Below are 50,696 nucleotides of genomic sequence, written 5' to 3' on the forward strand. Positions count from 1 at the left end.
CGTATTATGATGTGCCAAGGCTTGAATCTCCCGAGTTTTACAGTGTTTGTTCGCACTTCCATTGTACCAACTTGTTGAGATTCAAGCCTTTTTTATGTCTGATTTATGGGACAGCAGTGATATCGTGTATTTTAGCCACTTCGGCATGGCTTCAATAAAACTGGATGGAATCATCCAGCCGCCCATAGCGAGGTAGGATCGCATCTGAGCGTAGTTTTTCAGCGGAACGTCTCGACGATATGGCAAACCGCCGACATTGTCGTAAAACTCTCGCACCCGAGCCACAGTCAAGCTACTGAAAACGAACTCCCCTGCCCTCGGTCCATCAGCAACGCGCTCCAAAGTAATTTCTGTATTAGGAATAGTCCAGCTAATCCGCCGCCCAATACTCTTTGCCTCCTCGTCGTCGGCTTCTGCAAACACCGACGCATCGGGTATTTGATCCCAGGTTGGCAGCTCAATTCGAGAAAGAACATCGTACAGGTGATGAATAGCATCACGACCCAACTCGCGACGGGCCGCTGGTGGAACGGCACTCAAGTCAAGCATTCTTTCCAGATCCCGCTCAAACTCAAGCTTACGAAAATAACCCGCGCGTGTAGGGACTCCACGGTACTCCTCAAGAAGAAGATCTGAAAGTTCATCGGACGTCGTCAGAAAGGTATTCAGCGTCGCCCTGGGACTGGATAGATCAGGCGGTTTCAGTGGGAATTGGGTATCGGCGGCATAGACGGCGGGCGCCAACACCGCCAGAAACGGAAACAATACACAGGGTATCAACATCGCCAGGAAATTCTTCATGACACATTACCGTGAAGCAGCCAAAGCTGATAAACGTTGACGGACACACCAGCTCCTTGCACGTCTTTTGTGCTCAGGAATAATTATTGCGTTCCCAATATGCAGGCACTCCCCGGGGGCGAGTGGACTGGTATTGTAGAAACGCGAATTCTCTTGTTTTCATTGTCGGTGATTAGAAGCGTTGAAGGTAGTCATTCATCGCAATACCGATGCCAAAACGCTCCATATCGTAATCGTAGTCCAGCAGGCTCTCGCCATAGCCATTATAGTATTGTGCGTAGATGCGAAATACTTTGCTGATGGGGTAGCTCCAGGTCAGCTCGAAGGACGTCTCCTGCGTACCGGGCCGCAGCATTGCGGTAACCGTATTGCGATTCGGTGCCCAGACCGCGCGCAGATCACCGTATCCGTAGTAGCGATGCATTCCGGGGTTGTCGTCGTCCTCCTCGTCTTCAGGAATCCGGTACCAGGCCCTGGCAAGAACCCCCAGATCGTCGGTGATGGAGATAGCGCTTTTGGCCATTATGCGATTCCAACTCCTGGAATACCGCTGGCTCTGCCCGTTCGACTGGTGGTTGAAGCCCAGTGACCACCCGGCAATCTTTAAGCCCAGTAAATCGTATTCGCTGAAGTCTCGCACGAAAACCTCCGGTTCATAATTCGTCTCGCGAAACGGCGCAGAAAATTCGTCATTGAACAACTGCCAGTAAGACCTGGAAGTGTAAGAAACGAATGTGTCGAAATTGGTTCCGAACATTTGCCGCCATACTGGCGCCTTTATGCTGACCTGAAACTGCATTTCATCGTCCTGCACTGGATCCACTGAGTCGGTCTGGTCTTCAAACGGGGCTTGGTTGGGTTGGTCCATGACCGTGTACAGGATGTAGTTGGGCAGGTTCGCCGTGATAGCGAAGGGACGCTCCTCGATTTCCGACTCAACTTCGTAGCGAGAAGCAATAACGTCCTGTTGTTCGTATACAGGCAAAGACGTTAGAACTTTCTCTTCTTCTATAGACACTCTGTCCAGGGCAGTCGCACAAGCCTTGCGAAGTTCCCCAATGCTGGTCGACTCGTCCGCAGAGGCAATGGCCTTTAGCATGCACCTATCCAGATCGCTTGCCAATACTGGCGAGGGTGCAACTACAGGGCTGGCAATCAGCAAAGCCAGAGCCCAAGCGGCAAACTGAGGTGCTCGAAATTTCATTTTCATCGACTGCTCCTGCCGTTCGGTAGAAAGATTCAGATTGACTGACGCCAGCCGTGACATCCAGGCGTGTGGACTCGGGTTGTTATTCTTCATCGCAAGACCTCCTACCAGGGAAGTGGAACCACGGGACCCAGAGAAAAGCGAATCTGGAAGTCAGGCCCAAGACTGTCAGCCTGCTTTACGAATTGCCAATACTGCAGGCTCAACTTCCAGGGGGTTTTGCCAAAGCGGGTGGTCTTGGAAAATCCGACTCCAACCGGCAGGGTCCATTTCTCCTCTCCAGGCGACGCCTCATGGTTGTAGCTGAAAGTAGGTGAACCGGTAATTTGCCAGCCGTCGCTCAGGTTCACGACATAGAAATACTGCCCCCCCGTGATACTGGTGTCGAAGTCATCGTTACCACCCACGTCCCATTGATGAGTTACCAGCAGACCGAGAACACCCCAATCGAAGATCTGGGCGACAGCCGCCTCGGGCCCCAACAGATACTGACCCAGGCCGACGGCATCGTCGGTGGCAGTATCCAGGGTCCCCACCACGCCACCGACCAGGACCAGTTTGCTGGGCAGTGTTTTACCGATAGCCACGTCAAAACCGATGTCACCCAGTTCTACATCAGAATCGTTGAATGCCCCGGACAGAATACCGAACTGGCCGTCTTCTGTAGGAAAAACATCAGCGCCGCCAACCCGTGGAATCGGCTGCTTATACAATACTGGAATGTTGGGACGAACGAAGAGGTTCACTCCTTCCGCCAGCGGGTAAGGCAGCACGGGCTGGAAGCTGACGCGGTATGCCTCCTGACCGTCGGCCCCGGGCAGATCGCCCTTATAGCTTGTGTAGTCCAAGTTAAAATTGAGAGTACCAAGGGTGGTGTTGGGATTAGCCAGCTCTCGCGCGATCTCCTCATTGCTCTGCTCCTCCTGCGCTGAAAGGCCCGAACCCGTCAATGCGAACGCCAGTCCTGCCAACAATGATGTGTGTCTTTTCATCTGATTTCTCTCATTTTTTTCGTGACATGGATGGTGGTTTGTTTTTGAACTGAATCACAATGCGGCTCTCAGGCGGAGGCCGAAAAAGGTGCTCCAGTCGTCAGTTGCATTGAGGGCTGGATTCCGGATGACCTGGACACTTGGCGTAAGCGCGATTTCCTGAGTGAGTTGAAGATGCTGGAAAAGTTCGAGGGAATACTGGTCGCCGAGATTCGTTCCGTAGACGGAAGGGTTGGGACGATTCCAGTTCAATCCGACACCGAACACGGAATGTCCCGGGTTCCAGGTAAAGTCAAAACCGGTGCTGAGCGAGGCTTCGTAGGGGCTGTCCCCATCGTCCGCCCATCCGGCCCGTAGAAACTGCGTGAAGCCGCTATCGGCGCTTGTTGTGATCGAGGCGCTGATGCCCCAGCCGTCGGGAGTTCCGGCGCGGCTGCGCTCGTCGACTTGCCAGAGTGTGACGTGCGCGTTGTTGAGGATCACTTCCTCTCGACTGGAAGCCCAGCCCAACTCAAGCGACTTGAAGGTCTCAAAGTCATTGACCAAGCTGTCAAATCCATCGCCGAGATTGGTGGCATCGCCATTAGCATCGGCGATTAGTCCCCCGAGGTAGAGGTGGTCTGTCAGGAATCCCGCGACAACGGCGCCGAGAGCACCGTCAGGGATGCCGCCCATGGCTCCGGATCCATTCAGGAAGGCGTTGTTGGTGAAGCGGGTCCACGGACTGGCAAGCGGGTAAACGTCGACGTAGTCGCTGGTGTCCAGGAAACCGATGTTGAGAGCTCCACGCCCGCCACCAAACAGCTGACTCCAGAACAGGTGGGTAGCCCTGAATCCCTGATCGTTGAATCCTACGCTGGTGACCCCGGCGTAACCAAGCTCGTCGGCGAAAGCTCCTGGAGCCTGGTCGGTGTAGGCATGGCGGTGTTCGAATTTAAAGACGAGGCTACCGTTGTTCTTCTTACCGCGATTGAACAGCTCCCAATTGCCATAGCCACGGAAGACCCCGCTTGCCGCAGTGCTGGCACCAATACTGTCGGTCGCGACCAGTCCCAGTGACGTATAGTCAATCCCGAAAGTCAGACCGGTCCGTTCCTTCACACCCGTCTTCCACGAGTCAATGTCGTTCTGCAGGTCAACTCCGAGAAGATCAGGCTTGTCTATTTCGTCTGCCGCAAGCTGGGAGCTCACCGCGGCTGGACCGGCGAGTTCCCTGGCGCTGTCCTGCGCGTGAAGCAGTGGAGCAGCAGCCCAAAGAAGAGCAAATGCAACCATGCCTCGAAGTGACATTTTACGACATGTAATAAAGAAACAAATCATCAGGCTCCAGTTTCGGGACTGAGACCGCCAGCAAGTGTGCGACGATAACGCCGCATCGCTTGCAAGAGTCCATCCATCAGATCGGCCGCGAGCATCACTCAGAACGTATGCATAGAACATTGTATACTCGATAAGCTTGTCTTAGCGGGATGCAACTTGCCCTCAAACACCGTGCCACCAACCTGGCCCACGTTCCGAAGCCTTTTGCCACGATATATCCTGGCTATCCTGAGTCTATCCATAAGTTTACTGAAAAGCATTGTGCATCATGCCTTCTTTGTCTGACGCGAGAGCACCGATTGATCTACAAGTGTCTTGGGTTTTTGCCATAGACCTCTAATGCCGTAGCTTGGACAGGGCTCGAAACATTACTAACCAGCATCTTAGTGAAAAGTGTTTTTTGATATGTTCGCTAACCCACAATACTAAACTTTGCGTTTTCATCGAGAGGGTAAATGGGATACGTTAACTGGGTGTGCTCGAAAAGCGTAATATCGCGACTGGTGGTTCCGGGAACATCAGCGATCAACAACTTGTCGGTGAAGTTTTCATAGAACGCTCGAAAGTGCATCCCGCTTTTGACACCGATGACGTCATATTCCTGAATGATGATGCCATGTGGCCGTCCCTGCGTATCATCGTAGGTCTGGCATAGGCCGGAAATAACGATGACATCCACCGTATTCTCGGCTTCGATGACCAACCTGGCGGTAGGGCCAAGCTGGAATGGGCCGTTGAAAGCGGTCCCCCCGCGAACGATCTCATTCCCATCCGAAAGGGACTTGACATAGGCTTTGGTCTTGATCGGTTCGCCCGCCAATTTCTCAAATTTGCCACCGAGGTCCACATCGATTGTCGCTCCGACACCGGCGGCGACTGCGGCCTTTGCGGTTTCCGGATCGTGTATGGACATGAAAGCGACTTTCCCCAAGCCTTTGGTCTCCATAAGGGCCTTCAGCAGGTGGGTGCCGCCACCGCCGGCTCCGCCACCCGGATTATCCGCAGCGTCCCCAATCACGATCGGGGTATGGTCGATGACATCGCCTTTCGTTGGCAATTCACGAACATAGTGGCCGTCCCTCTCGAGCATGACCAGCACAGAGCCCATAGTTTTATCCAAAGGTTCTAAGGGGATGATGGACTCTTTCCGGTGATCCCATATCCACTGCGCCAGTTCGTCCACCAGTTGTTGTGCCAGCTCGAGGTTATTTTCGGTCGTGACCATCGGGTACACGCCACAAAAATTGCTGTCCTGGTATGGGAAACCATGCATCACAGAGCAGTTGAGAACACCGGGCCGCTTTTCTATTTCAATGCACTTTTCTTTAAGTCGATTTGCAAAGGTGCCCTCCTCTTCGGTATTGCTCATCCCCATCATCAGGGGCACTTTGCGATAGGCGGGCGTAGGATGCGATTCTCCTGCCAGGATTGCAGCGCCGCGATACATGGCATCACGTGCACATGCATTCATATCCATATGAGGATATTGTTTGCAGGCACTGAAGAAATTCATGTTGTCCACCATTTTATCGGTGATCTTGCCATGCAGATCGCCCGACCAGACGATCATCGTGTCCTTTCCTACGAGTTTTCTGACTGACTCCGCCAAGTCTCCTTCAAGATCGGGCGTGCTATTCACCATGCCGGCACCGTGAACAGAGAGGTAAACGATGTCCATCGGTAACTGTGTTTTCAGCGTGCCCAAGATGTCCTTTTTCGCATCTTTCCAGGCCTGATCGTTCACCGTGCTAAAGCACCAGTCTACATAGAACATGACCCCCGGGAGCAGTTCCCAGCCCTCTTCCTCGCAGACATCCACTGCCCCACCAATGGCAGTCCCTTTTATCTGCTTCTTGATCTGATCGCCGCGGAAAACGCGCATTCTGTCCAGCGTGGTTTCGCCCATGCCTTCGGTGAGGTAGGTGTTGGTTTCATGGAAAAAACCAACATAGGAGACTCTCAATTTTTTTGAACTTGTCATTTCCCTCTCACTTTTCCCCGTTAGCGCAAACAAGGGTGTTGATGCTGCAGCAACACCTGCAGACCCGGCTAGCGAAATAAATTTTCTGCGTTTCATGAGCTTTGGTTGCTATCTATACGATGTTTTAGTTTAGCGTAGAAACCCACGTCCTTAGGACGTGGTCATGAGTGACAGGCTCGGCCTGTTACGAAAGGAACGGCCCATGCTATATCTCCAAGTTGAGTTGTGCCGACAACTGAACTAAGGAGAAATAACGATGAGCCGTTTTGAGAAGTTAACGCATGTACTCTGGCATTGCCAGTACCATATTGTATGGGTTCCCAAGTACCGATTCAGGGTACTGAAGGGTGATATAGCGCGGGAGGTGAACAATTGCATTCAAGTCTACAGCAGCAGAATCGGTTGCCAGGTGGTAGAACTGAATGTGCAGCAGGATCACGTTCATCTATTGGTGAAGGTGCCGCCGAAAGTATCGATATCCCGATTGATGGGTGTAGTGAAGGGGAAAAGTGCCCTGAGGTTGTTCACGAGATTTCCGTATCTGAAGCAGAGGCCTTATTGGGGAAACCATTTCTGGGCGAAGGGCTATTGCGTCGATACGGTGGGGTTAGATGCGGACATGATACGCAAGTATGTAAAGTATCAGGAGAAGCAGGAACAGCGCCAAATCCAGATGAATCTGAGCAGATGATGAGTAATGGCACGACTCGAGCCAGCCTTCTCAGAAGGCTGGCATTACTGCCCCCTTATAGGGGGCATAAGGCAAGTCTGCGTTCTATGAACGCAGATATTTAGTTCAAAGTGTTTTTATAAATTTTCCCATCTTTCATGATCAGCGCGAGGTTCTTTTCAGGGTCATGGAAGAGGGTTAGGTCTTCCAGCGGATTACCGTTGACCAAAAGAATGTCGGCTAATGCGCCTTCCTCGATTACGCCCAGCTTGCCCGGATAGGGATTGCGCGGACCGCTCAAGTACAGGATCTCGGCGTTGCCGGCCGTCGCCTGGTTGAGGATTTCGGCAGCCGTGAACCATTTCAATCGATTGGTCAGTTCATAGGATTGCTCTTTTTTCTGTTCAGCGTTGTCGACGAAATCGCTCCCAATAGTGATTTTGGCTTTGTACTTCTTGGCCAGCTTCATCATGTTGTCGAGACCTTCTTTAGCCTGTCTTTGTCGACTCTTACTGCCTTCACTCCAATTGTCCGGTGGATCAGACAGAAATACACCGGTCTGGGTGTTCAAGAAGGCGCCTTTCTCCACCAGCAACTTCATCGTCTCTTCAGTCATCAGGTTGCCATGATCTATGGCCATCGCACCGGCTTCCAATGCCAGGCGCGTGCCCTTGTCGTTGTAGCTGTGGACAGCGAGGTACGTATTCCATCGCTTGGCCTCTTCCGCGGCCGCCTTGATCTCCTCGAACGAGTACTCGCCTATGTCCAGCGGATCATACATGCCGCTCACCGCCCCGCTGGTGAACATCTTCAGGAAGGCTGCCCCCTGGCGCATCTGAAGACGCGCGGCGCTCAGCACCTCGGGCACGCCATCGGCGATCACGGTACCCCCGTTGTACTCGCCCTCGGTCCACGCAGGGCCGCCCAACTGACGCGGTCGCTGTGTCGGCGGCCTCAGATCGCCATGCCCTGCGGTCATGCCGATTCCGGCGCCGGAGGCCCAGATGCGTGGTCCGGGGAAGTAACCTTCATCGATGGCCTTCTTGGCGCCCAAAACCTGCCCCCCGGTGTCTCGAACACTGGTAAAGCCGCGCATCAAGGTGTTCTTCGCTTCAGCCAGGGTTCGCGCCGCAACGTAATCAGGCAGCTGGTTGAACATGACCAAAAAATTCATGTTCAACGACAGATGAACATGGGCATCGATAAGTCCGGGCATCAGCGTGCGCCCGCCGCCGTCGATCACCGTGCCACCCGCGACAGCAAGCGGTTCGGTCGAAACTGCGGTGATCTTGTTGCCCGTCACCACGACATTGGCATTCTCGATCAGGGCTTCGTTCACCCCGTCAAAGACATTGACGTTGGTGAACAGGATCGGCCCGTCGGCGTCCTGAGCAGCCGCCGGCATCGCGAAGTTGAGGGCGAGGGCAAGCGCTGCGGTCAAAACTTTCAGGTTCAGTTTCTGCATTTCTTTTTCCTCTTTGCTGCGGGCTCGGTGGAGCGTTCATTTAGTACTGTAATCCGGGGGCCCCGACAGTGTTCGGGACAAGCAAATTATTTATGACCAAAGAAGTAGGCCAGCCCCAGGTTCACGCCAAAGGCCGAGGCATCGTGAAAATCGACGTCGGAGTTGATGTCAGCGTAGACCAGCGAGCCGAATGCTCGCCAGTTGCCGTGACCCATGGCCAGGTTGCGGAAAGTTGTCACGTTAAACACGTACCCGTCGCTATCGAGCTTGCGTCCGTATACAGGATTGGCCTGATCGAAGTCCGAATTTAAGAATTGCGCTGTGGCAGCCAGGTTCCAGTCCATGCCGACATACCCGTAGGTGAGCTTTGCCGAGGATGTATCGGCAGATAGCGCATCGCCATCCCGGTCAGTGGCACCGACGATTAACTCAGGTTGCAGTATGTGGTTGCCATTTTTCCAGCGGTACCCCAGCGCAAACCGGCTATCATTGCCGTCCCGGCGCAGGAGCTGAATTTCTCCGGTTGTCAGGCCCAGCGCGGGATCCGTACCACTGCGCTCATTATCGATGTCAATATCCCGGGTGCTAATCTGGACATAGATGTTGGAGCCAAAAATGCGCCGCCAGTCAAAACGCAGGCCACGTGAGTCTCGATCAGCATCATTTCGCGGCGAACCTGCCAGGTAGGGGTCTTCCCAGACTTCTCCCGGGATACCGCTGAACAGCAGACTGATGCCGGTTACGCCAGCTTCGTCCCACTCTTTGCGTATGCCCAGGCGGCTGGAGAGGTCCAGGGTCACCAAGTCCTCCAGGCTGCTGCCGAAAAACGCTTCCATGCGGTTGCCGAAGGCATAGTTCACCTCACCCGAAAACGACGGATAAACATCACTGTTGGAATCGGGCGATTGGTTAACAGACTGTATGGTGTCATCGCCGATGTCGATCAGCTTATTACCGCTCACGAGGTTGCTCTTCAAATCCAGATAGCCGCCACCGAAAAGCAAGTTGCCGTAGAAGCCCTTTTCGGCGCGGACCTTATCATCGGTGGCATGCACCCCGGTTGAAACGCAATACAGTGCCATCAACACCAATTTTCTTACTGAGTTCATTCGGACCATTGCCTGGATTCTCCATTAAAAGATTAGGGCTTTCGTTGCCCACGGAATATTCGTTGTTTCAACATAGCGCCACCGCACGATATTGAGCAGCAACTGCTCATTGTGCGTCTCACAAATCGAGTCGTTCAGTTCCCAGTGGTGATGCTCCATGACTTGGGTGTGAAAGGAGGCACAACCGTTCAATCCGACAGCTGCGCTGCCGAGCATCATCAGTACCAAGGTCTTTTTGATCGATTAAACCCGTTCAATTAATCGTGTTCTTGTTTGCTGCAGGTTCGGTGGAAAGTTCAATCTGCGCCGTGCAGGAACGCCCCTCCACCGAATCCGTGACTGTTGCCGCTCCGGTTAGTCGAAGACAGAACCGGTGGGCGGGAAATAGTCGACCGGCCCGTCGCCGCGAATAAAGATCCGGTGGTTGAACCGGACGAAGTTGAGTTCGCCAGACGGATCTTCGAGCAATTCACCAAGGGCGCCCTCGTTCGGACCTTCGGTGATGATGAAATAGCCATCGGCCGTGTTGGCCACATTGGCAGGCGCGGGATCCTGGCCCTTGGTCAAGGCGGAGAACTGGACAAACACATATTTGTCGCCCTCTTTGCGAATCTCGATGTTTTGGGAGTTACCCTTGAAGACGCCGACGAAGGGATCGAGCACAGCCGGATCCACGCCCGCTGCGACCGGAGAGTCGGCCTCGATTCCCGTGAAGGCTTTGACCGCTGCGTCCGTAATTTTACTGTAGGCTTCGGCACCGCGATCGCTGTGGACCATGACCACCACGGCAAAGTCGCGATCCGGGATCAGCTTCAGAAAAGAACGCGTGCCGGGCCAGTTCCCCCCGTGGTAGGGGCTGGTGACCCCGTCGTAATCGTGGATGAACCATGTCAACCCTGTAAAGTCGCCGGCCTCAGCCTCGACTGCCGGAGCGTGGGCATAGTCCAGCGCTTCCATGGACAACAGCTGGTTCCCGGAGGCATCCTTGCCGTCCAGCTGAAAGCGAGCGTATTTCAGCATGTCGGTAACCGTAGACCGGAGCGCGCCGGAGGCTGCGGACTCTCTGATCAACGGAATGTAGTACGGCTTGAGATCACTGATGCTGCCTTCCCCGTAGATCGGCGGATGACCCCATGCGTAATCTTTAGCCGGCGGAGTGGGGTCGTAGTTAAAGGATGACGAATCCATGCCGAGCGGAGTCAACAGGTTCTCTTCGATCAGGTCCTCGATCGGCTTTCCGCCGACATGCGACACCACATGGGTAGCGAAGGTGATACTGGTGTTGTTGTACATCCAGGTTTGACCGAACGGATAGATCTGCGGAATATATGCCCCCTGGAGCATGACCTTCTCGCTGATCGACCCGCCCGGAGGAACACGAAGGAACCCATGGTCGCCATACCAGCCAGCGCGATGGTGGAACAGGTCAACGACTTTTGCTTTGGAAGTGGCCTCGAAATCCGCGACCCTCCACCACGGCAGGATGTCGACGACACGCGCGTTCAAATCCAGTTTGCCCTGTTCCGACAGCTGCATGGCCACCGTCGAAAGGAAGGTTTTTGTCACCGAGCCAATTTGAAACTGCGTATCAGGGGTAACGGCCTCGTCGGTGCCTACCTTGGTGACACCGATTCCGGCGCCGTAGGCGTTGGGCCCGTAGATGACACCGATCCCGAGCCCTGGTATGCGCATTTCTTTCGCAATTTCAGTGGCTTCGGCGACAACTGCGTCAAAGACTGCTTGTCCCTCTTCCTTAGTCATGGGCTGTTGGTTCTCCTGTGCAAGTGCCGGTTGAATTGCACATAATGACGAAATAATTAAGGCAAATGATAGTTTCATTAGATTCTTCACTGGATTTCTCCTGTTGCTATAACAATGGTTCTTCCTGTAGAGCCCTGTCTTCGCCGTGCAAGATCGCATCGGCAGAACCCGCGCTCCGCAACGTTTTCCGGTTTACTGCTTCGCCATCTGCCCAACATAGAAGTAGTCGAACAGCGAGCGGGCGACCTCTGCAATGGCCCGGTCCCTGTCCGTCTCGGATGTCTCGCTGCTCTTGGTGAACACGGCGATGGCAAACCGACGACCGTCGGGGAGCGTGATATAGCCGACGTCATTGGCCACCCCGCCTATGGTTCCGGTCTTGTGCGCCACGGGCGTTCCCCTGGGCAGCAGCCCCTTGAGCCGGCCAGCGCCGGTGCGCGTGCGCGACATGACATCAATCAGGAAGTCGCGGCTCTCGGGGCTTGTCGCCGTGCCACTGTCGATGGCAAGCAGGAGCAGCAGCATCGCAAGGGGCGTTGCCTGGTCGCGGGGATCTGCCTCGAAGTCCAGATTGCGGTCACCCTGGATCTTCAAGAGCTCCGGCCGGGCCCTGAAGGCCTCTGTGGCGAGTTTTTGCGTGGCCGGTCCCGGCAAACCATAGAACTCCCCGATGATCTCGCCGGTCAGCCGATCGACCCTGAAATCAGTGATCCCGAGCCTGCGCAGATATTTGGTCACTGCCGCGGGTCCACCGGCCAGCCCCATCGAAATGTCGGTCGCCGTGTTGTCGCTCTCTGTGATCATCACCTCGATCAGGTTCGCGATCGACAACTGGAGCCCAGGGTGAACGAATGTGCCATTAAGCGCAGCGTCCCCGATCATCATCATATCGAGTGTGACATCGACCATCTGGTCGAGCCGCAGCTCCCCCCTGTCCACGCGATCCAGCACGGCAGCGGCGATTGCGACCTTGTAGGTGCTGGCCATGGCGAAGGTCTCATTGCCATTCAACGCGATGACTTCATCGCCGCCGATTTCCTGCGCCGCGAAGCCGATGCGCCCGGCAAGCTTCGTCACGACCCGTTCGATCGCGGCTGCAACGGGCTGTGCCTCTGTTGTCTGGCTGTATGCCGGGCCGAGGGTGGACGCTGTGGCAAGTGCCAGGGCCATAATGACGTTACGATATTTCATTTTAGGTTTCTCCTTGAGAATTACGAGCCGTCGGTGTGTCAACGCCTGGCTCCGGTGGTGACGGTTTTCGCGGACGCATCAACAACGCCATTCCCGCCCAAGTCTTCCCGTCGCTCGACGGTGTTGGCATATAGGGTCCAGCCGCTGAGCATGCGCGCCTCTCCATCGAGGATGTATATGGTATTGTCGCTTGCTTCGACTCGCAGCTTGCCGGACATCTGAACCGGCACATAAAGAGACTGGCCCTGCGGATCGTCCAGCAATCTCACCCGCACGAGCGTGTTCGGCGGAGGGGTCGGAAGATGGCTGCACATTCCCACCTGGGAGACGAGATAGCCGAAGTAGGTGCCATCGGCGGCCTGCGGCGCGGGGATCAGATAGCCCGATAGCGTAACCTCGGCCCCGTCCAGAGCGGGGTTCGTGGCCATGAGCGCGGTCTTCCGCTTTTTGGCGACCTCCCAGCGCTGGCTTAAAAGCGAATCGACATCTTGACCGTTGATCTCAAGCATGACCTTCGCCGCGTTGCGCCGGGCCGTGAGCCGGGCACGCTCATCTTCAGCAAGATCATCTTGCGAGAGCTTCTGATCCAGCTCGACCAAAAGCTTCAACTCATTGAGCAAATGTGGCCCCATGTCTCTGTAGGGATCGTCGAAGACTATGGCCAAAGGGTCCGCAAGGTCTGAAAACCTTATCTCTTCAGGCTGCGCAGACGCCTGTGTGGCGGCCGACATGGCCGCCACGAAGACGGAGGCCAAGAAGCGCATGTTCACGCCTCGTTCTTTAAGCGTCACGATCACTCGCCGCCCTTCGCCGGGAGGGCCGTGAAGTCACTGGGCATGCCGGTCGAGAATTCGGCATTCCATGCCTCCACCGAGATCGGTACGAAGCGCGGCTTGGCTTCGGGCTCAAACCGGATTGGCTGACCGGCGAAAACGGGAAGTACTTTGTCATCACGCAGCGCAACCTGACCATTGACGAGCACGGCTTTCATACCCGTTGAAGGGACGGCACCCTTTTCGTAGGTTGAATTGTCGGTGAATCGTTCGGGGTCAAACACGACGATATCGGCAACCATGCCGGTCTGCATGCGCCCGCGTTCCTGCATGAACTTCAGACCGGTATCGCCGAGATGCCTGGCGGCGTTGTAGCTGAGGATCGAGATCAGCTGCATCATCGGAATGTTGTTTTCGCGACCGAGGCGGATCGTTGTTCCTCGGGTGCCAGCCGCCCGGGGGTGGGTGTTGCCGAGCTGGTCCAGCGGGATATCCCACGGGCCGAGAAGCGGTTCGGGAGGAAGCGCGTCGCTGGCCACGGTGACGCCCTTCAGCGTCAGCCATTTCGGCGCATCTTCGGCGGGCATCTTGAACACGACGATCGGCTTGGTCGGATTGGCAACTGTGTCGGCCTTGAATGTCTCCAGGGTGTAGAAATCACCCGTAACCGGATCCTGCACGGTATCCTCATAGCGGTTGCCCAGGTCGTCGATCCAGCTCTCCGGCTGCAGGAACGACGCATTCAACGTTGTGGACCCGGCTGCGTAGGGATAGATTTCACCCCAGATGTTGTGGCCCTGTTCCTGAAGCCCAACAATCATTTGCTGGGCAAGCCGCCAGCCGGGGTTGTTGAAGTGAAGAACGATCGCCGGGGCACCCAGCGTCAGGGCATTAGCGATGAGTTCCTGCGCACCGTTGTTCTCGGTCGTGTCGGTGCCAAGCGTATAACGTGTATGTGCGCCCGTCGGGCGGCCATAGCGTGCGCCAACCTTCTGCACCTCGAACATCTCGCGGGAAGAGACGCCCTCCCTCATATAACCCACGGTGCTGCCAATGCCGGGTGCTCCCGCCTGCAGACCCTTGTCAATCTCTTCGAGAATCGCGTTGCCCTGTTCCAGGGTCGGGCGCGTTACGCTCCAGCCCGATTTCTTGCGGGTTTCCAAAGCGGCAATGGGACCGTTTACCAGGAAATCCCCCTCTGCCCCGTCGAGCACCACCGCGCGAGCCAATTCGTGGCTGACCGCGCAGCCATAGTTGGCCTGGGTCACACCGGCGCGCGCTTCGTACCAGGCGGCGACATAGGATCCCGCGCAGCCCGCCTCGAAATCAATGCCGCTGGTCATGCCGTCGCGCAAGCCGACCCGGTAGCCGATTGGCGTCTGCCAATGGAAATGGGTGTCGATGAAGCCCGGCGCCACGATATGGCCGCTGGCATCTATTGTCTCAGTGCCCTCAATCTTTTCTTTGGTGATCGCGACGATTCGACCGTCTTTTATGCCAACATTGGCGATGTCGTCATACAGGGTTTCAGGGTCCATGACCCGGCCGTTGTTGATGACCAGGTCATAGTCTTGAGCCAAGGCCGGCGCAGCACTCATGACGCTCATCAAGAGGGTTCCGATCAGTAGATGTCGTTGCTTTTTCATTGAAATGTCCACTTTTACTTTGGTTTATCTTGCTTGCCGCCGTCCTTAGGGAAGGCGCCTGTGAAGGTATCTGGCATACCGGTCGTGAATTCGGAATTCCACGAGTCTAGCGAGATCGGCACGAAGCGCGGCTTGGCTTCGGGTTCAAACCGGATCGGTTGACCGGCGAAAACGGGAAGTACTTTGTCATCACGCAGCGCAACCTGGCCGTTGACAATCACAGCCTTCATGCCCGTCGACGGGACGGCACCTTTCTCGTAGGTCGAATTGTCCGTGAAGCGTTCGGGGTCAAACACCACGATATCAGCTACCATACCTTTCTGGATGCGACCGCGTTCTTGCATCGCCTTCAAGCCGGTATCGCCCAGATGCTTGGCCGCGTTGTAGCTGAGGATCGACATTAGCTGCATCATCGGGATGTTGTTTTCCCGACCGAGCCGGATCGTCGCAGCTCGGGTGCCAGCCGCCCGGGGGTGGGTGTTGCCGAGCTGGTCCAGCGGAATATCCCACGGGCCGAAGTGCGGTTCGACCGGAGGCGCGTCGCTGGCCACAGTGACGCCCTTGAGCGTCAGCCATTTTGGCGGATCGTCGGCGGGCATCTTGAATACGACGATCGGCTTGGTCGGATTGGAAGCGGTGTCGGCCTTGAATGTCTCCAGGGTGTAGAAGTCGCCCGTGACCGGGTCCTGCACGGTATCTTCGTAGCGGTTGCCCAACTGCTCGACCCAGCTCTCCGGCTGCAGGAACGAGGCAATCAAAGTGGTGGACCCGGCAGCGTAGGGATAGATTTCACCCCAGATGTTGTGGCCCCTTTCCTGCAGCCTTGAAATCAATTCGTGTGTCACGCGCCAGCCGGGGTTGTTGAAGTGCAGGACGATAGCAGGCGCGCCGAGCGCGATTGCGTTTGCAATGATTTCCTGCGCGCCGTTCACCTCGGTCGTGTCGGTGCCGAGCGTATAGCGTGTATGTGCGCCAGTCAGGCGGCCATAGCGTGCCCCGACCTTCTGCACCTCGAACATCTCGCGCGACGAGACGCCCTCTCTCATGTAGCCCACGGTGCTGCCGATGCCCGGCGCGCCTGCCTGCAGACCCTTGTCAATCTCTTCAAGAATCGCATTACCCTGTTCCAGGGTCGGGCGCGTCACGCTCCAACCCGATTTCTTCCGGGTTTCCAGCCAGGCAATGGGACCGTCTATCAGGAAATCGCCCGTTGACCCGTCGAGTACCATCGCTCGGGCCAATTCGTGGCTGACCGTGCAGCCATAGTTGGCCTGGGTCACACCGGCACGCGCCTCGTACCAGGCGGCGAGATAAGATCCCGCACAACCCATCTCGACATCCATGCTGCTGGTCAAGCCGTCGCGCAAGCCGACCCGGTAGCCAATGGGCGTCTGCCAAAGGAAATGGGTGTCGATAAACCCCGGAGCCACGATATGGCCGGTGGCATCGATCGTCTCGGTGCCCTCAATCTTGTCTTTGGTGATCGCGACGATTCGACCGTCTTTTATGCCAACATTGGCGATGTCGTCATACAGGGTTTCAGGGTCCATGACCCGGCCGTTGTTGATGACAAGGTCATAGTCTTGAGCCAAGGCCGGCACAGCACTCATGACGCTCATCAAGAGGGTCCCGATCAGTAGATGTCGTGGCTTATTCATTGAAATGTCGACTTCGATTTTGGTTTCTGTTATTTCCCGCCATCCTTGGGGAAGGCGCCTGTGAAGTCACTGGGCATGCCGGTCGTGAATTCGGAATTCCACGAGTCTAGCGAGATCGGCACGAAGCGCGGCTTGGCTTCGGGTTCAAACCGGATCGGTTGACCGGCGAAAACAGGAAGCAGCACATCGTCACGCACCGTAACCTGACCGTTGACGATCACAGCTTTCATGCCCGTTGAGGGGATCGCGCCCTTTTCGTAGGTTGAATTGTCCGTGAAGCGTTCGGGGTCGAACACCACGATATCGGCAACCATACCGGTCTGGATGCGGCCGCGTTCCTGCATCGCTTTGAGGCCCGTATCGCCAAGATGCTTGGCCGCGTTGTAGCTGAGGATCGACATCAGCTGCATCATCGGGATGTTGTGTTCCCGACCAAGCCGGATCGTCGCACCACGGGAGCCTGCCGTGCGGGGGTGGGTACCGCCCAGTTTATCCATCGGGTAATCCCACGGGGCGTCGTACGGCATGGCACCAACGCCATCGCTGGCCATGGTCACGCCCTTCAGCGTCAGCCATTTCCACTGGTCGTCAGCGGGCATCTTGAACACAACGACCGGCCGGGTCGGTTCGGAGGCGACGGTGGACTTGTAGGTTTCCTGGGTGTAGTACTTGCCTGTGACCGGATCCAGAATGGAATCTTCATAGCGATTGCCCAGGTCATCAACCCAGCTCTTGGGCTCCAGAAACTCCGCATTGATCGTGGTGGAGCCCGCAGCATAGGGATAGATTTCACCCCAGATGTTGAAACCCCTTTCCTGTAGCCCTGAAATCAATTCGTGTGTCACTCGCCAGCCCGGGTTGTTGAAGTGCAGGACGATCGCAGGCGCGCCGAGCGCGATTGCGTTTGCGATAAGTTCCTGTGCGCCGTTAACCTCGGTCGTGTCGTTGCCCAGCGTATAGCGTGTATGTGAGCCAGTCGGGCGGCCATAGCGTGCGCCAACCTTCTGCACCTCGAACATTTCGCGGGAAGAGATGCCCGCTCGCATATAGCCCGTGGTGCTGCCAATACCGGGTGCGCCAGCCTGCAGGCCCTTGTCAAGCTCCTGGAGAATCGCGTTGCCCTGTTCCAGGGTCGGGCGCGTCACGCTCCAGCCCGTTTTTGCCCGGGTTGTGTAAGCGGCTACGGGGCCGTTCAGCAGGTACTCGGCGCCGTCCGACCCATCGAGCACCATCGCACGGGCAAACTCGTGGCTGACCGCGCAGCCATAGTTGGCCCCGGTCACACCGGCACGCGCTTCATACCAGGCGGCAACATAGGATCCCGCACAGCCCATCTCGAAATCCATGCTGCTGGTCAGACCGTCGCGCAACCCGAGCGAATAGCCGATAGGCATTTGAAAGTGGAAATGGGTGTCGATGAAGCCCGGCGCCACGATGTGGCCGGTGGCATCTATCGTCTCGGCTCCGCTAATCGCGTCCGGGGTGATCGCTACAATCCGGCCATCCTTGATACCGACATTGGCAATGTCGTCGAACAGGGTTTCCGGGTCCATGACCCGGCCGTTGTTGATCACCAGATCATAGTCTTGCGCCAAGGCCGGCACGGTACACATGACGCCCATCAAGAGGGTCACGATCGTCAAATGTCTTTGCAGTTTCATTGGTATCTCAATTTTGAGTTTGGTTTTCAGTGGGGGCGAACCACGCGCCATCGCTCAGCCCCCACTTGTCCTCGTATTACGACTGGTCAGGGACAAATGTCCTGGGTTCGATAGAAATCTGGTCCAGACGGCCCTTTTCCATCACCGGGAAACGAATTGGCTTGCCCGGAAAAACCTTTTGCACCACGGAATCTTTCACCACCACGACGCCGTTCACCAGCACGTAGGGAATCCCGGTTGAGGGCAGCGCGCCCTTGCCTGGCTCGTAAGTGCTGTTGTCTGTGACCGTATCCGGGTTGAAGACAACGATGTCGGCATCGGCACCTACCTGCACCCGTCCCTTGGTCCTGAACTGGCTGATACCGCCCAGCTCGTCAAAGTACTTGGCGTGTAAATAGCTCAGCTTGGAGATAGCCTCCATCAAAGGCATGTTCTTTTCTTCGCGCACCATACGCAGTACTTTGGCCCGGGTACCTGCGCTGCGCGGGTGTACGGACTTGCCTTCATAGGGAGAATCCCAAGGGTAGTAGTTGAGGTTTTCATCCTGGATAGCCATACCGTCAGAGACGACGACCACTCCTGGCTGAGCCAGCCATTTAGCGATGGCTTCAGGCGAGTTGTTGTAAATCACAATCGCCCTGCCGGGATCATTCTTGCGTACGTCCTCATACATCGCTTTGTCCCAACGGGTGCCATCGAGATTCGCAACGTCTGAATAGGTGATCCCCATTTGAGCCATGCCTGCTTCCGTAAGAAGATCGGCAGAAGCAATGGTAGAACCGGCAGCATAGGGGTAAACCTCACCCCACACCTTGGCGCCTCTTTTTTCTCTTGCGTCGTTAATCATGGGAATGGTGTATTCCCAGTCCATGTTGCTGTTCAGGTGTGAAGCCATGAAAGGCGCATCCAAAACCATGGCATTGGCCAGCATTTCCTGAACGCCCAACTGCCCCTCATTGGGCGGACGAACACCAGCAAAGCGTACATGTCCATTTGTAACCCGGCCGTATTTTGCCGCCAACTCCTGGTATTTATACAATTCGTATTGGGTAACACCCGTGGTCATATAACCGACGGGAACGCCCACGCCCAAGGCTCCTTGGCGAAGGCCTTCGTCGACATAGCTCATAATCCGGGTCATTTGCTCTTTATTGGGCAAGGTGGACGACCAGCCCGGCTTGCGCCCTTGTTTCTGTGCCTTTGCGGCTGCGGCACCTACCACACTACGGAACAGTTCGCCCATGTCATTACCCATAGCGGCAATTTCAGGACCGTCCAAAACCGATACACGGGCAAGCGTTGCGAGCACGACCATGCCGTAGTTGCTCTGGGTTTTGCCCTCGGCTTCTGCATACCATTTGGCAATATCGCCGGCGCCTGACTCGAAATCCATCTGGGTGGTCAAACCATCCCGCAAATTAACCTTGCGACTAAATTGATCCGTGGCGTGCTGGTGCCCCTCGATAAAGCCCGGTGCAACAACGTGACCCTTGGCATTGATGGTTTCTTTGCCCTTGATTGCGTCCGTGGTAATGGCAACAATCTTGCCGTCTTTTATCCCAACATTGCGCACACCATCAAAGTTGGTCTCCGGGTCCATGACCCGGCCGTTGTTGATCACAACATCGTAGGTCTCAGCAAGAACCTGTGGCGAGATAGCCATCGCAATAATAGCAACAACGGTAAAAAGGGCCCGCTGGATATTCCCTGCTTCCTTTCTACGGCGACTTCGTTGCATAAATCTCCTTAAAGTGTATCCAGTAATTGTTGTGGTCATTTCGACTTACTTCCGCGTGAGCTTGCGTTAGTGGGGCGCCCGCTCTGCCGGGGCGCCCCCAAGAGCGTTGCCTGTTTACTGCTTCGCCATCCGCCCAACGTAGAAGTAGTCGAACAGCGATCGCGCGATCTCGGCAATCGCCCGGTCCCTGTCCGGCGAGGGGCCTGAAAATCACAAACAGATTGCCAGCAAAGTTCTGAACATAAGTTTCGCACTCTTCGTCATCCTGGTTTCCTCAACTGCTTGGATTCCATATTGCCTTGTGACACCTGGATCAGGGATACACCTGGCAAGAGTGGCAGCGCCCATGCGGTAGGCATAGACACCGCAGGCGTGCAATGCCTCTAAGGGGCCTCTTGCAGATAAGCCATCCCGGTTTTACTTCACACCAACGGTAATAGTACGCAGGATATTGTACCTCAATCGTGAAATAACTTGATGAAAAGTTAACGGATAGAGTGGTCAAAACTCTGTGGTATTATGCTGTTACTGTACCGGCACCGCATAGGACGGCCATTTACCATTGAGCGTCTTGCAAGCCACTAAATTCAAGGGATTTAATAACAGCCTGTTCCGCGAAGGCAACGTCAAACTGATGAAAAACAGTACGGCTTTCATGTTCGGATCCTTTATGCTCGATTCGTCAGCGGGTCTGTTTCGCGATGACAGACTTGTGCCACTGCCGCCCAAGGAATTGGCTCTGCTGCTGTTACTGCTGGAGGCTCAAGGCCGGGTTGTAAGTCATAGGGAGATAGAAGAGGAGTTATGGCACAACCAGGTCGTGGCCTATGCCTCGCTTGCGCGCTGTGTCTATTCGCTCCGAAAACTACTCGGTGCCGACGGCAAGAGCTACGTGGAAACAGTTCCCAAGCGCGGCTACCGCCTGGCCGTGGCGGTGAAAAAATTCGAGCCTTCCCAAACCAAATCTGCGCTCTCCGAATGTATCTCCACATTGCCTCTGGCCTATTCACATTACGCTGCGGGCGACAGGGAAGCCAATGATCCCAGCCCTGCGGGGCAGGCACGGGCCGTTCTGTTGTTTCAAGAAGCCGCCAGAGTGGACCCCAATTTTGCGGCGGCACATGCGGCCGTGGCTGATACCAGAATGTACCAGCTTTTGCGTGGCGACCTGGTCCCTGCCGAAGGTCTGAAGCTTGGTTTGGAGGCTTGCCGGTGTGCCCTTGAAGCGAACCCCAAGCTTGTTCAGGGCTTGTCCATATTGGCCTGGCTCAAAGGCGCTATGCTGGGCGAGCTCGATGAGTGCATATCCTCCTCAATGAGGCGCTGGCAATCGATCCCGGGTATTCCCGCGCCTACGTTTATCGCTCCTGGATATTCCGGAACCAGGGTCTCGCCCGGGATAGTACCGTCGCCGCTCAGCGGGCGGCGGAGATAAATCCTCACGCCTTGCTCAACCGGCACAGTTACAGTTGGGCACTCTTTTGCAACGACCGTGTTGCAGAGGCGCTGGCGCATGAGGTGACTTTGCAGCGAATGTACCCGCTGGACGACGTCTCTCCGGCCTATGCGGGCATCTTCGCCGCGTATCTTGGAAGATATCGGGAAGCGCTCGCGGCAATTGAAGCGGCGATACACATCTCTGCAGGAAGGCCCGCGGTTTGCGCTGGTGCTGCCTATGTTTTCGCAAGGGCGGGTAAAATCGAGCGGGCCCTGCAGTTGGCAGAGGCCGCCGCGGCGGCCATTCTTCCTCGCGCACCCAGGCCAATACTGGCCCCGGCGTATGCCGAACTGGGCGATGTGGACCGCGCTTTGGAACTTTTGAGTGAGGCGCGTGATGAAGGTTGTGTCTGGTTCGGCCCCGCACGCCTGGATCCGCGGCTGGCCTCCCTGAAATCGGACGACAGATTCCTGGCCCTGTTTTCCTGAATCCTGAAAGACGCTTATCACAAGGAGCCCGGGACGACCCTCGCCCACAGCCGGGCGTTGCAGACATCCATATCAGTGGATATGAATGTCCATGTCACCCATTTGGACGGGCTGTGAGCCGGGCACGCCGCCGCCGCCAAAATCTATCGGTGATGCATAGTAGGTCTTATACCAGCCTTCAAGGGTGATAGGCTCAAGGCGGCTTTTGACTGGCTCAAAGCGAATCGGCTGACCGGGATTGACCCCCTTGAGTACCAGGGAATCCTTGACCACAATCACGCCGTTGACCACGACATACGGAATTCCGGTGGAGGGGAGTGTTCCCTTTTCATAGGTGGCATTGTCGGTCACCGTGTCGGGGTCGAAAACAGTGATGTCGGCAACCATCCCCTCCTGCATGCGGCCCCGTTCCTGCATGCTTTTCAGACCCATTTCCCCGAGGGGACGAGCCGAGTTATAGCTGGACATTGCAACGATTTGCATAAGAGGAATGTTGTTTTCCCTGGCCAGCCGCAGGGCCCTGGCGTAACTGCCCGCCCCGCGCGGATGGGTGTTGGGCAGCTCGTCATAGGGCGTGTCCCAGGTCAGGTCGTCATCGGGGAGCATCGGCATGCCATCAGTGACCAGCGAGACGCCCGGCAGCTTGAGCCAGTCCACCACGGCCGACTCGGGCATCTTGAAAACAAGCACGGGCCTGACCGGCTCCTTCGCGATCATCCGGGCGCGTGTCTCCTGCGTGTACCACTCCCCTGTCTCTACATCCTGAATGGTGTCCTCGTACTTGTACCCCAGGGTCTCCACCCACATCTCCGGCTCCAGGAAGACCGCGTTCAAGGCGGTGGAGCCGGCGGCGTAGGGGTAGATTTCTCCCCAGACGTTCATGCCGCGCTCACGCATCCGCACCAACAATTCGTGCACCAGGTTGTAGCCAGGGTTGTTGAAATGGTTGGCCAGGGCCGGGGCTCCCAGGGCCGCCGCGTTGGCCAGCAGCTCCTGAATGCCGTTGGCTTCGGTGGTATCGGTGCCCGGGGTGTAGCGGAAATGGGCGCCGACCTGCCGGCCGTAGTGGCCCGCCAGGCGTTGTAGCTCGAAAAACTCACGCGCAGACACACCGTCGCGCATGTAGCCGACGGTCGATCCGATACCGAGTCCGCCGGCCTGCAAACCCTCGTCCAGGACCTGCAGGATTCTGTTGGCTTCTTCGAGGGTGGGCCTCCGGCAACACCAGCCGGTTCCTGCACCGCGGGTATCAACAGCTGAGCGTGTATCCTGGGCGCCCTCGAAGCCATCGAGAACCGTGGAACGGGCGAGCTCGTGGGCAACGGCCTGCCCGTAATTAACCTGGCTGTTTCCTGCCCGCGACCTGTACCACTGATCGATATAAGGACCATTGGTGCCGACCTCGAGATCCATAACGCTGGTCCGGCCGTCGCGCAGGGCGAGCTTGTTTGACCAGGGCCGGTCGTAGTGCCAGTGGGTGTCGATAAACCCCGGTGCGACCACATGCCCGGTGGCGTCGATGGTCTGCTTGCCGCTGATCTTGTCCTGGGTGATCACGGCGATCCGGCCCGCGCTGATGCCCACATTGGCAATACTGTCGTACCTAGTCTCAGGGTCCATAACCCGGCCGTTGTTGATGACCAGGTCGTACTCCTCGGCGCCGCTTACCGAGATGACAACTGCTGCGGCTATAACGCCAACCAGAGCTCTAATGCCTATCTTCATAAGATTTATCCTCTTGAACCGGACCTTCATCAACTGCCAAGACTAACGATTTCGATCTTAACACATATATTTCGTTATCGAAATATACCAATTTGTCAGGCCGTTGCTGGAGGCAGCGGTTTTTGTGTCAACCAGGGGTCCAGAATGGCTGATTTTTACGTAAGGCACGAATACTGGTTCGCGGCCAGCCAGCTGATTCTGGCAATGCTGGCATGGGCGCCACGCGCCACGCTGACTCCAAAGTATTTTCGCGACGTGGTGCTTGAACCCCTCGCCATTTCGGTGGGCACAGCGATACAGCTGCTAGCCGTGCCTCTGGCTGCCTTCATCTTTTTGCGGTTACTGGGCGTGCACGACGGGCTGGCCGTAGGTATTGCCTTGATTGCCGCCATCCCGGGTGGCACCGTTTCCAATATTTTCACATTCTTCGCCTGCGGTAATGCCGCCCTGTCCATCAGTATTACCGCTGTCACAACCCTGGCGTGTCTTGTATCCACACCTTTGATTCTCTCGCTGATGATAAGCCAGTACCTGCCGGCCGATTTCACCATGCCCAAAGCGCAGATAACACAGGAAATCGCCCTTACGTTGCTGCTGCCGCTGGCAATCGGCATGTTATTTCTCTACCTCTACCCACGCAGCGCTCCCACCCTGTCCAAGTGGAGTATTCGCGGGTCTTTGCTGGGCATCATTGCAATTGTGGTTGGCTCCGCCATGGCTGGGCGCTTGACTATGACCGCATTTGGCTACAGCAATCTGCTGCTGATAGCGCTGTTTGTCGTATTCCTGTCTGCTGTGGGTTACCTGACTCCGAAGCTGGCGCTTTTATCGCGGCCCGAATCCAGCGCAATTGAGTTCGAAGTGATTGTGAGGAACATTAATCTGGGTGTTCTGATCAACGCCTCTATCTTTCCTGCCGCCGTTGCGGAAACAGCACAGCTGGGAAACACGGTGCTATTCACCCTTATACTGTAAGGTGCCCTTCAGCTGTTTATAGCGGCGGTTCTTATCTTTATCTATAGACGATCCTCCAGGGCATAATCCTCACATTTCGGGGATCTCAAAGCGTGATCCAGAGCCTCGCCCCCAGCAGCGCTTTGGCTGCACAACTGGGGGGACAGCTGTCCCTCGATAGTAAATAGCCGCGACTCTATGAGACTCTGCGTGTTACCCCGGCCGGCATTGTGCAGCTTGGCGATACCGTTGGCGAAGCCGGAGCCAACGTGCAGCGGCGTGAAGGCGGGCTTGCCCGCGCTGCCGCGGGCGGGAATTCTATTCCGGGATCAAATGGTTGAGTGGCAGGGCCGTCCGGTAAGCCACCTGTTTTATGGAAAAGCTGCTGCGGATGTTATCGATACCGGGTGTCGGGGTGAGGCTTTCATCCAGGAACCGCTGGTAACTCCTCAAATCCGGCACCACCACACGCATCAGGTAATCGAAGTCGCCTGTCATCAGGTAACACTCCATCACTTCGGGCCATTGCGCCACGGCCTGCTCGAACGCCTGCAGGTTTGCCTTGACCTGGTGATGCAGTGTCACCTGCACAAACACATTCACGGGCAAGCCCACCCTGTCCGGGTCCAGCAACATGACGCGGCCGCGGAAATAACCGCGATCCTCCAGCAGTTTTACCCGTCGTGCGCAGGGTGTGGCAGAGAGGTGCACTCGTTGGGCCAGTTCGGTGTAGCTCAAACTGCAGTTGGCCTGCAGGGCCTCCAGGATGGCGTGATCGATTTTGTCCAGTTGTTGGTCTGCAGCCATAGCGGGAAACTCCTACTAGCAAAAAGTCTATTTTTATTAGTTGCCTACTGCAATATAAAGCTATTTATTAGTGTAAATCACTAAATAATTGCTTTTCGCGCCATGTATTTAGTGAGACACCCCCGCCCATCTCATGCTACATTTTGTCCATATTTTCGTTTTCGAATAAAAAAGGAATCAGCGTGGACCCCCATCGACAACTCTCCTTACATGTCCCCGAGCCGAGCTCCCGCCCCGGCGACCAGCCGGACTTCAGTTACCTCAAGTTACTGCCGGCGGGAGGCGCTCGCCGCCCGGAACCGGACTGCCCCCCGCAGGACATGCATGACCTGGCTTTCGACCTTGTCAGGGTGCTTGACGACGAGCACGCTGCTGTGGGCCCCTGGGCGATGGAACTGGACCCGTCACTGTTACTACGAGGCCTCAGGGCCATGGAGAAAACGCGGATATTCGATGAGCGGATGCTGATGGCCCAGCGCCAGGGCAAGACTTCCATCTACGTGCAGTGTCGCGGCGAGGAGGCGATTGCCTGCGGTCAACGGCTGGCCCTCGGCCCTCACGATATGTGCTTCCCGACATATCGACAGCAGGGTCTGCTGATCGCCCAGGACTTCCCGCTAGTGGACATGATCTGCCAGATATATAGCAACGCCAGGGACAAACTAGGCGGTCGCTCATTGCCTTTCTTTTATTCTGAGCGGGACCACGGTTTTTTCTCGATTTCGGGCAATCTCGGCACCCAGTTCATGCAGGCGGTGGGCTGGGCGATGGCCTCGGCCATCAAGGGTGACAACCGGATCGCGTCCGGCTGGATCGGTGACGGCTCAACGGCCGAGAGCGACTTTCATGCGGCACTCGTCTACGCTTCCGTCTACAAGCCCCCGGTGGTCATGAATGTGGTGAACAACCAGTGGGCCATTTCCTCTTTCCAGGGCATAGCAGGTGGCCAGGCGGCCAACTTCGCCTGCCGTGGCCACGGTTTCAATATCCCGTCGCTGCGCGTAGACGGCAACGATTTCCTGGCCGTGCACGCCGCATCCAAGTGGGCCATCGATCGGGCCCGCGCCAACCTGGGGCCCACCCTGATCGAGTGGGTGACCTACCGGGCCGCCGCCCACTCCACATCCGATGACCCCGGCAAGTACCGGCCTGCAGACGAGTACGCGGCGTGGCCGCTGGGTGACCCCATCGAGCGCCTCAAGCAACACCTTATCGCGCTCGGGCACTGGAGCGAGGCGCGCCACGAGGCGATGGTTGAAGAACTCAGGGCCGAGGTGAAGGCGGCCGCCAAGCAGGCCGAATCTTTCGGCACACTGGGCAAGGGGCCGGCACCCAGTGCCAGCGAGATGTTCAACCACGTCTACAAGGAGATGCCGCCCCATCTGCGTCGGCAGCGGCAGCAAGGAGGCGTGTAACGTGGCCCGAAAAAATATGATTGAGGCTATTCGCGATGCCCTGGATGTGATGCTGGGCGCAGACGACAACGTGGTGGTATTCGGAGAGGATGTCGGCTATTTTGGCGGCGTGTTCCGCGCCACCGAGGGACTGCAGAAAAAGTACGGCAAATCGAGGGTGTTCGATGCACCGATCAGCGAGCTGGGCATCATCGGCGCCGCGGTGGGCATGGGCGCCTACGGCCTGCGGCCAGTTCCCGAGATCCAGTTCGCCGACTACATCCTGCCCGCCTATGACCAGATCGCCTCCGAGGCTGCCCGGCTGCGCTATCGCTCCTCGGGCGAATTCTTCGCGCCGATCACAATCAGGACGCCCTGCGGCGGCGGCATCTTCGGCGGCCAGACCCACAGCCAGAGCCCAGAGGCACTATTCACCCACGTCGCCGGCCTGAAGGTGGTCATGCCCTCCAACCCCTATGACGCCAAGGGGCTGCTCATTGCCTCGATCGAGGACGACGATCCGGTGATTTTCTTTGAGCCCAAGCGGCTCTACAACGGCCCCTTCGATGGTCACCACGAACGGCCGGTTACCCCGTGGTCGGCGCATCCCGCCAGCGAGGTGCCGGATGGACACTACACAGTGCCCCTCGGCAAGGCCTCCATCGCGCGCGAGGGCGAGGCGGTTACCGTCCTGGCATACGGCACCATGGTGCACGTGGCCCTGGCCGCCGCACAGGAGACGGGGATAGACGCCGAAGTGCTGGATCTGCGCTCCCTGCTGCCGCTTGACGAAGAGGCCATCGAAGCCTCGGTTAAAAAGACAGGCCGGTGCGTGGTCGTGCACGAGGCCACCAGAACCGGCGGCTTCGCCGGCGAGTTGATCGCAGTGGTGCAGGAACGCTGCCTCTACCACCTGGAGGCGCCGATCGAGCGGGTGACCGGATGGGACACACCCTACCCGCACGCGCAGGAATGGGACTATTTCCCCGGCCCGGGCCGGGTGGGAGCAGCACTGCACAAGGTGATGGAGGCGTGAACATGGGTAACTACCTGATCAAAATGCCGGATGTCGGCGAGGGCATCGCCGAAGTCGAGATCGTTGAATGGAGCGTGCAGGTCGGCGACACCATCGTGGAAGACGACCTGCTGTGCGTGGTGATGACCGACAAGGCGACCGTGGAAATCCCGTCTCCAGTCGACGGCGAGGTGACCTGGACGGGACCCGAGGCGGGCGCAACCATGGCTGTGGGGGCGGACCTGGTCCGATTGCAGGTTAGCGGGCCGGGCAATATCGCGGCCGAAACTCGCGATGGCCAGACCGCTAGCGCAGCCGACCAGCACCCGCCGACATCCCATCCCAACGACCCGGCGCCGGTTCCAGAACCGGCACCCGGCGTGGCCGAAGTGCCGCCCCCGACACCGCAGCGACCCGCCCCGCCGCATGATGCCAACCCACCGCCAGCGGTACCCCGTCCCGAAGGTGAAAAACCTATTGCATCACCTGCAGTGCGCCAGCGCGCACGTGAAGCAGGCATCGATCTGCGCCAGGTACCGGGCAGCGGGCCTGCCCGGCGCATCTCGCACGCAGATCTCGATGCATTCATCGCCAACCATACGGCGCGGAGGGGCATGGCTGCGGGCCCAATTGCCGACACCTCCGTCAGCGAGACCAAAGTCATTGGACTGCGCCGTAAGATCGCCGCCATCATGCAGGACACGATGCAACGCATCCCGCACTATACCTACGTCGAGGAAGTGGATGTCACAGAACTGGAGCTATTGCGGGCCCGCATGAATGACCAGCGGCGCGACGACCAGCAAAAACTCACCATGCTGCCCTTTTTCATTCGGGCCATGGTGAAGGCATTGCGGGCGTTCCCGCAAATGGGCTCATGCTACGATGATGAGAACGAAATACTGCGGCAGTATGGCGCCGCTCATATCGGCATAGCCACCCAGACGCCGGCGGGGCTGCTGGTGCCGGTTATCCGACACGCCGAGACTCTGGATGTGTGGCAGGCTGCCACAGAGGTCAAACGGCTCGCCGAAGCGGCTCGCGCGGGTACCATCGGGCGCGACGAACTCAGAGGTTCCAACATTACCATTACCAGCCTGGGACCACTGGGCGGGATCGCGACGACACCGGTGATCAATTCACCCGAGGTCGCGATAGTGGGCATTAACAAGGTGGCGAAACGACCGTTGTGGCAGAACGGTGGATTCGTGCCCCGGGACATCATGCATCTGTCCTCGTCCTTTGATCACCGCATTATCGATGGCTGGGAAGCCACCCAATTCATCCAGTGCATCCGGAGCCTGCTCGAGTGCCCGGCCATGTTATTCGTGGAGGCAGCGTGATGGATTCCCTGTCTTGCAAGGTGCTGGTGGTGGGCGGCGGACCTGGCGGTTACGTGGCGGCGATTCGCGCCGGGCAACTGGGCCTCGACACCGTGCTGGTCGAGGCGGACCGCCTCGGGGGAACCTGCCTCAATCGCGGCTGCATCCCGTCCAAGGCGTTGATCCATGGCGCCTCGATGTATCAGGAGATGCTCTCCCACAGTGAGCGTGAAAGCCTGGGCATCTCGTTGCCCGCCGCCCCGGTTTTGAACCTTGGGGGCATGGTCGAGTGGAAAGACGCGGTGGTGGACAAACTGAACCGGGGGGTCGCCGCTCTGCTGAAAAAAGCCGGCGTGAAGGTCGTCCATGGCTGGGCCAGGTTCTCCGACGGAAAAAACTGCGAGGTGGAATGCGAACAGGGCTCGCTGCATATAAGCGCCGAGCACGTCGTGCTGGCCAATGGCTCCACCGTCAGCCCATTGCCGGGCATCCCCCTGGGCGGCGATGTCATCTCGTCCAGCGAGGCCCTCAATCTGCAGGCCGTTCCCGACGAGACGGTGATTATAGGAGCCGGCTATATCGGCCTGGAACTCGGCATAGCCCTGCGTAAAATGGGAGCGAAAGTGACATTTATCGAGGGGCTGGAACGCATCCTGCCACTGTTCGACCCGGAAATGACCCAACCTATCGAGAACTGGCTGAAGCGGCATGAAGTGGAAGTGATCTGCCGGGCGCGCGCCGAGCGGGTCGAAACTCAAGGCGGCAAGCCGGAGCTTGTCTATACCGACGAGCATGGAAAGCAGGGCAGGATAAAGGCAGACAAAGTGTTGATGACCGTGGGCAGGCGCCCCAATACAGCGGGCTGGGGCCTGGAAAACATGTGCATCGATATGCAGGGCGCCGCGGTCAAGGTGGACAGCCAGTGCCGCACCTCGATGAAAAACGTATGGGCCATCGGCGACCTGGTGGGTGAACCCATGCTGGCGCACAAGGCGTCGGCCCAGGCGGAGATGGTGGCGGAAATCATTGCCGGCAAACGTCGCGAATTCGACCCGAAGGCCATCCCGGCGGTGTGCTTCACCGAGCCTGAAATCATCGGGGTGGGACTCTCGCCCGCTGAGGCTGCCAACCAGGGCATCGAGACCGTGGTGGGAAAATTCCCGTTCGCGGCCATCGGCAGGGCGCTGGCCATGAACAGCGGCACGGACGGCGGGTTCGTGCGGGTGACGGCGCGGGCCGACAATCACCTGGTCCTCGGCATGCATGCTGTCGGGACCCACGTCGCCGAACTCAGCAATCAGTTTGCACTGGCACTGGAGATGGGCGCCTGCCTGGAAGATATCGCCGGCACCATACATGTCCACCCCACCCTGGGCGAAGCGACCATGGAAGCGGCGCTGGCGGGACTGGGAAAGGCCATACATGGCTGAAGCGCAGGAACAATCATAATACTCGCGGGAGCAGGATCTGGCGGAACTTTAGGTAAAGTACGAATACTGGATAGCCGTATGGCAGCTGGTGCTTGCCATGCTGGGAATGGGCGCCACCCTGGCGTACCTGCTAACCGCACCCGTGATTCTCTCGCTGATGATAAGCGAGTACCTGCCGGCGGACTTCACCATGCCGAAAACGCAGATAAGGTACCGTGTAGCCGGGAAACCAGGGCAAACGACTCGCGAAATCGACCCGGTTTGGGCAGGGCAGAATGGCGTATATGGTAGTTCAGGCCCAGGGAGGTGTCCTTCTCCCAGTAAAGCGGTCCCAGCATCCCGCGCGGGCCAACCTTCAATTTTTCTCCGAAGGGCGACTGCAGCTCATGTGCAGTGCGCAAACCGTCTGCCAGGCCGTGCAGGAACTCCTGCTCGTCAGCTCCCTCGGGCAGGGTAAACAGATTAAAACTGCTCGTGTGCATGGGCGTTTCTCTGCTCTCCATCATCAGGAATGCGCTGTCGATAATGCTTAACTTTTTCAATTGCTTATCAGCTCCATTATTCAATACCAAAGACACGCTTTTCGCTGCTCTTGATTAGAAAATGGGCGATTCAGCCATCGGTGGGAAGGCGTTCTCTCCCGTATACGGGTTGGCATCTGCCAGCGCTTCGTTGAGTTCAAAACCAAGACCTGGCCGGTCGGGGACGGTTACATAACCGCCCTCCCACTGAATCGGCGTGGTGAGCATGTCGTTGAAAAAACCGTCGAAGTTGTCGATGCTTTCAAGGATCAGAAAGTTCGGCAGCGTGGTTGACAACTGAATGTTCGCCGCGGCTTCGATCGGACCGGCGTACAGGTGCGGTGCAAACTGCGCATAATGCGCCTCGGCCATGGCAGCGATCTTCTTGCCCTCCAGAATACCGCCCACGCGACCCAGGGCCGGCTGCAGGATTTGAATCGCCTGCGCCTCCAGTACTTTTGAAATCTCGAAACGGCCGACCAGTCGTTCGGCACCGGAGATCGGAATAGTGGTGGAACGGGCAACGCGCGCCATTTCTTGTGGATTGCATGGCGGCACAGGCTCCTCGAACCAGAGCGGATCGAATCTCTCCAACCGGCGGGCAAGGCGAATTGCACTGGAAGTGGTTAATTGGCCATGTGTCTTGATCATCAAATCACACTTGCTTCCAGCCACCTCGCGCAAACTTTGCATCAGCTGCTCCGCGCCTTCCAGGGCCTCGAGGGAAAGCTGGCGCGGATCGAAAGAACCCATCGGCATTACCGGATCGAACCCGACAGCGGTAAAGCCCATATCCATGTAATGCTGTAAGCGTTTGGGCGCCGCAGCTGCATCGCCATGAAATTTCTCTGCGGTCAATTCATCAACGTCAGGATAAAGGTAGGTATAAGATCTCAGCTTCTCATGCACCTTCCCTCCCATCAGGTTGTAGATGGGTTGATCCAAAGCCTTGCCAATAATATCCCAGCAAGCGATTTCGATACCTGAGAGGACTCCCCCCGTGCTGACATCAGGACGCTGCACAAATCCGGCGGAGTAAATGATGCGCCACATTTTTTCAATATTAAACGGGCTCTCCCCTACCACATGGCGTTCGAATACGTTCTCGATCATCTTGCAAACAGTAGCGGGCCCGAATGGTACGCCGTAGACTTCACCGTAGCCGGATATCCCATTGTCGGTTGTTAACTTAACAAATATCCAATAGGCACCGCCTTTATGCGGTGGAGGAGTCGCTACAGCCCATGTTTTTAAATCTGTGATTTTCATTCTATTCTCCTTGGCTATTTGGCGGCCTTTGCCGCTTGTATCTACCACAGCTAAATTAAGGACTATCTGCCCGGTATGACTTCAAATCAGGCGGCTTTCACCTCACGAGCGAGGATGGCGGCTCGCAGTTCGTCACGGCTTTTGCTCACAGTATCAGCATGACGCTCACGAACATGGCCGTAACCTCGAATATGCTCTGGCAGATTCAATAGCGCAGCGATTTTTTCAGCCGATTCAGCCGAGTTATTCGAAAGGGCGAACGCAATATCCGACTCATAATCCGCAAGCAGTTTGGCGGCGAGCTTACGCTCCTCTGAATAGCGAAATGGATCCAGGATTGAACCGCGCAGAAACCGGAACCGGTTCATCATCCCGAAGAAGAACATTGCCCTGCTGCTCGATACTTCCCCCTTGGTGAACTTGCCGGTTTCTTTGTCCAGCCCACCATAGGGCCATGCACCGAAGTGGAAGGTTAGTTTTATGTCGCCGTCGAAGGTATCCGCCAGAGCTTTGCGGAACGACGGCTTCGTATAGAGTCTGGCCACCTCCCATTCGTCCTTGTCAGCCAGCAGCTTGTAATAGCCACGCGCTACGGCCTTGACTGCAGCCTCATTCAGTCCTGCGCTGCGGACCCGTTGCACCGTGTCGGAGTAGCGTTTGGCAAGGTTTGCGTCCTTGTAATCGGTCAATTCAGCGACCCGGTGTGCGACGATATCGTCCACTGACGGCTCGCGATGCATCTGCACTACAACCGGCACTTCCTCGCCCGCCAGACGGCGAGCGGCGGGCGCATCTGCATAGGCCAGTCGCCCAAGATCGAAGGCCTGCTTGTTCCTGGCAACGGCCACCCCGTTCAGCTCGATGGCACGATGAATTGCTTCCAGAGACAGGGGAATCCCTCCCTGCTGCCAGGAAGCACCCATCAGCAACATATTGGCGAAAACACGATCTCCCATTACCCGGTCTGCCAGCGTCTGCGCATCCAAAGTTCGAAGGTTGTCCCCCAATACCTGGTTCAAACGCCCTATCTGCGCTTCACTATCTACCTTCCAATCCGGATTCATGGAGAACTCGGCGGTAGGCACCACTGTTGTATCGACAACCGCAACGGATTTGCCACTGACAACTTTTGAAAGCGCTTCGTCACCAGCGGCGACAACGAGGTCACTGCCTATCATTGCGTTGGCTTCGCCCACAGCGATGCGGGTCGCTCTCATCTGTTCAGGGTTTTCCGCTATCTTGACATGGGAATGAACAGCCCCATATTTCTGGGCCAAACCGGTAATATCAAGGCTGGTTGAGAAATAGCCATCGGCATGTGCTGCGACAGCCAGCGTCTGACCTATCGTCACCACCCCCGCGCCACCAATACCTGACACGAGTATCGACCAGGTACCATCAAAGGTGTACTCAGGCGCAGGCAGGTGACTGGCATCTATCTGCACTTCGGCGGCCTGCGCTTTTTTTGGCTGCGCACCCGAGACACTGACTAGTGAAGGGCAGAAACCCTCAAGGCAGGAAAAATCCTTGTTACATGAGGACTGGTTAATTTTACGCTTGCGACCTAACTCGGTTTCCAACGGCTCAATCGCCATGCAGCCTGAAACCGTGGAGCAGTCACCACAGCCTTCGCAGACTTCAGGATTAATGAAAACGCGCTTATCGGGGTCTTGCCATTTGCCGCGTTTACGCAAACGGCGGCGCTCTGTCGCACAGGGCTGATCATAAATAATGACCGTTACCCCGCTTAACTCACGAAATTCCGCCTGAACCGCTTCCATAGCCGTACGGTGATAGACCTGAACACCGAGCGCGCGAGCGTCAAATTTCTCAGGTTCATCCGATACCAACGCAATACGCGCGACACCCTCACCTGTCAGCTGCCTGATGATCTTCTCCGGCGAAATATCACCATCGTGTTGCTGCCCCCCTGTCATGGAGACAAAACCGTTATGAAGAATTTTGTAGGTTATATTCGCCTTTGATGCCACGGCGGCGCGGATGGCAAGATAGCCGGAATGGAAGTACGTTCCATCACCCATATTAGCAAAGACATGTTTCTCATCAGTAAACGGGAATTGCCCCGCCCACATCATACCTTCAGCGCCCATATGACTCATCGAATTGGTTTTCGTTGCGTCACGTAAAATAGCCAGGGAATGGCAGCCAATGCCAGCCAGAGCGCGACTTCCTTCCAGGACTTGTGTTGAGCGACCGTGCGGACAGCCGGCGCAAAATGAGGGTGGTCGTTCGACACCGCCTGGCAGGACAGTCTGGCTTTGCAGATAGTCGGGAAGCGAAATGCCGCAATCTGGATCAACATCATTCAGCACTCGCACCAGAACCTGGGTAACCAGATTCGGGTTGATTTCCCCATAGGTTGGGAACGCGCAGTCACCCCCGCAAACAGCGCCGGCGTGAGGTTTGAAGTTTTTACCCACGATGTTGGGGCAAATATCTGAACCGTAGAGAATGGCACGTACCTGGTCTTCAAGTAGGGGGCGTTTCTCCTCTACGATCAAAAGGGTGTGCAGGTCTTTGGAAAATTCGCGAACGATATCGTAATCCAGTGGCCAAACCATGCCTATTTTTAACAGGCTTATGGGTGTATCCCGCAGTTTTCCGTCAGCATAACCCAGGCCCGAAAGGGCCTGGCTCATGTCCTGCCAGGCTTTGCCGGCGGCCATGATGCCAATTCGGGCCTCAGGGGCGCCCTCCCGACGATTTATCCCATTGGCGCGCGCATAGGTCAGCACCTTTTTTAGCTTTACGTCCCACAAAAGACGCTCCTGCTCCAAAAAAGGGGTAAACGTTTTGATCGTGGTATCGGGACCCGTGTCTTCTGGCGTGATGATCTTAGGGCTATCCGGCGACACATAGACTGAACCGCCACCCTCGACCACGTCGGTAACCAGTTTCATACCCACAAGGGTGGAGGCATAACGGCTCATCGCTATGCCATGAAGACCGTAATCAAAAACATCCTGCACATTGGCCGGGGCCAGAAAAGGCAGTCCCAGGGATGCAAAATTCAAATCGGAATAACACGCCACGGTGGATGACTTGGCGCCATGATCGTCACCCACCAGAAGCAAGGTCCCGCCCTTGGCGTTGGTGCCTGCAAGGTTGGCATGACGAATAGCGTCCATTGAGCGATCCAGGCCTGGCGCTTTCCCGTACCAGATCGAGAAGACACCATCAACTTTCGCGCCTGGAAACAACCCCACCATCTGCGAGCCCCATGTGGCCGTGGCCGCCAGGTCCTCGTTCAAACCGGGCTGAAAATAGATGTTGTGGGCTTTTAGTTCTTTCTCCGATTGCTGCAGCGACATATCGTAGGTACCCACGGGCGAGCCGCGATAGCCAGAGATATAACCACCCGTATTCAAGCCGGCCGCTTCATCGCGCATGCGCTGCTGGATCGGCAAGCGCACCAGCGCCTGCATGCCGGTCATATAAACCCAGCCTTCTGCCTGATGAAGGCGATCATCAAGTGTCATGTCTATGCGCTGCTGACGCGAATACTTATTCATCTGCTGATATCCTCTCTAAAAGGGAAACGCCCTGTAGTTTGATCATGAAATAGACAAGTCTTGTAGCTCAGTTGAATTTGGCGATCCTGTCCCTGCCGTGGCCTGGTGGGCAAACAAGCTCAGCGAAACCGGAGCGGTATTGGAGCTGGGCCACGTTATACCTTCGGGAGCAACGCACAACGCAAAGCCGGCTGAGGCTGGCGACCACATCATCGCCCGCTTCGACAATGGCTTGGTCGATATCAAGCTGAGCTTCAGCTAAATCCATATGTGACGCGTACCCGGTTCAAGCTGGTGTAAATCGTCTTCCAGACCCAGTTTTGACCGATCCGGAAAAGTCGGAGACCTAAACTTTTTGGGGCCATGCCTGAACCATTTCTATCTCAGCTGAGTTCTTCGGCATGGCGGCCGCGATTTCTTCATCCATAAAACCCAGTTCATGCAACAAGGCGTAGGTCTGGTTGCTTTCATCCACCTCGCCCCGGTTCATGGGAGATCGGCTCAAAGCAGGCGCAGGTGGCACAGATCGATCCTGGACGGACTGGCAACGAGCCTGGACCTGGGGATGTGCCCATACTTCGTCAGGCGTTAACACAGGCGCCACGCAAGCGTCAGAGCCGTCAAAGATCTGCTCCCATTCGCTACGCGTTCTGGTTTTAAATGCGGCTTCAAATTGCTTTGCCGTAGAATCCCACAATGCGGTATTCATTTGTTCAGGCACATCAGCAAGACCCAGCTTCGCACACAAAGAGGCATAAAACTGCGGTTCTATCGCGCCCACCGACATATATTGACCATCAGAACACTGGTAGCAGCGATAGAACGGAAAGTGGCCACCAGTGAAATTTTTACCACGCCCGGCCATAAACGGCGTTTCCCAGATTGGAAAATGCATTGCCATCATCGATAGGCAACCGTCTATCATGGCGGCATCGATATACTGGCCCTGACCGGATTTTTCGCGCTCATAGAGTGCTGACAAGATGCCGCTCAGGGCAAACAAACTGCCGCCCGCAAAATCGGCAACAAGATTGAGCGGCGGTAAAGGCGGTTGGCCGATAGGCCCCAGGGAACCCAGCACCCCACTCAGGGCGATATAGTTAATATCGTGTCCCGCTTCAGAGGCCATAGGGCCGGTCTGCCCGTACCCGGTCAGTGAGCAGTAGATCAGCCTGGTGTTCACCTCGCTGACCGTTTCATAGTCGAGTCCCAGGCGTTTCATCACGCCCGGCCGATAGCCCTCAATAAGGATATCCGTTGTTTTGATCATTTCTTTTAATATCCTGGTGCCGGCAGGCGACTTCAGATCCAGGGTGACAAAACGCTTCCCCGGCGAAAAGGTGCTGACGGGCCCCCCTGCCCTGCCGCCTCCAACGACAATCACTTCTGCCCCCATATCAGCCAATAGCATGGTGCAGTAGGGCCCGGGCGCATTGCCGGTCAAATCCAACACCTTGATACCCGCGAGGGGGCCAGTTTTAGTGTTTTCCTTTTCCATCATTCCTTCTCAATCGCTGCATATGCGGTATGGCTGTTAAACGGCTTGTCTGGACACGCCTGTGCAGGCCTCCAAAATTAGTATACTATCCGGATAGTATCTTTTTGTTTTTGCGGAGTCAATGCCTCCTCTATTTACGGGAAGGTCGAGGCGGCTCTTATATTTCACGATGGAAATTGTGTTTGCCGGGACTTCGCCCTCTTCGCCCGTAACGTCAGGTGGCAATCAGGGGCAAGTGAGCGCAGGCGCGCAGGTGGTGGTTGCATTGGACATCTCGCATTTGCGACCATACGCCCTCATCAGGAGTGAAAAAGCAACAATGAAGCCCAAGAAAAACCGTGAACAAAGCACCAGTAAAATAAAAGCCGCTGCCCTGCACCTGATTGCTACGAAAGGCTACTCAAACACCAGTCTTGAAGAAATTGCGAATACGGCGGGGTTTACCAAGGGGGCGGTTTACTACTACTTCAAAAGCAAAAAACGCCTGATCCTCGAAATTCTGCATGATATTGAGTTCCGCTCCATTGATTTGCTCGCACAGGAACTATCGGTGGCGGATGGATCCGCGAAAGACCTGCTGATCCGGTTCGTTAACTTTCAAGCCGATTGGGGAGCGAAACACCCGGACGATATCGGCGCAATGATTATGATGTCCATTGGCTTCACCCACCTGGATGCAGATATACATCGAAAAATTGAAGGTAGCTACGAAAAGTTAACGCGCCTGTTGACAGAGATTATCTCTGAGGGTGTGAGAAATGGGGAACTCTCATCGGGTATCAATATTGAAAACACTGTTACCTCCCTTATCGCCATTCGAGACGGCAATATGCTGCTCTGGTACCGCTCAGGCCGGGACCCCGAGGTAGGCCGCCAGCTGATCAGATCACTCAGGGATGCGTTGCTTCACCCCGTCATTTTTCGTTGAAAGTTCACCTGCAGCGATCGCGTCTCCCGCGGGCCCTGCTGCCCGCTTTTTGATGCCCTACCAGCCTGCCTCTGCATCGTCAGACCGGCAGGTCATCGAGTAGCCCTCAGCCAACTCAGCCAACTCAGCCAACTCAGCCAACTCAGCCAACGAAGTATTGACAAGCCACCCCTGCAAGAATACTATCCGGATAGTTTTTTATTGTCCCACGGAGTTTTGCACGATGAAAGTTCAGGAAATGGAACAATTGGTGAAGCAGGTAACAGCCTTTACCCTGGCAAACAGTGCTGAACGAGATTCCTGGGAAAAGGCAATTGCCATGTCCGGGTTGCTGGCCTGGGGCGACGATCATGCCTTAGAAGTAGTGCAGCGATGGCTGGATCGTGCAGTCGCGACGCAGAACTCGTCGGGGAACTTATGTTACGGCGATGCGTTTAAGGCAGCTCAAGCCGGCATTGATTACACGCCCACCGGTTCCCTGTCCTCCGCGCTGGGTATGCCACTACTGCAGGTTTACGAAAACTCCAGGAAACAAGAATATCTGGATGCCGCTGAGCGTCAAATTCAAGCGCTCGTCAATTCGCCACGGACCAGCGATGGGGGCATCTGCCCGCGTTACGAAGCCCGTGAGCTATGGGTGGACTTTACTTACCTGACCTGCCCCTTCCTGGTCCGGTTCGGCCAGATAACAGGTGAAGATAAATATATTGAAGAGGCCGTCCTTCAATTTGAGGTGCATGTAGCGCACCTGCTTGACGAAAAAGCGGGTCTGGCGCGCCATATGTGGTGTGAAGTGCCCAATTGCTACCCCCAGTCTACCTTCTGGTCCCGGGGTTGTGGTTGGTTGCTTCTGGCCGGTATTCATTTACTGGAGTTGCTGCCATCGCATCCGAAAGCAGGTCTTTTCAAGGACGTTGTAAGGCGCCTGCTTACTGCTATGAGCAAACACCAGGATCGCAATGGTTACCTGCGCAATACCCTGGACGACCCGAGATCCAATTTCGAGGCGTCCGGGACCCTGATGTTTGCATTTGCGATTCCCCGCGCGCTTGAACTGGATATGGATCTGGTTGACAAGGCATTGATTGAAAATGCCCTTAGGGCCTTCGGCGTAGTGGCGGGATCCGTTGAGCCATCTGGCAAGATTCCGGGCGTGACCGTACCGCCAGGCGGGCCGAATGTAGTTTATGACTGGGCGATGTACGGCCAGGGTTTTTTCCTGCTGGCTGCAAAGGCCTTGAAACCTTATCTGACTGAGTGACCCCGGTGATTAAGGCCGACCGCGCCTGATTTATATACAGTCTATTTGTTGAGAAAAAGTGATTTTTATGCGCAATGACATGAATGAAATTTACGAAGAGTTTCGCAGTACCGTAAGACGTTTCGCCGAGGAAAAAGTCAAGCCACATGCCGCTATGATTGATCGCGATTCCCTTGCGCCAGAGGAGGCCTTTGAGGCTGCAAGGGCTTTGGGTTTGCAGGGCATTCCGTTCCCTGAAGAGTTTGGCGGCAGTGATGGCGATCTGATGCTACAGGTTATTGCCAGCGAAGAGTTGGCTCGTGTATGCGCGTCCACCTCCCTAACGATCGCAAGCAGTTGGCTATTCAGTATTATCGTGGAGAATGGAAATGATCAGTTAAAAGAGCTGGTGCCCGGTGTTGCCAGTGGCGAGAAAAAAACGGGCTGGTGTATGACTGAGCCCCAAGCGGGTTCTGATTTGATGGCTATAAAAGCCACCGCAAAAAAAGTAGATGGCGGCTGGGTAATCAATGGTAATAAGCGTTTTATTACCAATGGTGGTTGGGCTGACTGGTATCTGGTGCTGGCGCGAACCGGCAGCAGTGATGACCGCTCTTTCGGTGTCTTCGTGGTAGGTAAAGATGACAAGGGGATATCTTTCGGTGCCAAGGAAGACAAAATGGGACAGCGCGGGAGTCCGACATGTGATGTGATTCTTGATGACTGTTTTGTGGCGGATGATCGATGTATTGGTGAACCGGACAAGGGGCTTTCTTACTTCAAGGACTATCTTCTCACGTCCCGCTTGAGTATTTCAGCTCTGGGACTGGGCATTGCTCAGGGAGCCCTGGACGAGGCAGTTCAGTACACCAACGAGCGCGTGCAAATGGGTCAGCCGATTGCACAGTTTCAGATGGTTAAGGGCATGATCGCTGACATGGCGGTCAAGGTGGAGTCCAGCCGTGCACTGCTTTATAAGGCAGTTAACATGCTGATTGACGGACAACCGGGCGTTGAGGCTTTCAGTTCCATGGCAAAAATTGCCTGCACGGACGCGGCTATGGATGTGGCAAACGATGCGGTTCAATTGCATGGGGGTTATGGCTACCTGAAAGAATATGCCATCGAGCGAATGTTCCGTGACGCCAAAATCACTCAGATTTATGACGGCAGTAATCAGATCATGAGGCAAATCGTTGCCGACCAGATTAACAAAGCGCAGGTGGGCTGATCTATGGGTATTCTAAGTGACTTAAAGGTTCTTGAATTAAGTGAAGTTTTCCAGGGGCCATTGGCGGGTCAGGTGCTTGCCGATTACGGTGCGGAAGTCATCAAAGTGGAAAAAACGCAGGGTGGCGATATTCTGCGCAACACAGACATTCATGCACTGATGAATAATTCCTTGAGCAGCCATTTTGCCGCAGCTAACCGCAATAAAAAGTCGGTTTGTATTGATATCACAACGGACAAGGGCAAAGAGGTGTTAATGGCCCTCGTCAAGGAAAGTGATGTATTTCTGCACAACTACCGCCCCGGTGTGATGGAGCGCCTGGGCTTTGGTTACGAAGCTCTTGCCAAAATTAGCCCCAAATTGATTTACGCCGTAGCCACTGGCTATGGCGAAACCGGTCCGCTGGCCTCGTTTGGCGGTCAGGAGATGGTCATTCAGGCGCTGAGTGGCTATTGCGCCAATAACTCAGGTGACAAAGCGCCCGTTATCGTCAATGCCCCGGCCATCGATTTTGGTTCCGGCATGGTTCTTGCGCAGGGAATTCTTCTGGCCCTGATGGAGCGTGAAAAGTCGGGCAAGGGCCAGAAGGTCACCACCTCATTGCTGGGAACGGCGGCTGCGATACAGGGGATTGAAGTCGCCTCCGTATTGAATACCGGCAGGTCGATCAACTGGCTTGAAACAGGCCTGAACTTTATCTTTTCGACAACCGACGGTTGGGTGCTTGCCCTGGGCTTTTTCAAGGAAAATCCATTGGGTCTGATGTGTGAGGCGCTGGGCGTCGAGGATATGAGCAAAAAGCTGGGAATTGAAGCCGCCTCGGTACTTGAACTCGCCAAACACAAGAGCACCGTCGAACCGATATTGGCGGCGGCATGTAAACACCTCAGCACTGATGAACTATTGTCCCGTTTGCAAGCCAAGGACTTGTTGTGTGCACCGATTATGAGTATTGCAGATGCCATGTCGCAACCACAGATCAAGGAAATAAACGCCCTGACTGACGTTCCCGTTAAAGGGCAAAAGAGCCTGCGGGTAGTCGATAGTCCATTGGCTTTTTCCCGCACACCAAAGCGGGAGCATAGCTCAGTACCCTTGCTCGGTGAACACACCGAGGAAGTGTTAGCTCGCCTGGGTTTGGATCAATAGTATCGAAACATCTCAGGAAAATTGATATGAAGATTACGGATCTCACGGTAACGCTGTTTAAATGGGAGAATATCCCGCTTAAAAGCTATGATCACGCAGTTAAGAGCGTGGCAGGCACCAGTGACCTGGGTTTGGTGCGGATAACAACAGATGAAGGCATCGAGGGCCATGCATTATTAGGTTTGTGCGTTCACCCTGCCAGCCTCGAAGCACCGTATATCATCCGTTTCCTGAAACCTATGCTTATGGGCCAGAACCCACTGGATCGCGAGCGCCTGTTCCAGAGCATGTCCCGCATGCGGGCACAGGTCAGCACGCTGGCGGTCTGTGCTGTCGACGTCGCCTTATGGGATCTCGCGGGCAAAATCAGCGGATTGCCTGTACATGCCATGATCGGCACATTCCGCCACAAGATCCCGGTCTATGCCAGTTCAGAGCAGCACGATTCTGTTGACGGATATGTCGAACAGGCGCTTGCAGTACAGGACGCTGGTTTGCACGGTTATAAACTGCACCCCAAACAAAACTGGCGCGAGGATATCGCCGCCTGCCAGGCCGTCCGTAAAGCGGTGGGTGACGACTTTAACCTGATGCTGGATTCTCGTTCGGCCTATGACCTTGGCGAGGCAGTGAAGGTGGGTCGCGCGATAGAGGAACTGGCTTTCCTGTGGTATGAGGATCCTCTACCCGTTACTGATATCTACAACTATGCAAAGCTCAGGGAAAGTATGGATATACCCGTGATGGCCACCGAATTTCCGGCCGGATGGCTGGATGACTATGCGCCCTGGATCATGAACAAAGCTACCGATATGTTGCGTGGCGACGTGATGATCAAAGGCGGCATTACCTCAATGCTCAAGATTGCACATCTCGCGGAAGCGTTCGCCATGAAGCTTGAAATCCATCATGGAGGCAATTCAATGAATGATGTAGCCAATCTCCATATCCAGATGGCGATTCCGAACACCAGCTTTATGGAGGTGCTATTACCCCATGAAGCCTGGTGGCATGGGTTGGTCGAAGAAATCCAGATTGATTCTGATGGCTTCGCCCACGCACCCGGCAAACCGGGGCTCGGATATGAGATTGATCTTGAACTCGTAGAGCGCCAGAAAATTGCGGTGTTGAGTTAAGGGCAGTTCAAATTTCCTTTCCAACCAGGTTGCCACCGCATGGATTTCCCCACGCGTTGTCGACAGGACTTTTGCCGGGCCGGATATTTCCCAGCCCGGCCATCTAGTTGCTGGCTGGGTGGATCAAAAAATAATCATAGAGTGTTCGCGCCACCTCGGCGACAGCACGCTCACGATCGGCCGGTGGTGTGTCGCTGCCGCGGGTGAAAACCACGATAGCGAACCGGCGTCCGTCGGGCAGCGTGATGTAGCCCGCATCGTTGGCCACGCCACCCACCGTTCCTGTCTTGTGGGCCACGGGCGTATTCCTTGGAAGCAAGCCGCCAAGGCGGTCGGGCATGGTTACGGTTCGAGCCATGGTACCCAGCAAAAACTCGGTGCTTTTCTCACTGAGAGCACTGCCGTTGTAAAGACTGATCAACAGGTTCAACATCGCACTCGGGGTCGACTTATCCAGGGGATCCGCCTCGAACCGTGGGTCTGCTGCGATGACCCTGGCCGGATCAGCACTTGCAATGCGCGCGACCTCGGCGAGATTTTCCCGTCCCGGCTCGACGCCGTAGAAATCACGCAACAGGTCACCGGTGGAGCGGTCGACCCGCATACCTTCGATGCCCAGTTGTGCCAGGCGGCGGTTGACCGCCGCAGGACCGCCCGCCAATCGCAGGCAGACATCGGTGGCGGTATTGTCACTGTGGGTAATCATAACCTCCAGCAGGTTGGCGACTGACAGCGCCACCCCCTGGTAGATAAAATTCGCCGCGATCACCTGGGAATACACCCACTCGCCATCATCGATCTCGATCATGTCGGTGAGGCTCAGTTCGCCGGCATCGACTTTGCTGAGCAGGGCAACGGCTATCGGAATCTTGTAGGTACTGGCCATCGGGAAGGGCTGATCACCATTGAGGAAGACCTGTGTGCCACCGGCCATATCCTGCGCGGCCACGCCCACAACACCGACCAGCCCGGCGGTAACGGCTTCAAGGGCAGCGGCCACCTTGCCGGATATTGCATCATTCGTGGTCGGCTGCGGTTGGCCAAGGACGTTTGCAGCAGCCAGCACCGTGCAGAAGGCTATGCCAAGCAGTCCGGGTATAACGTTTCTGTTCATTGGGAGTTCCCTCGTGTAGCAGTTTGCGACATCGAACCTGTAAGCTGGCGGCGGATTCTCAGTGAACTTGTCTCGATCACAACTTTTATGCACCCCTGACGCCCAGTCGATCCCGGGCTTCCTGCAAAAGAATACGGGCTTGCTCAGGCTCTGACAGCCGCCCCTTGGCCAATGCTCTTTCGAGGATCACTCGCGCCCGCCCCCATTCGTGGCTGGCCAGATGGCGCATGGCAAGATTCACATCGATGTCGCCACTAATCGACTTACGACATAAAAATTGGAGCATTTTTCAGCCCATTTCTGACGATTTCATTATTTTCACGAGACCCAGGGTACAAATGGGAATGATATAGACCAGCGCAAAGCCTACAGATAATGCGGAATACCCTTTGGCCACCAGGGAGACGATTCCCAGTGAGCCCAACAGTCCACCCAGGCCTAGCGTCACTATTGCTATACCGGCCCTGGCCGGATGTCCCAGCGCTTCGTCCTCGCCGGGCTTCAGCACCGCCTCAATACGCTCTATAAATCCCTGCACCAGCCCCGCACCGGTTTCTACCAGGGTGCCGAGCAAAGCGACCAGGAAAATACCCAGCAACAGGGGCGTGGTGTACTGGGACATCATCCAGTAGTTGGGTACGGGTTCATCCAGGACAGCGGGATACCCTACTGCATAGCTGACGTGAAACAGGATCGCAGGGATCATCACCGCCAGGCCGGTGACCAGGCCAGCCAGTATAGCTTCCGCCCGCGAACGTATTGCCCGGGTAGAGAACAGCAGAACAGGTGCTATGGCAAGGTTGTACATGGCATAGAGGACGCCGCCCTGTAGCCAACCCACCTCCACCGCACCATTTTCTACAGCATGTAGAACATCTACATCACCATGGTCCATCACCTGAATAAAATAGGCCACAAACACCAGGTACATGCCGATAGACCACAGGGTGAGTACTTTTTCCACTGCCTCGCGGCCGAAGTACACCAGCGCAATCACCAGCACCAGCACCCCAGCCATGCCCACAAGGCTGGAAATTCCAAACTCCTCCTCGAGAATATTGCCCGCAGCCGAACCAACCACACCCAGCACCAGCAGGAACAACAGCAGGTAAAGAATCTCGAAGCAGATCCAGAATGGACCGATGAGTTTGCCAAAAAACGTTCGGTAGTCGTAAACCTGGAACACTCGCGCGAACTCGTAAGTGCAGGCCAATACCAGGGCAAACACACAGGAGGCAACGCCTATACCCAGCAGTCCCCCCAACAGGCCGTAGCGGGTGAAGAATTCCACCACCTCGCGACCGGTACCGTAGCCGCCGCCCATAACCACAGAAACAAATACCGCGGCGGGAACAATATAGACCTGCATGCAGCGGTTCACTGGGAAGCCTCCCCCCGCTTTATCTTTTGGACCGAGCGATGTTCGGCGCAGCGGAAAGAGCTGCGCCTCGCAGACGCCCGGTGTTTATTCACATCACGATACCAGCACCGATAGGGAGTAATGCCTATTGCCCCAGGTAGTACTTGAATTCGAGCCCGTAGAGCCGCGGCATACCCCAGATGACACGTTCGACTGACGTGAGACTGGCCACACTGTGATTGATGATGTATTCATCGTCGCCGATGTTGCGAATCCAGGCTGCCACCTGCCAGCGATCACTTGGCGGATTATAGGTAACGCGTGCATTCCAAAGATCATAATCGGGAATCAGCTGGGTCTTATCGTTTTCTGGACCACTGTAGCTATCATCCTGATAGGTATAGTCAACATTGAAGGTCAGCTCACCTGCGTCACCTATGGGCTGAATATATTGTACGCCGGCGTATAGCTTCCATTCCGGCGCATAACTCAGATCATTGCCGTTGTAATTCTCGGGCTGGGTAGGGTCGATTGCCGATATGGGATTGTCGAACTTGTCATAGGTGGCATCCAGGTAGGTGGCATTCAAGGTGAGCTGCAAAGTATCAGTAGGCAGCCAGACGGTTTCCACCTCCACTCCCTGGCTGGTCGCCTCACCGGCATTGGAGACAATCTGCACCGAGGTGTTTCCAACCGGGACACGCTGGAACAGCTGGAAATCAGAATATTCCTGATAAAACACATCCGCGTTGAAGCGCACAGCACCATCAGCCAGTGTCGACTTGATACCTATTTCGTAGGCATCAACGTACTCTGAGTCAAACTGGATGGCCGGCAGGTAGGGGTTGAAGTCACCGTTGAATCCACCGCTCTGGTTACCACGAGAGTACTTCGCGTAGTACATTACATCATCGTTCACCATATAGTTAATACCCAGCGTCGGCGACCAGAAGCTGTCACTGTAGGTGTCCTTATAGGTAAGATTAAGAGCGGCCAGCGCCGAACCCGGCGCCTGGGAACCTAGAAACGCCGCGGTAGCGGGGTCGAAGCCCAGTAAATTCTCAAAGATGAACGCTGCACCGGCGGGGTCTTCCGGGGTATTCACCTGTTCGAAATCAAAGTCCTTTTCCTCGTCGGTAAAGCGCAATCCGGCTGTCAGCTCCAACTTCTCTGTCAGGCGGTAGTTGCCATGGATATATGCGGCATAGCTGGTGACATCGTTCTGGCTGGGAATCGCAATAACTCCACCGAGTTGCGGCACGGGCAGCAGTGGCGCGCCGAGCAACAGATTACGACCCGTGGAAGTACTACTCTCGAAGTAATAGAGACCCGCAACCCAATCAAAGGCGTCATACTTCGGCGAAACGATGCGGAATTCCTGGGAAAACTGGTCACCATCCTCGTCAAAGGTGGTCTGGAATGCATCGAACGCCGGTGTAAAGTCCTCGTCTCCTACCAGCGTGTATTCATTCTCCCGATAGGCTGAGATGGACGATAGTGTGTAATCGCTTTCGGTGTTGTAATTGAGCGTCAGGGCTGTGCCCCAGAACTCCACCGTGTCATTCTCTTCATCTTTGGCGGTAGTGTAAGCTGGAAAAGATTCCAGCGTATAAACCGGCATGTCGCTATCCGACTTGCCCCAATCTCCGGCCAGGATAATTTCCAGCTGCTCACTCGGCAGAGCGCGAAGCTGGCCGCGTGCGCCTTCCTGTGACCAGTCACCTACGTCCTTGTTGAGCGCGATATTATCGAACCATCCATCGCGTTCCTGTTTCGAATACGCGATAGAACCAAATACGGTGTCGGCCAACGGGCCACTCACTAACCCCGACACTGTCCAGTAGCCTTCGTTGCCAATGCCGGCCTTCACCTCTCCCGTGAGCTCGTCGGAGGCCTTTTTCGTATTCAGGTTTATCGCGCCGGACACCGTATTCTTCCCAAATAGCGTGCCCTGTGGACCGCGCAGAATCTCCACGCTCTCCAGGCCCAGCAACGGCTGGTTTGCCGATGACGAACGCCCCTGATAGACGCCGTCAATATACACACCCATGCGCGCATCGATACCAATATTGCGAGAAAAATCAACGACGCCGCGGATGCCGCTGGTCTGATTACTGCCCGGAATCCCACCAGTACTCAGAGACGGTGCGCTCTTGGCCAGGTCAAACAATTCGGTAGCGCCCAGCTTCTCCATACCGTCGGCGCTGAAGGCCTGGATGCTGATAGGCACATCCTGACTGCTTTCGCTACGTTTCTGGGCCGTGACTATCACTTCCTCCAGTGCGAAAGTCGAAGTTTTTCCTCCCTGGGCCTGTGCCTGGGTGGTGGTTACGGCAAGTGCCGCGAGGGCACCGATATTCAAAGCCAGGATTGTCTTACGCATGGTGCTGTTCCTCAGAGTGGTTTTATTGTGCAAAATTGGTTTGGGGGTGAGATTTTTTGGTTACGGTTTCAAGCCCTTCGAGTCGCCGCGGAGATACCCAGGCGGGGTCAAAGCCCACCTGTTCGAGGTCGACCGGCAAGCCGCTGCCCAGCAGTAGAGAGGCCGCCAGCCTCGCCGCGGCGGGTGCTGTCTGTATACCGTGGCCGCCCTGCCCCGCCAGCCAGAAAAACCCCTCGGAATCAGGTGCAAAGCCGATCACCGGTGTGCGGTCGGCGACGAAATTGCGCAGGCCGGCCCAGCTGTGTTTGACCTGCCGCACCTCGAGTTGCAGTGCTTGTTGGGCGTAGTGCACGGCATAGGCGATATCCAGTTCCTCGGGTTGCGCATCGCAGGCCCGCGAGGGATGTTCATCGGCGGGTGAGGCGAGGATCAGCCCCGCATCCGGCTTCAGGTAGAACGAACCGTCACTCGCCATGACCAGCGGCCAGCCCGACACATCGCACCCGGCAGGCGGATCCAGCAGCACGGCGGTGCGGCGAAGTGGGGTCAGGCCAATACCATCAACGCCTGCCAATGCCGCCACTTCATCGGCCCACGCGCCCGCTGCATTGACCAGCAACGGCGCCGAGTAGCTTGCGTCGGGGGTCTCGACACACCAGGCAGCGCCCCTGCGTTCAAGTCCGGATATAGCAACGTTACTCAACAGCCTGCCGCCCCGCTCACGCAGGGCTCGCAGGTAACCTTCATGCAGCGCGTGCACATCCATATCGAACACATCGGGTTCGTACCAGCCGGTCGCCGCATAGTCATCATTCACGATAGGCAACTGGCGCCTGATGAAGTCCGTATCCGCACGAAAGATTGTGGGAATACTTTGCTGCAATGAGGACCACTCCTGGTCCATGGCGGCTTCTTCGCCAGGTGCGCAAAGCACCAGCAGACCCCTGCGGTGCAACAGGGTCTTCGTCCGAAAAATCTCAGATGGGTCGAGCAGGAAATCGAGACTGCATTTAGTCAGTAAAGAAAGACTAGGGTTATCATGGCCGTAGGACGGTATAAAAGCTGCGGCCGAGCGGCCGGTGGAGTGGTAACCCGGCTGCTCCTCGCGCTCCAGCAGCAGTACGCGTGCCTGGCCACTGAGCTCCCCAGCGATGGAAGCGCCGGCCATTCCCGCGCCCACTATTATTATGTCAAAGGTTTCCACAGCGCCTGAATGTCCGCATCGCAACCTGCTATTTGCAGAACATAGCACATTTTTTCGTATTCGAAAACTTTATTCGAAAAATATTCTGGCCTGGGAATTTCCTTGGCCTGGAATCCAAAGGGGGAGTGCCTATACCTCAGTAGGCCGCGATGGCCTCTATCTCGACTTTTGCGCCCGGAAGCATAAGATCAGACCGCACCGTCGAACGCGCGGGGCGGTGCTCGCCAAAAAACTCACTGTAGGTCGCATTGAATCCGCTGAAATCCGCAGGATCAGTAAGCCAGATAGTGACCTTCACCACATCCTGCAGGGACAGACCCTCACCCTTCAGCAGTCGACGAATATTCTCGAGGCACAAACGCGTCTGATCGGCGATATCGCCCGTGTGCAATTTACCCGCCTCATCAAAAGCGAGTTGCCCGGAAGTGAATAAAAATCCCGCAGCGGCGTAGGCAGCCGAAAGTGGGGCGATACTGCCATCGGGCAATGCGATCTCTTTTCCTACGCGTCGTTTTTCAGTCATCGTACCTGCCTCTGTCTGGGGCGAAATGTGTCAGACACGTTCTCATAACCTTGCAGGGACATGCTGATCAGAATCTCGGCGTGCTTGCGCCCGAGCGATACATAATGGTGCCCCATCGACGAATCAAACAGGATACTGTCGCCGGCCTTGAGTTGGACCGGCTGGTAAAGCTCTGTATGCAATTCCAGGCGGCCACTGAGCACGTACACAAATTCTTGCCCCTTGTGACGATGCCAGGGTAGTTCAGGGTCAAATTCATGGGATTTCACCACGCCTTTCAGGTAACCCTGCTGGTGATTGGTCACCTCACTGCACAACACCTCATACGCCACATCGGGTGTGTCGAAGAGGGCACCTTGCCCACCAATGGTGATGGTGCGCCTGCCTTGCATGCGACTCCCCGGATTAGTCAGGTCAGTTACCGGTAGACCGAGCCCATTGGCAAGTTTATTGACGCTAGTGAAGTTCAGGTCTGTCTTGCCGTGCTCCAGTTTCGATAGCGTGCCGACGGAGATGCCGGTGCGCGCGGCAACCTCGGCCAGCGTCCAGTCGTGCTCTTTGCGCAATTCGCGCAGACGGCGCCCGATCGGGTTAACGGCTTTAGCGCTCGACCCGGGATCGGTAAGCTTTTTTTTCTTATTACCGGCGTCACCCAAATCTGAACTCCTCTTACATCACAGGGGCTGATCTCGCCACACGTTGCACACTACACGATTTTTTTCGATAAAGAAATATCATTATCGTTATCCCCCGATAATGGCGGCTTCCCGATTACTCGCCAAATGTACCCCGCACCTTGCTATTGCAACATCGCATCGCAAGGTGCGGGTGTGGCGAAATGAGAATGGGTGATGCACGGCGCTTCAAGGCTGGCGGATGTACACACAACCCCAGGAGAGGCTGACCCTATAAACCCTCATAGGTTTGTATCCGCACCGAGCCTAACAGGTTGCTGAAAAACTCCCTCAAATGAGGGAAAATAGCGTAATCGCAGGTTGGAGGCCAAACAATGCGCGGTGATTACCAGGAAGGCGGTGACTTGTTCAGTTATGTGTCGCTGG

39 protein-coding genes are annotated in these 50,696 nt (G+C 56.1%); 13 read left to right on the top strand and 26 right to left on the bottom strand.

Annotation, left to right across the window (positions count from 1 at the left end):
• Positions 1 to 81 precede the first annotated feature (81 nt).
• From DWB85_RS16995 to DWB85_RS17015, 5 genes are all read right to left on the bottom strand, one after another.
• On the bottom strand, positions 82 to 801 hold the full coding sequence (locus tag DWB85_RS16995) for a hypothetical protein (protein ID WP_117956956.1): 720 nt from the start codon (positions 799 to 801) through the stop codon (positions 82 to 84).
• 172 nt (positions 802 to 973) lie between these two features.
• Positions 974 to 2,101 (bottom strand): phospholipase A, encoded by a 1,128-nt coding sequence (locus DWB85_RS17000; RefSeq protein ID WP_117956958.1) that lies wholly within the window; start codon positions 2,099 to 2,101, stop codon positions 974 to 976.
• Positions 2,102 to 2,112: 11 nt separating this feature from the next.
• The gene (locus DWB85_RS17005) at positions 2,113 to 3,000 is read right to left on the bottom strand and encodes a hypothetical protein (protein ID WP_117956960.1); all 888 of its coding nucleotides are present in this window, start codon (positions 2,998 to 3,000) and stop codon (positions 2,113 to 2,115) included.
• Positions 3,001 to 3,054: 54 nt separating this feature from the next.
• Positions 3,055 to 4,320 carry a carbohydrate porin gene (locus tag DWB85_RS17010; protein ID WP_162846177.1) on the bottom strand — a complete coding sequence of 422 codons (1,266 nt, stop codon included), beginning with the start codon at positions 4,318 to 4,320 and terminating at the stop codon, positions 3,055 to 3,057.
• 412 nt (positions 4,321 to 4,732) lie between these two features.
• Positions 4,733 to 6,397: a M81 family metallopeptidase gene (locus DWB85_RS17015; protein WP_117956964.1), complete on the bottom strand. Its 1,665-nt coding sequence runs from the start codon at positions 6,395 to 6,397 to the stop codon at positions 4,733 to 4,735.
• A gap of 160 nt (positions 6,398 to 6,557) precedes the next feature.
• Here DWB85_RS17015 and tnpA point away from each other — a divergent pair, with 160 nt between their 5' ends.
• Positions 6,558 to 6,992: an IS200/IS605 family transposase gene (gene tnpA / locus DWB85_RS17020; RefSeq protein WP_117956967.1), complete on the top strand. Its 435-nt coding sequence runs from the start codon at positions 6,558 to 6,560 to the stop codon at positions 6,990 to 6,992.
• A 100-nt stretch (positions 6,993 to 7,092) separates the two neighbouring features.
• Here the strand turns inward: tnpA and DWB85_RS17025 are convergent, their stop codons facing one another.
• The 9 genes from DWB85_RS17025 to DWB85_RS17065 all read right to left on the bottom strand — a co-directional run bounded on the left by DWB85_RS17025 (position 7,093) and on the right by DWB85_RS17065 (position 20,012).
• Complete coding sequence (locus tag DWB85_RS17025) at positions 7,093 to 8,436, bottom strand: metal-dependent hydrolase family protein (protein WP_117956969.1); 1,344 nt, start codon at positions 8,434 to 8,436, stop codon at positions 7,093 to 7,095.
• Between the two features lie 86 nt (positions 8,437 to 8,522).
• Positions 8,523 to 9,545 carry a DUF2860 family protein gene (locus DWB85_RS17030; RefSeq protein ID WP_162846178.1) on the bottom strand — a complete coding sequence of 341 codons (1,023 nt, stop codon included), beginning with the start codon at positions 9,543 to 9,545 and terminating at the stop codon, positions 8,523 to 8,525.
• A 354-nt stretch (positions 9,546 to 9,899) separates the two neighbouring features.
• Complete coding sequence (locus tag DWB85_RS17035; RefSeq protein WP_205422780.1) at positions 9,900 to 11,306, bottom strand: serine hydrolase domain-containing protein; 1,407 nt, start codon at positions 11,304 to 11,306, stop codon at positions 9,900 to 9,902.
• Between the two features lie 192 nt (positions 11,307 to 11,498).
• On the bottom strand, positions 11,499 to 12,497 hold the full coding sequence (bla, locus tag DWB85_RS17040; protein WP_117956972.1) for a class A beta-lactamase: 999 nt from the start codon (positions 12,495 to 12,497) through the stop codon (positions 11,499 to 11,501).
• A gap of 38 nt (positions 12,498 to 12,535) precedes the next feature.
• On the bottom strand, positions 12,536 to 13,261 hold the full coding sequence (locus tag DWB85_RS17045) for a DUF3299 domain-containing protein (protein WP_239017369.1): 726 nt from the start codon (positions 13,259 to 13,261) through the stop codon (positions 12,536 to 12,538).
• Positions 13,262 to 13,290: 29 nt separating this feature from the next.
• Positions 13,291 to 14,916 (bottom strand): amidohydrolase family protein, encoded by a 1,626-nt coding sequence (locus tag DWB85_RS17050; RefSeq protein WP_205422781.1) that lies wholly within the window; start codon positions 14,914 to 14,916, stop codon positions 13,291 to 13,293.
• A gap of 14 nt (positions 14,917 to 14,930) precedes the next feature.
• Positions 14,931 to 16,535, bottom strand: coding sequence for an amidohydrolase family protein (locus DWB85_RS17055; protein ID WP_205422782.1), 1,605 nt, complete (start codon positions 16,533 to 16,535; stop codon positions 14,931 to 14,933).
• Positions 16,536 to 16,603: 68 nt separating this feature from the next.
• On the bottom strand, positions 16,604 to 18,235 hold the full coding sequence (locus tag DWB85_RS17060) for an amidohydrolase family protein (protein WP_205422783.1): 1,632 nt from the start codon (positions 18,233 to 18,235) through the stop codon (positions 16,604 to 16,606).
• Positions 18,236 to 18,311: 76 nt separating this feature from the next.
• Entirely contained in the window at positions 18,312 to 20,012 is a 1,701-nt protein-coding gene (locus DWB85_RS17065) for an amidohydrolase family protein (protein WP_205422784.1), read from the bottom strand.
• 523 nt (positions 20,013 to 20,535) lie between these two features.
• Between DWB85_RS17065 and DWB85_RS17070 the strand changes: the two genes are divergently transcribed.
• Both DWB85_RS17070 and DWB85_RS17075 read left to right on the top strand, forming a co-directional pair.
• Positions 20,536 to 21,408, top strand: coding sequence for a winged helix-turn-helix domain-containing protein (locus DWB85_RS17070; protein ID WP_117956978.1), 873 nt, complete (start codon positions 20,536 to 20,538; stop codon positions 21,406 to 21,408).
• A gap of 98 nt (positions 21,409 to 21,506) precedes the next feature.
• Positions 21,507 to 21,899 carry a TPR end-of-group domain-containing protein gene (locus DWB85_RS17075; RefSeq protein WP_117956980.1) on the top strand — a complete coding sequence of 131 codons (393 nt, stop codon included), beginning with the start codon at positions 21,507 to 21,509 and terminating at the stop codon, positions 21,897 to 21,899.
• A gap of 72 nt (positions 21,900 to 21,971) precedes the next feature.
• On the opposite strand, the gene DWB85_RS17080 is transcribed toward DWB85_RS17075, so the two are convergent.
• Entirely contained in the window at positions 21,972 to 23,624 is a 1,653-nt protein-coding gene (locus DWB85_RS17080) for an amidohydrolase family protein (protein WP_205422785.1), read from the bottom strand.
• 144 nt (positions 23,625 to 23,768) lie between these two features.
• Between DWB85_RS17080 and DWB85_RS17085 the strand changes: the two genes are divergently transcribed.
• A complete protein-coding gene (locus tag DWB85_RS17085; protein ID WP_117956984.1) occupies positions 23,769 to 24,599 on the top strand; it encodes a bile acid:sodium symporter family protein in 831 nt (276 codons plus the stop codon).
• 297 nt (positions 24,600 to 24,896) lie between these two features.
• Here DWB85_RS17085 and DWB85_RS17090 read toward each other — a convergent pair whose 3' ends face one another.
• Positions 24,897 to 25,385: an Lrp/AsnC family transcriptional regulator gene (locus DWB85_RS17090; protein ID WP_101517427.1), complete on the bottom strand. Its 489-nt coding sequence runs from the start codon at positions 25,383 to 25,385 to the stop codon at positions 24,897 to 24,899.
• Positions 25,386 to 25,567: 182 nt separating this feature from the next.
• Between DWB85_RS17090 and DWB85_RS17095 the strand changes: the two genes are divergently transcribed.
• The 4 genes from DWB85_RS17095 to lpdA are packed head-to-tail and all read left to right on the top strand — an operon-like array spanning position 25,568 to position 30,546.
• Positions 25,568 to 26,800, top strand: coding sequence for a thiamine pyrophosphate-dependent enzyme (locus tag DWB85_RS17095; protein WP_117956986.1), 1,233 nt, complete (start codon positions 25,568 to 25,570; stop codon positions 26,798 to 26,800).
• Between the two features lies 1 nt (position 26,801).
• Positions 26,802 to 27,815, top strand: a complete 1,014-nt coding sequence (locus DWB85_RS17100) for an alpha-ketoacid dehydrogenase subunit beta (protein WP_117956988.1) — start codon at positions 26,802 to 26,804, stop codon at positions 27,813 to 27,815.
• A gap of 2 nt (positions 27,816 to 27,817) precedes the next feature.
• Positions 27,818 to 29,137, top strand: a complete 1,320-nt coding sequence (locus DWB85_RS17105) for a dihydrolipoamide acetyltransferase family protein (protein WP_101517430.1) — start codon at positions 27,818 to 27,820, stop codon at positions 29,135 to 29,137.
• Complete coding sequence (lpdA, locus tag DWB85_RS17110; protein WP_205422786.1) at positions 29,137 to 30,546, top strand: dihydrolipoyl dehydrogenase; 1,410 nt, start codon at positions 29,137 to 29,139, stop codon at positions 30,544 to 30,546. The genes DWB85_RS17105 and lpdA overlap by 1 nt, the downstream gene beginning before the upstream one ends.
• 185 nt (positions 30,547 to 30,731) lie before the next feature.
• Here lpdA and DWB85_RS17115 read toward each other — a convergent pair whose 3' ends face one another.
• From DWB85_RS17115 to DWB85_RS17130, 4 genes are all read right to left on the bottom strand, one after another.
• Positions 30,732 to 31,124 carry a wax ester/triacylglycerol synthase domain-containing protein gene (locus tag DWB85_RS17115; RefSeq protein WP_239017368.1) on the bottom strand — a complete coding sequence of 131 codons (393 nt, stop codon included), beginning with the start codon at positions 31,122 to 31,124 and terminating at the stop codon, positions 30,732 to 30,734.
• Between the two features lie 18 nt (positions 31,125 to 31,142).
• On the bottom strand, positions 31,143 to 32,336 hold the full coding sequence (locus DWB85_RS17120) for a mandelate racemase/muconate lactonizing enzyme family protein (RefSeq protein WP_101517432.1): 1,194 nt from the start codon (positions 32,334 to 32,336) through the stop codon (positions 31,143 to 31,145).
• Between the two features lie 86 nt (positions 32,337 to 32,422).
• Positions 32,423 to 35,869 carry an indolepyruvate ferredoxin oxidoreductase family protein gene (locus DWB85_RS17125; protein ID WP_101517433.1) on the bottom strand — a complete coding sequence of 1,149 codons (3,447 nt, stop codon included), beginning with the start codon at positions 35,867 to 35,869 and terminating at the stop codon, positions 32,423 to 32,425.
• 346 nt (positions 35,870 to 36,215) lie between these two features.
• Positions 36,216 to 37,370, bottom strand: a complete 1,155-nt coding sequence (locus DWB85_RS17130) for a CaiB/BaiF CoA transferase family protein (RefSeq protein WP_101517434.1) — start codon at positions 37,368 to 37,370, stop codon at positions 36,216 to 36,218.
• Positions 37,371 to 37,602: 232 nt separating this feature from the next.
• Between DWB85_RS17130 and DWB85_RS17135 the strand changes: the two genes are divergently transcribed.
• The 5 genes from DWB85_RS17135 (at position 37,603) to DWB85_RS17155 (ending at position 43,051) form a co-directional block, all read left to right on the top strand.
• The gene (locus DWB85_RS17135) at positions 37,603 to 38,295 is read left to right on the top strand and encodes a TetR/AcrR family transcriptional regulator (protein ID WP_162846179.1); all 693 of its coding nucleotides are present in this window, start codon (positions 37,603 to 37,605) and stop codon (positions 38,293 to 38,295) included.
• 223 nt (positions 38,296 to 38,518) lie between these two features.
• Entirely contained in the window at positions 38,519 to 39,556 is a 1,038-nt protein-coding gene (locus DWB85_RS17140; protein ID WP_101517437.1) for a glycoside hydrolase family 88 protein, read from the top strand.
• Positions 39,557 to 39,623: 67 nt separating this feature from the next.
• Positions 39,624 to 40,766 carry an acyl-CoA dehydrogenase family protein gene (locus DWB85_RS17145; protein ID WP_205422787.1) on the top strand — a complete coding sequence of 381 codons (1,143 nt, stop codon included), beginning with the start codon at positions 39,624 to 39,626 and terminating at the stop codon, positions 40,764 to 40,766.
• Positions 40,767 to 40,769: 3 nt separating this feature from the next.
• Positions 40,770 to 41,915 carry a CaiB/BaiF CoA transferase family protein gene (locus tag DWB85_RS17150; protein WP_101517438.1) on the top strand — a complete coding sequence of 382 codons (1,146 nt, stop codon included), beginning with the start codon at positions 40,770 to 40,772 and terminating at the stop codon, positions 41,913 to 41,915.
• A gap of 26 nt (positions 41,916 to 41,941) precedes the next feature.
• Positions 41,942 to 43,051 carry an enolase C-terminal domain-like protein gene (locus DWB85_RS17155; RefSeq protein WP_101517439.1) on the top strand — a complete coding sequence of 370 codons (1,110 nt, stop codon included), beginning with the start codon at positions 41,942 to 41,944 and terminating at the stop codon, positions 43,049 to 43,051.
• 103 nt (positions 43,052 to 43,154) lie between these two features.
• On the opposite strand, the gene bla (DWB85_RS17160) is transcribed toward DWB85_RS17155, so the two are convergent.
• The 6 genes from bla (DWB85_RS17160) to DWB85_RS17190 form a co-directional block, all read right to left on the bottom strand.
• Positions 43,155 to 44,165, bottom strand: coding sequence for a class A beta-lactamase (gene bla / locus DWB85_RS17160; protein WP_101517440.1), 1,011 nt, complete (start codon positions 44,163 to 44,165; stop codon positions 43,155 to 43,157).
• Between the two features lie 289 nt (positions 44,166 to 44,454).
• Positions 44,455 to 45,546 (bottom strand): hypothetical protein, encoded by a 1,092-nt coding sequence (locus DWB85_RS17170; RefSeq protein WP_101517442.1) that lies wholly within the window; start codon positions 45,544 to 45,546, stop codon positions 44,455 to 44,457.
• A gap of 124 nt (positions 45,547 to 45,670) precedes the next feature.
• Positions 45,671 to 47,908 carry a TonB-dependent receptor gene (locus DWB85_RS17175; protein ID WP_101517443.1) on the bottom strand — a complete coding sequence of 746 codons (2,238 nt, stop codon included), beginning with the start codon at positions 47,906 to 47,908 and terminating at the stop codon, positions 45,671 to 45,673.
• Positions 47,909 to 47,930: 22 nt separating this feature from the next.
• Positions 47,931 to 49,160, bottom strand: coding sequence for an NAD(P)/FAD-dependent oxidoreductase (locus tag DWB85_RS17180; RefSeq protein ID WP_338055647.1), 1,230 nt, complete (start codon positions 49,158 to 49,160; stop codon positions 47,931 to 47,933).
• Positions 49,161 to 49,248: 88 nt separating this feature from the next.
• Positions 49,249 to 49,635 (bottom strand): RidA family protein, encoded by a 387-nt coding sequence (locus DWB85_RS17185; protein ID WP_162846180.1) that lies wholly within the window; start codon positions 49,633 to 49,635, stop codon positions 49,249 to 49,251.
• Positions 49,632 to 50,291: a helix-turn-helix domain-containing protein gene (locus DWB85_RS17190; RefSeq protein ID WP_101517445.1), complete on the bottom strand. Its 660-nt coding sequence runs from the start codon at positions 50,289 to 50,291 to the stop codon at positions 49,632 to 49,634. Before DWB85_RS17190 ends, DWB85_RS17185 begins: the two co-directional genes overlap by 4 nt.
• Positions 50,292 to 50,696: the final 405 nt, after the last annotated feature.

This window comes from Seongchinamella sediminis, assembly GCF_003457605.1.
GTDB classification, from domain to species: Bacteria; Pseudomonadota; Gammaproteobacteria; order Pseudomonadales; family Halieaceae; genus Halioglobus; species Halioglobus sediminis.

Excerpts from the sequence above, each read along its gene's own strand:
- DWB85_RS16995 (WP_117956956.1), bottom strand. The coding sequence starts at position 801 with ATGAAGAATTTCCTGGCGATGTTGATACCCTGTGTATTGTTTCCGTTT.
- DWB85_RS17185 (WP_162846180.1), bottom strand. The coding sequence starts at position 49,635 with ATGACTGAAAAACGACGCGTAGGAAAAGAGATCGCATTGCCCGATGGC.
- DWB85_RS17075 (WP_117956980.1), top strand. The coding sequence starts at position 21,507 with ATGTACCCGCTGGACGACGTCTCTCCGGCCTATGCGGGCATCTTCGCC.
- DWB85_RS17015 (WP_117956964.1), bottom strand. The coding sequence starts at position 6,397 with ATGAAACGCAGAAAATTTATTTCGCTAGCCGGGTCTGCAGGTGTTGCT.
- DWB85_RS17175 (WP_101517443.1), bottom strand. The coding sequence starts at position 47,908 with ATGCGTAAGACAATCCTGGCTTTGAATATCGGTGCCCTCGCGGCACTT.
- DWB85_RS17035 (WP_205422780.1), bottom strand. The coding sequence starts at position 11,306 with ATGACTAAGGAAGAGGGACAAGCAGTCTTTGACGCAGTTGTCGCCGAA.
- DWB85_RS17090 (WP_101517427.1), bottom strand. The coding sequence starts at position 25,385 with ATGGCTGCAGACCAACAACTGGACAAAATCGATCACGCCATCCTGGAG.
- DWB85_RS17065 (WP_205422784.1), bottom strand. The coding sequence starts at position 20,012 with ATGACCACAACAATTACTGGATACACTTTAAGGAGATTTATGCAACGA.
- DWB85_RS17055 (WP_205422782.1), bottom strand. The coding sequence starts at position 16,535 with ATGAGCGTCATGAGTGCTGTGCCGGCCTTGGCTCAAGACTATGACCTT.
- DWB85_RS17085 (WP_117956984.1), top strand. The coding sequence starts at position 23,769 with ATGGCTGATTTTTACGTAAGGCACGAATACTGGTTCGCGGCCAGCCAG.
- tnpA (WP_117956967.1), top strand. The coding sequence starts at position 6,558 with ATGAGCCGTTTTGAGAAGTTAACGCATGTACTCTGGCATTGCCAGTAC.
- DWB85_RS17025 (WP_117956969.1), bottom strand. The coding sequence starts at position 8,436 with ATGCAGAAACTGAACCTGAAAGTTTTGACCGCAGCGCTTGCCCTCGCC.
- bla (WP_101517440.1), bottom strand. The coding sequence starts at position 44,165 with ATGAACAGAAACGTTATACCCGGACTGCTTGGCATAGCCTTCTGCACG.
- DWB85_RS17140 (WP_101517437.1), top strand. The coding sequence starts at position 38,519 with ATGAAAGTTCAGGAAATGGAACAATTGGTGAAGCAGGTAACAGCCTTT.
- DWB85_RS17130 (WP_101517434.1), bottom strand. The coding sequence starts at position 37,370 with ATGATGGAAAAGGAAAACACTAAAACTGGCCCCCTCGCGGGTATCAAG.
- DWB85_RS17030 (WP_162846178.1), bottom strand. The coding sequence starts at position 9,545 with ATGAACTCAGTAAGAAAATTGGTGTTGATGGCACTGTATTGCGTTTCA.
- DWB85_RS17105 (WP_101517430.1), top strand. The coding sequence starts at position 27,818 with ATGGGTAACTACCTGATCAAAATGCCGGATGTCGGCGAGGGCATCGCC.
- DWB85_RS17150 (WP_101517438.1), top strand. The coding sequence starts at position 40,770 with ATGGGTATTCTAAGTGACTTAAAGGTTCTTGAATTAAGTGAAGTTTTC.
- DWB85_RS17000 (WP_117956958.1), bottom strand. The coding sequence starts at position 2,101 with ATGAAGAATAACAACCCGAGTCCACACGCCTGGATGTCACGGCTGGCG.
- DWB85_RS17050 (WP_205422781.1), bottom strand. The coding sequence starts at position 14,916 with ATGAAAAAGCAACGACATCTACTGATCGGAACCCTCTTGATGAGCGTC.
- DWB85_RS17125 (WP_101517433.1), bottom strand. The coding sequence starts at position 35,869 with ATGAATAAGTATTCGCGTCAGCAGCGCATAGACATGACACTTGATGAT.
- DWB85_RS17155 (WP_101517439.1), top strand. The coding sequence starts at position 41,942 with ATGAAGATTACGGATCTCACGGTAACGCTGTTTAAATGGGAGAATATC.
- DWB85_RS17120 (WP_101517432.1), bottom strand. The coding sequence starts at position 32,336 with ATGAAAATCACAGATTTAAAAACATGGGCTGTAGCGACTCCTCCACCG.
- DWB85_RS17145 (WP_205422787.1), top strand. The coding sequence starts at position 39,624 with ATGCGCAATGACATGAATGAAATTTACGAAGAGTTTCGCAGTACCGTA.
- DWB85_RS17060 (WP_205422783.1), bottom strand. The coding sequence starts at position 18,235 with ATGAAACTGCAAAGACATTTGACGATCGTGACCCTCTTGATGGGCGTC.
- bla (WP_117956972.1), bottom strand. The coding sequence starts at position 12,497 with ATGAAATATCGTAACGTCATTATGGCCCTGGCACTTGCCACAGCGTCC.
- DWB85_RS17080 (WP_205422785.1), bottom strand. The coding sequence starts at position 23,624 with ATGAAGATAGGCATTAGAGCTCTGGTTGGCGTTATAGCCGCAGCAGTT.
- DWB85_RS17045 (WP_239017369.1), bottom strand. The coding sequence starts at position 13,261 with ATGCGCTTCTTGGCCTCCGTCTTCGTGGCGGCCATGTCGGCCGCCACA.
- DWB85_RS17005 (WP_117956960.1), bottom strand. The coding sequence starts at position 3,000 with ATGAAAAGACACACATCATTGTTGGCAGGACTGGCGTTCGCATTGACG.
- DWB85_RS17010 (WP_162846177.1), bottom strand. The coding sequence starts at position 4,320 with ATGATTTGTTTCTTTATTACATGTCGTAAAATGTCACTTCGAGGCATG.
- lpdA (WP_205422786.1), top strand. The coding sequence starts at position 29,137 with ATGGATTCCCTGTCTTGCAAGGTGCTGGTGGTGGGCGGCGGACCTGGC.